Annotated in this window: 58 protein-coding genes and 1 tRNA gene (1 of these 59 running past the window's edge); 30 read left to right on the forward strand and 29 right to left on the reverse strand. The window is 63.4% G+C overall.

From position 1 onward, the window contains the following. Nucleotides 1–184 precede the first annotated feature (184 nt). From DNA98_RS12720 to DNA98_RS12730, 3 genes are all read left to right on the forward strand, one after another. Nucleotides 185–853: a DNA repair protein RecO gene (locus tag DNA98_RS12720; RefSeq protein WP_110531305.1), complete on the forward strand. Its 669-nt coding sequence runs from the start codon at nt 185–187 to the stop codon at nt 851–853. 190 nt (nt 854–1043) lie between these two features. After that, nucleotides 1044–1652 (forward strand): helix-turn-helix domain-containing protein, encoded by a 609-nt coding sequence (locus DNA98_RS12725; protein WP_110531306.1) that lies wholly within the window; start codon nt 1044–1046, stop codon nt 1650–1652. Between the two features lie 219 nt (nt 1653–1871). Next, nucleotides 1872–3458, forward strand: coding sequence for a gamma-glutamyltransferase family protein (locus DNA98_RS12730; RefSeq protein WP_110531307.1), 1587 nt, complete (start codon nt 1872–1874; stop codon nt 3456–3458). Between the two features lie 93 nt (nt 3459–3551). Here the strand turns inward: DNA98_RS12730 and DNA98_RS12735 are convergent, their stop codons facing one another. Then, complete coding sequence (locus DNA98_RS12735; RefSeq protein ID WP_110531309.1) at nt 3552–4505, reverse strand: MBL fold metallo-hydrolase; 954 nt, start codon at nt 4503–4505, stop codon at nt 3552–3554. 246 nt (nt 4506–4751) lie between these two features. Between DNA98_RS12735 and DNA98_RS12740 the strand changes: the two genes are divergently transcribed. Further along, nucleotides 4752–6419 carry a CTP synthase gene (locus DNA98_RS12740; RefSeq protein ID WP_110531311.1) on the forward strand — a complete coding sequence of 556 codons (1668 nt, stop codon included), beginning with the start codon at nt 4752–4754 and terminating at the stop codon, nt 6417–6419. A 207-nt stretch (nt 6420–6626) separates the two neighbouring features. On the opposite strand, the gene DNA98_RS12745 is transcribed toward DNA98_RS12740, so the two are convergent. Both DNA98_RS12745 and DNA98_RS12750 read right to left on the reverse strand, forming a co-directional pair. Beyond that, nucleotides 6627–7700: an ATP-binding protein gene (locus DNA98_RS12745; protein ID WP_110531313.1), complete on the reverse strand. Its 1074-nt coding sequence runs from the start codon at nt 7698–7700 to the stop codon at nt 6627–6629. A gap of 394 nt (nt 7701–8094) precedes the next feature. Then, nucleotides 8095–8170: transfer RNA gene (locus tag DNA98_RS12750), tRNA-Lys, on the reverse strand. A 262-nt stretch (nt 8171–8432) separates the two neighbouring features. Here DNA98_RS12750 and DNA98_RS12755 point away from each other — a divergent pair. The 6 genes from DNA98_RS12755 to DNA98_RS12780 all read left to right on the forward strand — a co-directional run bounded on the left by DNA98_RS12755 (nt 8433) and on the right by DNA98_RS12780 (nt 15487). Continuing rightward, nucleotides 8433–9200, forward strand: a complete 768-nt coding sequence (locus DNA98_RS12755; protein ID WP_110531315.1) for an ABC transporter ATP-binding protein — start codon at nt 8433–8435, stop codon at nt 9198–9200. Then, a complete protein-coding gene (locus DNA98_RS12760; RefSeq protein WP_110531317.1) occupies nt 9193–11163 on the forward strand; it encodes a long-chain fatty acid--CoA ligase in 1971 nt (656 codons plus the stop codon). Before DNA98_RS12755 ends, DNA98_RS12760 begins: the two co-directional genes overlap by 8 nt. Nucleotides 11164–11168: 5 nt before the next feature. After that, nucleotides 11169–12062 (forward strand): branched-chain amino acid ABC transporter permease, encoded by an 894-nt coding sequence (locus DNA98_RS12765; protein ID WP_110531319.1) that lies wholly within the window; start codon nt 11169–11171, stop codon nt 12060–12062. Nucleotides 12063–12257: 195 nt separating this feature from the next. Further along, nucleotides 12258–13334, forward strand: a complete 1077-nt coding sequence (locus DNA98_RS12770) for a branched-chain amino acid ABC transporter permease (RefSeq protein WP_110531321.1) — start codon at nt 12258–12260, stop codon at nt 13332–13334. Nucleotides 13335–13378: 44 nt separating this feature from the next. Next, nucleotides 13379–14593, forward strand: coding sequence for an ABC transporter substrate-binding protein (locus DNA98_RS12775; protein WP_110531323.1), 1215 nt, complete (start codon nt 13379–13381; stop codon nt 14591–14593). A gap of 63 nt (nt 14594–14656) precedes the next feature. Then, nucleotides 14657–15487 (forward strand): ABC transporter ATP-binding protein, encoded by an 831-nt coding sequence (locus tag DNA98_RS12780; RefSeq protein WP_110531325.1) that lies wholly within the window; start codon nt 14657–14659, stop codon nt 15485–15487. A gap of 6 nt (nt 15488–15493) precedes the next feature. On the opposite strand, the gene DNA98_RS12785 is transcribed toward DNA98_RS12780, so the two are convergent. The 3 genes from DNA98_RS12785 to DNA98_RS17945 form a co-directional block, all read right to left on the reverse strand. Continuing rightward, nucleotides 15494–15931 (reverse strand): hypothetical protein, encoded by a 438-nt coding sequence (locus tag DNA98_RS12785; RefSeq protein WP_110531327.1) that lies wholly within the window; start codon nt 15929–15931, stop codon nt 15494–15496. Between the two features lie 173 nt (nt 15932–16104). Beyond that, entirely contained in the window at nt 16105–17658 is a 1554-nt protein-coding gene (locus DNA98_RS12790; RefSeq protein ID WP_110531329.1) for a methylmalonyl-CoA mutase, read from the reverse strand. Between the two features lie 11 nt (nt 17659–17669). After that, the gene (locus DNA98_RS17945; protein WP_165363997.1) at nt 17670–17816 is read right to left on the reverse strand and encodes a hypothetical protein; all 147 of its coding nucleotides are present in this window, start codon (nt 17814–17816) and stop codon (nt 17670–17672) included. 168 nt (nt 17817–17984) lie between these two features. Here DNA98_RS17945 and DNA98_RS12795 point away from each other — a divergent pair, with 168 nt between their 5' ends. The 5 genes from DNA98_RS12795 to DNA98_RS12815 all read left to right on the forward strand — a co-directional run bounded on the left by DNA98_RS12795 (nt 17985) and on the right by DNA98_RS12815 (nt 20778). Continuing rightward, nucleotides 17985–18329 carry a helix-turn-helix domain-containing protein gene (locus tag DNA98_RS12795; protein WP_110531331.1) on the forward strand — a complete coding sequence of 115 codons (345 nt, stop codon included), beginning with the start codon at nt 17985–17987 and terminating at the stop codon, nt 18327–18329. Nucleotides 18330–18367: 38 nt separating this feature from the next. Next, nucleotides 18368–19171 carry a septum site-determining protein MinD gene (minD, locus tag DNA98_RS12800; protein ID WP_110531333.1) on the forward strand — a complete coding sequence of 268 codons (804 nt, stop codon included), beginning with the start codon at nt 18368–18370 and terminating at the stop codon, nt 19169–19171. Beyond that, on the forward strand, nt 19171–19395 hold the full coding sequence (gene minE, locus DNA98_RS12805; RefSeq protein ID WP_013158008.1) for a cell division topological specificity factor MinE: 225 nt from the start codon (nt 19171–19173) through the stop codon (nt 19393–19395). The genes minD and minE overlap by 1 nt, the downstream gene beginning before the upstream one ends. A gap of 67 nt (nt 19396–19462) precedes the next feature. Then, nucleotides 19463–20536, forward strand: coding sequence for a rod shape-determining protein RodA (gene rodA / locus DNA98_RS12810; RefSeq protein ID WP_110531334.1), 1074 nt, complete (start codon nt 19463–19465; stop codon nt 20534–20536). Nucleotides 20537–20601: 65 nt separating this feature from the next. After that, the gene (locus DNA98_RS12815; protein ID WP_110531337.1) at nt 20602–20778 is read left to right on the forward strand and encodes a twin-arginine translocase TatA/TatE family subunit; all 177 of its coding nucleotides are present in this window, start codon (nt 20602–20604) and stop codon (nt 20776–20778) included. Between the two features lies 1 nt (nt 20779). On the opposite strand, the gene DNA98_RS12820 is transcribed toward DNA98_RS12815, so the two are convergent. The 6 genes from DNA98_RS12820 to DNA98_RS12845 are packed head-to-tail and all read right to left on the reverse strand — an operon-like array spanning nt 20780 to nt 24483. Beyond that, nucleotides 20780–21805: an ABC transporter ATP-binding protein gene (locus DNA98_RS12820; protein WP_110531339.1), complete on the reverse strand. Its 1026-nt coding sequence runs from the start codon at nt 21803–21805 to the stop codon at nt 20780–20782. Further along, complete coding sequence (gene modB / locus DNA98_RS12825; RefSeq protein ID WP_110531341.1) at nt 21760–22437, reverse strand: molybdate ABC transporter permease subunit; 678 nt, start codon at nt 22435–22437, stop codon at nt 21760–21762. Before modB ends, DNA98_RS12820 begins: the two co-directional genes overlap by 46 nt. Beyond that, a complete protein-coding gene (gene modA / locus DNA98_RS12830; RefSeq protein WP_158531649.1) occupies nt 22434–23180 on the reverse strand; it encodes a molybdate ABC transporter substrate-binding protein in 747 nt (248 codons plus the stop codon). The genes modB and modA overlap by 4 nt, the downstream gene beginning before the upstream one ends. Before the next feature lie 4 nt (nt 23181–23184). Beyond that, on the reverse strand, nt 23185–23676 hold the full coding sequence (locus DNA98_RS12835) for a molybdopterin-dependent oxidoreductase (protein WP_110531345.1): 492 nt from the start codon (nt 23674–23676) through the stop codon (nt 23185–23187). A gap of 7 nt (nt 23677–23683) precedes the next feature. Next, nucleotides 23684–23890 (reverse strand): molybdopterin-binding protein, encoded by a 207-nt coding sequence (locus tag DNA98_RS12840; protein WP_110531347.1) that lies wholly within the window; start codon nt 23888–23890, stop codon nt 23684–23686. Nucleotides 23891–23934: 44 nt separating this feature from the next. Next, entirely contained in the window at nt 23935–24483 is a 549-nt protein-coding gene (locus tag DNA98_RS12845) for a PadR family transcriptional regulator (protein WP_110531349.1), read from the reverse strand. Between the two features lie 57 nt (nt 24484–24540). Here DNA98_RS12845 and tsaA point away from each other — a divergent pair, with 57 nt between their 5' ends. Next, a complete protein-coding gene (gene tsaA, locus DNA98_RS12850; RefSeq protein ID WP_110531351.1) occupies nt 24541–25026 on the forward strand; it encodes a tRNA (N6-threonylcarbamoyladenosine(37)-N6)-methyltransferase TrmO in 486 nt (161 codons plus the stop codon). On the opposite strand, the gene DNA98_RS12855 is transcribed toward tsaA, so the two are convergent. The 11 genes from DNA98_RS12855 to aroQ form a co-directional block, all read right to left on the reverse strand. Then, nucleotides 25027–25473 (reverse strand): cytochrome c, encoded by a 447-nt coding sequence (locus DNA98_RS12855; protein WP_110531353.1) that lies wholly within the window; start codon nt 25471–25473, stop codon nt 25027–25029. Between the two features lie 241 nt (nt 25474–25714). Beyond that, a complete protein-coding gene (locus tag DNA98_RS12860; protein ID WP_110531355.1) occupies nt 25715–26623 on the reverse strand; it encodes a magnesium transporter CorA family protein in 909 nt (302 codons plus the stop codon). Nucleotides 26624–26644: 21 nt separating this feature from the next. After that, on the reverse strand, nt 26645–26962 hold the full coding sequence (gene cutA / locus DNA98_RS12865) for a divalent-cation tolerance protein CutA (RefSeq protein WP_110531357.1): 318 nt from the start codon (nt 26960–26962) through the stop codon (nt 26645–26647). After that, nucleotides 26959–27615 (reverse strand): 6-phosphogluconolactonase, encoded by a 657-nt coding sequence (pgl, locus tag DNA98_RS12870; RefSeq protein WP_110531359.1) that lies wholly within the window; start codon nt 27613–27615, stop codon nt 26959–26961. The genes cutA and pgl overlap by 4 nt, the downstream gene beginning before the upstream one ends. 22 nt (nt 27616–27637) lie before the next feature. Continuing rightward, complete coding sequence (gene zwf, locus DNA98_RS12875) at nt 27638–29011, reverse strand: glucose-6-phosphate dehydrogenase (protein WP_110531361.1); 1374 nt, start codon at nt 29009–29011, stop codon at nt 27638–27640. 93 nt (nt 29012–29104) lie between these two features. After that, nucleotides 29105–30034, reverse strand: coding sequence for a phosphogluconate dehydrogenase (NAD(+)-dependent, decarboxylating) (gene gnd / locus DNA98_RS12880; RefSeq protein ID WP_233493207.1), 930 nt, complete (start codon nt 30032–30034; stop codon nt 29105–29107). Between the two features lie 262 nt (nt 30035–30296). After that, nucleotides 30297–31154 carry an SDR family oxidoreductase gene (locus DNA98_RS12885; protein ID WP_110531363.1) on the reverse strand — a complete coding sequence of 286 codons (858 nt, stop codon included), beginning with the start codon at nt 31152–31154 and terminating at the stop codon, nt 30297–30299. Between the two features lie 97 nt (nt 31155–31251). Beyond that, nucleotides 31252–33669: a DNA gyrase subunit A gene (gene gyrA / locus DNA98_RS12890; RefSeq protein ID WP_110531365.1), complete on the reverse strand. Its 2418-nt coding sequence runs from the start codon at nt 33667–33669 to the stop codon at nt 31252–31254. A 186-nt stretch (nt 33670–33855) separates the two neighbouring features. After that, nucleotides 33856–35028 carry a DUF1501 domain-containing protein gene (locus DNA98_RS12895; protein ID WP_110531367.1) on the reverse strand — a complete coding sequence of 391 codons (1173 nt, stop codon included), beginning with the start codon at nt 35026–35028 and terminating at the stop codon, nt 33856–33858. Nucleotides 35029–35037: 9 nt separating this feature from the next. Next, entirely contained in the window at nt 35038–36252 is a 1215-nt protein-coding gene (locus tag DNA98_RS12900; RefSeq protein WP_110531369.1) for a DUF1800 family protein, read from the reverse strand. Nucleotides 36253–36343: 91 nt separating this feature from the next. Continuing rightward, on the reverse strand, nt 36344–36784 hold the full coding sequence (gene aroQ / locus DNA98_RS12905) for a type II 3-dehydroquinate dehydratase (protein WP_110531371.1): 441 nt from the start codon (nt 36782–36784) through the stop codon (nt 36344–36346). 96 nt (nt 36785–36880) lie between these two features. Between aroQ and DNA98_RS12910 the strand changes: the two genes are divergently transcribed. Further along, nucleotides 36881–37879, forward strand: a complete 999-nt coding sequence (locus tag DNA98_RS12910; RefSeq protein ID WP_110531373.1) for a M23 family metallopeptidase — start codon at nt 36881–36883, stop codon at nt 37877–37879. Between the two features lie 109 nt (nt 37880–37988). Here the strand turns inward: DNA98_RS12910 and DNA98_RS12915 are convergent, their stop codons facing one another. The 3 genes from DNA98_RS12915 to trpS all read right to left on the reverse strand — a co-directional run bounded on the left by DNA98_RS12915 (nt 37989) and on the right by trpS (nt 41147). Beyond that, nucleotides 37989–39182 carry a thiolase family protein gene (locus tag DNA98_RS12915; RefSeq protein WP_110531375.1) on the reverse strand — a complete coding sequence of 398 codons (1194 nt, stop codon included), beginning with the start codon at nt 39180–39182 and terminating at the stop codon, nt 37989–37991. A 62-nt stretch (nt 39183–39244) separates the two neighbouring features. Beyond that, nucleotides 39245–39979 carry a chromosome segregation protein ScpA gene (locus DNA98_RS12920; RefSeq protein ID WP_110531377.1) on the reverse strand — a complete coding sequence of 245 codons (735 nt, stop codon included), beginning with the start codon at nt 39977–39979 and terminating at the stop codon, nt 39245–39247. A gap of 148 nt (nt 39980–40127) precedes the next feature. Continuing rightward, nucleotides 40128–41147: a tryptophan--tRNA ligase gene (gene trpS / locus DNA98_RS12925; RefSeq protein ID WP_110531534.1), complete on the reverse strand. Its 1020-nt coding sequence runs from the start codon at nt 41145–41147 to the stop codon at nt 40128–40130. A gap of 125 nt (nt 41148–41272) precedes the next feature. Here trpS and DNA98_RS12930 point away from each other — a divergent pair, with 125 nt between their 5' ends. Continuing rightward, on the forward strand, nt 41273–42322 hold the full coding sequence (locus DNA98_RS12930) for a S1C family serine protease (RefSeq protein WP_110531379.1): 1050 nt from the start codon (nt 41273–41275) through the stop codon (nt 42320–42322). Nucleotides 42323–42559: 237 nt separating this feature from the next. Continuing rightward, complete coding sequence (locus DNA98_RS12935; protein ID WP_110531381.1) at nt 42560–43636, forward strand: DNA polymerase III subunit beta; 1077 nt, start codon at nt 42560–42562, stop codon at nt 43634–43636. 50 nt (nt 43637–43686) lie between these two features. On the opposite strand, the gene DNA98_RS12940 is transcribed toward DNA98_RS12935, so the two are convergent. Next, nucleotides 43687–44100: a hypothetical protein gene (locus DNA98_RS12940; RefSeq protein WP_129865671.1), complete on the reverse strand. Its 414-nt coding sequence runs from the start codon at nt 44098–44100 to the stop codon at nt 43687–43689. Continuing rightward, entirely contained in the window at nt 44097–44450 is a 354-nt protein-coding gene (locus DNA98_RS12945) for a hypothetical protein (RefSeq protein WP_129865670.1), read from the reverse strand. The genes DNA98_RS12940 and DNA98_RS12945 overlap by 4 nt, the downstream gene beginning before the upstream one ends. Before the next feature lie 302 nt (nt 44451–44752). Here DNA98_RS12945 and DNA98_RS12955 point away from each other — a divergent pair, with 302 nt between their 5' ends. Genes DNA98_RS12955 through DNA98_RS12995 form a run of 9 tightly spaced genes read left to right on the forward strand, consistent with a single transcriptional unit; the run spans nt 44753 to nt 51708 of the window. Further along, a complete protein-coding gene (locus DNA98_RS12955; RefSeq protein ID WP_129865669.1) occupies nt 44753–45307 on the forward strand; it encodes a hypothetical protein in 555 nt (184 codons plus the stop codon). An 11-nt stretch (nt 45308–45318) separates the two neighbouring features. Further along, a complete protein-coding gene (locus DNA98_RS12960) occupies nt 45319–47139 on the forward strand; it encodes a hypothetical protein (RefSeq protein ID WP_110531391.1) in 1821 nt (606 codons plus the stop codon). Beyond that, a complete protein-coding gene (locus DNA98_RS12965) occupies nt 47136–47612 on the forward strand; it encodes a hypothetical protein (protein ID WP_110531393.1) in 477 nt (158 codons plus the stop codon). The genes DNA98_RS12960 and DNA98_RS12965 overlap by 4 nt, the downstream gene beginning before the upstream one ends. 1 nt (nt 47613) lies before the next feature. After that, nucleotides 47614–48549, forward strand: a complete 936-nt coding sequence (locus DNA98_RS12970; protein ID WP_233493208.1) for a hypothetical protein — start codon at nt 47614–47616, stop codon at nt 48547–48549. Then, complete coding sequence (locus DNA98_RS12975) at nt 48546–48833, forward strand: hypothetical protein (RefSeq protein WP_110531397.1); 288 nt, start codon at nt 48546–48548, stop codon at nt 48831–48833. The genes DNA98_RS12970 and DNA98_RS12975 overlap by 4 nt, the downstream gene beginning before the upstream one ends. After that, the gene (locus DNA98_RS12980; RefSeq protein WP_110531399.1) at nt 48820–49071 is read left to right on the forward strand and encodes a hypothetical protein; all 252 of its coding nucleotides are present in this window, start codon (nt 48820–48822) and stop codon (nt 49069–49071) included. The genes DNA98_RS12975 and DNA98_RS12980 overlap by 14 nt, the downstream gene beginning before the upstream one ends. 47 nt (nt 49072–49118) lie before the next feature. Next, nucleotides 49119–50816, forward strand: coding sequence for a hypothetical protein (locus DNA98_RS12985; protein WP_110531401.1), 1698 nt, complete (start codon nt 49119–49121; stop codon nt 50814–50816). 60 nt (nt 50817–50876) lie between these two features. Beyond that, nucleotides 50877–51224 (forward strand): hypothetical protein, encoded by a 348-nt coding sequence (locus DNA98_RS12990; protein WP_110531403.1) that lies wholly within the window; start codon nt 50877–50879, stop codon nt 51222–51224. After that, nucleotides 51199–51708 carry a hypothetical protein gene (locus DNA98_RS12995; protein WP_129865668.1) on the forward strand — a complete coding sequence of 170 codons (510 nt, stop codon included), beginning with the start codon at nt 51199–51201 and terminating at the stop codon, nt 51706–51708. The genes DNA98_RS12990 and DNA98_RS12995 overlap by 26 nt, the downstream gene beginning before the upstream one ends. Here the strand turns inward: DNA98_RS12995 and DNA98_RS13000 are convergent. Continuing rightward, nucleotides 51678–52139, reverse strand: coding sequence for a ParB/RepB/Spo0J family partition protein (locus tag DNA98_RS13000; RefSeq protein WP_110531408.1), 462 nt, complete (start codon nt 52137–52139; stop codon nt 51678–51680). The two genes, DNA98_RS12995 and DNA98_RS13000, sit on opposite strands and share 31 nt — an antisense overlap. Before the next feature lie 1128 nt (nt 52140–53267). On the opposite strand from DNA98_RS13000, the gene DNA98_RS17690 reads away from it, so the two are divergent. After that, the gene (locus DNA98_RS17690; RefSeq protein WP_129865641.1) at nt 53268–53867 is read left to right on the forward strand and encodes a hypothetical protein; all 600 of its coding nucleotides are present in this window, start codon (nt 53268–53270) and stop codon (nt 53865–53867) included. A 17-nt stretch (nt 53868–53884) separates the two neighbouring features. Further along, nucleotides 53885–54032, forward strand: the 5' end (the start) of a protein-coding gene (locus tag DNA98_RS13010; protein ID WP_110531412.1) for a hypothetical protein. It continues 482 nt past the right edge of the window; 148 of the gene's 630 nt are visible here — the first part of the coding sequence; it begins with the start codon at nt 53885–53887; its stop codon lies beyond the right edge, outside the window.

The following is a 54032-nucleotide window of genomic DNA, read 5'->3' on the forward strand; positions in this document are numbered from 1 at the left end:
ATCATCAGCCGCTGGATCTGTTTGCCAAACTCAATCACCAGCAACTCCTGCTCGGCTATATTCTTCCCCTCTCCCAGCCGCTCGTACTCATCCACCAACTGATGCATCCGTTCCCGTATTTCGCTCATTCCAACAGTTTAGGCTGTTTGCCTATTTTCAGGACACACCCGATACAATACCGATGATGGACCGCTATCGCACGCTCGAGGGTCTTCTCGTAGGACGCAAGCCGCTGCCTGGCGGGGACGTGATCCTCTCTTTTGTGACCCCCGAAGGGGCCATGCAGGCCGTGGCCCGCAAGGCCATGCGGCCTACCGGGCGCAGCGGGCGGCTCTCCCTATTCCATCACCTGCGTTTTCAGGTTTACCAGAAACCCGGCAATGACCTGCCCACGCTCACTCAAGCCGAGCTGGTGGGGCGGTTGGAGGGCTTGGAGCTTCCGCCTCGTTTCGCTTACGCCTCATACCTGGGCGAGTTGGCTTTCCGGCTGGCTTCGCCGGAGGTGGCGAGCCGGATCTGGCCAATCCTCGTCTCGGGTTTGCGCGGTATCGCCAAACACCCCAACTCCAAGATCGCCCTGGTCTGGGCAGGGTGGCGGGTGCTGCGAGCGGCTGGGTTGCAGCCCAACCTGACCGGAGGAGGCGCCAGCCTCGAGGAAGGTTCTCTCACCGAGGAAGACCGGGGGGTGTTTCTGGGGCCTGAGGGCGTGCAGGCCTTGCGGGCGGTTCTGTTTCTGCCGGGTTCGGAAGCGGTAGAGGCGCTCGAGGGGGCCCCTCTCGAGCGGCTACTCCGAGCCCTCCGGGTGCATGCCGACCACACCGTGGGGACGCTGAACTCAGCGGCACTGCTCTGAGAGCATGATCCACCGCGTTTTGCGCGCGGCGTGTCGAGTTGCCAGCGCCCGGCCATCCAACTGGCCTCTCGGCCACGTATGGCCATATAGCCAATGGATCCGGTGGGTTCTTATTTTCCTCACTATTATCTAAACCTTTTGGTTTACAAAATGGCCGAATTGTGATATCTTTTACCTAGGAGGGATAAGCATGTCTACCAGCGTCCTAGACACCATGAGCTACCGTGCGGGTGAGATCATCCTGTACCCGGGCGTACCCGGTCCCAAGGATCAACTCTACCGGGTACGCTCGGGGCTGGTGCGCCTCCAGAGCGTGGATGAAGAAGGCAACGCGCTCACCCTACGCTTTGTGCGTCCTGGCGAGTTTTTCGGAGAGGAGGTCCTCTCCGGCACCGAGCGGGCCTACTTTGCCGAAGCCGCCACCGACACCCGAATCGACGCCCTCTCTCCTGCACTTCTCACCTCCGAGGAAACCCAGCAGCTCACCGTACACCTGGTCATGGCCCTAGCCCAAACCTACAAGACCATCCAGCGCCTGACCGGTCAGCGCCTTAAGAACCGCATCGCCGCGGCTTTGCTCGAGCTTTCCCAGACCCCCGCTGCCTTCAAAGAGCCGGGCGGCCGCATGGGAGTACGCGCCACCCACGATGAGATCGCCTCGGCAGTCGGCTCAGTGCGCGAGACCGTTACCAAGGTCATCGGGGAGCTTTCCCGCGAGGGGTACATTCGCAGCGGCTATGGCAAATTGGTGCTCCAAGACCTGGAAGGCCTAGAGGATCTGGCGGGGCAGGCTGCCTGAACGGGCAAGGCTCGCTTTAGCAACCGCCACAAGGCTCGCTTTAGCGACCGCCACGTGGCTTTCAGCCCCTCGAGCTAGCGCTCGAGGGTTTTTGTATGTATCCACATGGCCGGATGGGAGCCCGTCCAGTCGGCTCTTGCGCGAGATGGGCATGGCGCGGCGCTTACGCCCGGCTTCCGGCTAAAAGGGCAGGGCGGCGGTTGGCTTTATATTGGCGGTATGAACCTTGACCATTATCCCTACTCCTCGCGCCGTCACGTGATCCTGGGCAAGCGCGGTGCGGTCGCGACCAGCCAGAACTTGGCGGCGATGGCGGGTATGGAGATGCTCCTGGCGGGAGGCAATGCGGCAGATGCCGCCATCGCGATGGCAATTGCGCTCACGGTGGTCGAACCCACCTCCAACGGCATTGGCTCGGACGCCTTTGCCCTGATCTGGGACGGTAAGCTGCACGGGCTAAACGCCTCGGGAAAGAGCGCTTTGCATCAGCCCCTGGCGGTGTTTGCCGGAATGAGCGCGGTGCCCGCCCGGGGCTGGCTGCCGGTGACGGTCTCTGGGGCCCCTGCGGCCTGGCGAGTGGTGCACGATAGGTTTGGCAAGCTGCCTTTTGAAAGACTTTTTGCCCCGGCGATTCGTTACGCGGAGGAGGGCTTCCCGGTTTCGAGCGAGACCGCCAGGGGTTGGAGCCGTGCGGCAGACGTATTTTTGGCGTTGGAGGGGCCAGCCCACCGGGCTTTCAAGGAGACGTTCTTTCCCGGGAACAAAGCCCCAAAAACCGGCGAGATCTTCCGTAGCCCGGCCCATGCCGCCACTTTGCGCGAGCTGGCCGAGACCGGCTGTGAGAGCTTCTACACCGGCCGCTTGGCGGGGCTCATCGCCGACTTCGCTGGCGACACCGGGGGCTACCTAACCCGTGAAGATTACGCCGCGTATCACCCTGAGTGGGTGGAACCCATCGGGGTGGAGTACAAGGGCACCACCCTTTGGGAGATTCCCCCCAACACCCAGGGCATCGCCGCGCTGATGGCCCTGAAAATCCTCGAGCCCATGGACCTAGCCCGTCATCCCCGCGAGTCTGCCGAGTCCTTCCACCTTCAGCTCGAGGCGATGAAGCTGGCCTTTGTGGAGGTGCAAAAGCACGTAGGCGATCCCCGGTATATGCGGCTCTCAAGCGCCGATTTGCTGGATCCAAACTACCTGGCCTCCCGCCGAAACCTAATCCTTGAAACTGCCTCCACCCCTGAAGCCAGCCTTCCTAGGGGCGGCACGGTCTATCTGTGCGCCAATGACGGGGAGCTGATGGTGAGCTTTATCCAGTCTAACTACATGGGTTTCGGGGCCGGGGTGGTAGTCCCGGGCACTGGCATCTCGCTGCAAAACCGGGGGGCGGGATTTACCCTCGAGCCGGGGCACCCCAACCAGTATGCCCCCGCTAAGCGGCCCTTCCACACCATCATTCCGGGCTTCTTAACCCAAGGCGGCAGACCTTTGGGTCCTTTCGGGGTGATGGGCGGGCACATGCAGCCGCAGGGCCACCTGCAAATGGTGGTGAACCTGGTCGACTACGGCCTCAACCCGCAGGCCGCGCTCGATGCCCCCCGCTGGCAATGGGTGAAGGGGAGGCAAGTAGACGTAGAGCAGGGGGTCCCCGAGCACGTGGTGCAGGGGTTGCTGGCCAGAGGGCACCAGGTCAGCGTAAGCCCCCACGCCGGGTACTTTGGACGGGGGCAGATGGCGCTCAAGGTAGGGGAGACGCTGGTGGCCGCGACCGAACCCCGGGCGGACGGGTTGGCGCTGGCCTGGTGAGGCGTCGCGAATCCTTGGTCCCGAACCAGTCGAGGTTGGAGCGAGCGCGGCGCTGCTATGTACGCAAAATGCTATTAAGTCCCAGACGGTCGTCTAGAGAAGGTAATGGACCATCCCCTCGCTTTCTTGGGTATGGATGTCGCCTTGCAAATGAAGGTACTCCAGGTGGGCCAGGGTCTCGGCCCAGGCGAAGCGGCGCTGGGCCACGCTGAGCTCTCCGGGGAAGAGCTTTAGGGAGAGCTCCCAGCAGGTTTGAGGCCGCCCGTTCATCAGCTTCAGCAGCTGGTCCAGGCGCTCTTGGTGATGGGCGGCCAGCTCCTCGATGCGGCCCCTGAAGTTTTTCAGGGGGCGGTAGTGGCCGGGCAGGGCCAGCGAGACCTCGAGCCCCTTGGCCCGCTCCAGCGACTCGAGGTAGAGCCCCAGCGGGTTGGGGTAGGAGTAGGCCCATCGGCCGATGTTGGGAGAGATGCGCTCGAGCACGTGGTCTCCGGCCAGCAGCACCCCGTCGCTCTCGCGCAGCAGCATGGCGTGCCCGTCGGCGTGTCCGGGGGTCCAGACCGCCCGCCAGCGCTCGCCGGCGAGCTCGAGCACCTCCCCATCGCGGAAGGTTTGGGGGGTTCGGGGTGGATGCACCCGGCGGTGGGTCTTCTCCATCTCGCGTCCCAGGTCGCTCAGGGTCTCCTCGGGGACGCCGTGCCGACGGAACAGCTCCAGGCCCTCGGGGGCCATCCTCTCGGGTTCGCTCCAGAAGGGGTGGCCGCGCTCGAGCTCCACGTCCAGCAGATACACCGGCACCCCCTCGGCCTCGATTAGCCCGGCCAGGCCGTAGTGGTCGGGGTGGTGGTGGGTCAGCACCAGACGGTCCAGGTCGGCGAACTTCAGCCCATGCCGGGCTAAGCCGGCCTCGAGGGCGCCCCTGGCCTCGGGGGTATCGAGCGCGCAGTCTACCAGCACCGCGCCGTCGCCCAGCAGCAAGTAGCAGTTGACGTATTGGAAGGGATAGGGGATAGGAACCGGGACAACCTCGATGCCGGAGGCGGTACTCATGGCCTCACTATACTCCTGGTTTGACTCGGTACAGAAATATGGCTCGAGGTCGTATGGGTTGGGTCGTACGCCTTGACCCTCGACGAACTACGGGCCACGAGCTGGCGGCTGGCCCCCTACCGCCGCATCCTCATCCACGGCGGGCCCGAAGGATGGTATGCTGGAGTCCCGTGAAAAGATGGCTGTTCGGCCTCAGCGCCGCCGGGAGGCGCGAGGCGGCTCAGCTTTTGTTTGGAGGAGAGCAGGATGAAATACATATTTGTCACGGGCGGTGTGGTGAGCAGTTTGGGCAAGGGCATCCTGACCTCCTCGCTGGGCGCGATTTTGCGGGCTAGGGGCTATCGGGTCACGGCCATCAAGATTGACCCTTACGTCAACGTGGACGCGGGAACCATGCGGCCTTATGAGCACGGGGAGGTCTTCGTGACCGGCGACGGGGCCGAGACCGACCTCGACATCGGCCACTACGAGCGCTTTTTGGATGTAGACCTGGCCCGTGGCAACAACCTCACCACCGGCCAGGTTTACCTCTCGGTGATCCAGAAGGAGCGCCGGGGCGAGTACCTCTCCCAGACGGTCCAGGTGATCCCCCACATCACCGACGAAATCAAGGACCGCATCCGCCGGGTGGCCAAGGAGCAGGAGGCCGAGATCGCGGTGGTGGAGGTGGGGGGCACGGTGGGCGACATCGAGAGCCTGCCCTTCCTCGAGGCCATTCGCCAGTTCCAGTTCGACGAGGCCGACGGCGACGTGATGTACATCCACCTCACGCTGGTGCCCTACCTGCCCACTTCCGAGGAGTTCAAGACCAAGCCCACCCAGCACTCGGTCTCGGCGCTGCGGGGTTTGGGCATCCAGGCCGACGCGGTGGTGCTGCGCTCGGACAAGCTGGTGCCCGAGGAGGTGCGCAAGAAGGTGGCCCTCTTCGCCAACCTGCGCCCCAGCGAGGTCTTCTCCAGCCCCACCGTGGAGTTCCTCTATGAGATGCCGCTGGTGCTCGAGGAGCAGGGCCTGGGCCGGATCGTGGAGAAGAAGCTGGGCTTGGAGCCCATCCAGCCCAACCTCAGCTTCTGGCAGGGCGCGGTGCGCAAGCTCAAGCACCCCTCGGCCGAGGTCACGGTGGCCTTCGTGGGCAAGTACGTCAAGATGCCCGATGCCTACCTCTCTATCCTCGAGGGCTTCCGCCACGCGGGGATCGCCAACGACGCCCGGGTGAACGTGCAGTGGGTCAACGCCGAGGAGGTCACCAGCCTCGAGCAGGCCGCCGAGGCCCTGCGTGGGGTGGATGGGGTGCTGGTGGGGCCGGGCTTCGGCATCCGCGGCATCGAGGGCAAGATCCTGTGCGCCCGCTACGCCCGTGAGAACCGCATCCCCTACTTCGGCATCTGCCTGGGGTTGCAGGTCGCGGTGATCGAGTTCGCCCGTAACGTGCTGGGCCTGGAGGGGGCCAACTCCACCGAGTTCGACCCCTACACCCCCCACCCCGTCATCGACCTGATGCCCGAGCAGCTCGAGGTCGAAGGGTTGGGCGGCACCATGCGGCTGGGCAACTGGCCCATGCGCATCCACCCCGGAACCATCCTGCACCGGCTCTACGGCAAGGACCTGGCCTACGAGCGCCACCGCCACCGCTACGAGGTCAACCCCGCCTACGTGCAGCAGCTTATCGAGGGGGGCCTCGCCGTCTCGGCGGTCACGCCGGGGATGCACGGGCGCGGCGAGGGCCTGGTAGAGGCCATCGAACTGCCCGATCACCCCTTTTTCGTCGGCCTGCAATCCCATCCCGAGCTCGCCAGCCGCCCCATGCGGGTCTCGCCCCCGTTCCATGGTTTTATTGCAGCAGCGCTCGAGCGCAAGGGCCAGACCAAGGACCTGGCGCAGCGGCTATTTCCGGAGGCTACGCAGCGGGCTTGATAGCACAGCGATCCGGATGGGCTAGCGGGAATGCCCCGATGCCGGGGAAGCGGTTGCTTTGCCTGAGGCGCTTCTTTCGCCGCGAAGCGGGGTGCGGTGTATGCCGCCGGGCGATGCCCGTACCAAGCCTGACACGGCCCCACCTGGCGCCGCGCCACAAGGCTCGCTTCAGCGACCGCCACGGCGCGGCGACGGGGAGGATGTCAGTCAGATGTACCAGTTGACAAAGGCGCGGGCGGTGCGGCCGGAGAAGCCCCGGCCCTCCTGGGCGAAGCGCAGGGCGGCCTGGGTGTCTTCTTCCTCGAGCGCTCTCCCCAGCAGATGGGCGACCGCTTCGAGATAGAGTTTTTTGTCGAAAGGGGGAAAGGTCAGCACCAAGCCGAAGCGGTCGGCTAGGGCTAGCTTGTCCTGCAAGGTGTCCCAGGCTGAGGGCTCGGAGCCGGGTTCAGGGCGGTCGGCCCATCCCTCGGCCACCAGGTTGCGCCGGTTGGAGGTGGCGATCACCAATACGTTAGGCGGCTTGGCATACACGGCTCCCTCCAAAAGCGCCTTGAGTCGGTGAAAGCGGTGATCCTCGGCGGGGAAGGCCAAGTCGTCGAGGTAGAGCACGAACTTTTGTGGCAACACCCGCAGTTGCTCGAGCAACTCTGGCAAGCGCTCGAGCCCCTCGGCCAGCACCTCCACCAGCCGCAGCCCTTGCGCAGCATAGTGGGTGCGCAAGGCCTTCACCGAGGTGGACTTGCCGCTGCCCCGCGCCCCGTAAAGCAGCGTCGGGAGCGCCGGCTCACCGCGCAGGAAGCGCTCCACGTTACGGCGCAAGAGCCCTAGCTGTCGTTCGAAGCCCACCAGTTCCTCAAAGCCGACCGGGTCAGGGTGGGCGACCGGCTGTAGCTGGGTGTCGTAGAAGAAGGCGGTGTGGTTGGCGAAAGGGGCGTAGCCGTGGATCTGGTACAGCCGCTGTAGGGCATTGGGATCGAGGCTTTCCAGCGCCTCGAGGGCGGATTGTTCGGCAGGGTGAGGGGCTCGAGTCCCTAAGTCGGCGATGGGATGCTGCGCCCGCAGCCGATTGCGTTCGATGTCAAGGGCATAGAGGGCTTGCCGGGCGAGTTCGGTCAGCCCAGGGGTCAGCTCGGGGCCTCCCTGGAGGATTTTCCGCGCCAGGGTATCGGCTTCTAACAACCATTGAGCCATCAGCCAGCCCCAGGGCTCACCCGCTGGGAGGTCACGATAGAGGAGGGCCTGATAAGGGAGGGTTGGCAGGGCTGGGAATAGATCGCGCATAACCTCAGTCTAAGCGTCAGGCCAAGGAGGCTGGATTTTCAGAGAATCTATCCCTGGTCTGGCACCAGGCCTGACCTACCGCGCTTGGCGTTTTGGGTGCGATGTCTGGCTTGCCTCCCACAAGCTTGATCGGGGCCTTCGGGCCACCGGGATAAAGCACCGACGCTTTGGGGGAGAGGTTAGGCGCTTATCCGTCCAGCAGAAAAACCTCACCCAAAATTGTAAGGGCTCCCATGTGCGCGCCAGCTTTCTGACCCACCCCCGTAACCACTTTTGGACTTGGTTAAACCACCTGACTGTGTGCACCTGACGCCTTTTTGGTGGGGTGGGCCACATTTGGGGCGAAGCCGGATTTTTGCGATAAGAAAGCCCCCGGACCTTCCCCGGGGGTATTTGGTGGCCCCTGTAGGGCTCGAACCTACAACCTACCGATTAAGAGTCGGGAGCTCTACCAATTGAGCTAAGGGGCCTTCTTCAAGCCTGCGCTAGGGCACAGACAGCAACCGTTAGGGTAGCGCTAAGCGATGAGGTTGTCAAGGGCTTGTACCCGCTAACCGGTTTTGGAGGGCGGCTCCTCGCCTAGTTTCCGGGAGCGATAAAATATACCTGCCGGTCTTGTACTCATCTGCGGAAGTGTGTTTGACAGAGCCATCCAGGCTCCGTATACTCCGGCAAACACCCCCGGTTTTGGCATGAACGCTTCTTGGAGTACAGGCTTTTCAGGAGGGCGGATTGGCACAACTCGCGGTAGAGAACGTCACCCTGAGCTTTGGCGGCCTCAACGCCTTGAGTGGGGTCTCGCTCGAGGTGAGCCCAGGAGAATTGGTCTCGATAATCGGGCCCAACGGAGCGGGGAAGACCAGCCTGCTTAACTGTATCTCGGGGTTTTATCATCCCTCTCGGGGCCGCATCGAGTTCGAGGGCCACGACCTCACCCACGCCGCTCCCCATACCGTCGCCCGGTATGGGGTAGCTCGGGCTTTCCAAAACATCGAACTGTTCACCGGCCTGACCGTGCTGGAAAACCTCATGCTGGCCCGCCACATCTACACCCGCTATGGCTTATTGGCCAACCTCTGGGTTTACGGCAAGGCGCTCAAGGTCGCGGTAGAAAACCGCAAAGTCGTCGAGGAAGTGATCGACTTCATGGAGCTCGAGCCCTACCGCAAAGCCTTGGTGGGAGACCTTCCCTACGGGGTGAGGAAGCGGGTAGAGGTGGCGCGGGCGCTTTCGCTTTCGCCCAAACTCCTGCTTTTGGATGAGCCGATGGCCGGGATGACCCTCGAGGAGAAGGAGGACATGGTGCGTTTCATCCTCGACATCCGGGCAGAGCGGGGCACCACCGTCATCCTCATCGAGCATGATCTGGGCGTGGTGATGGATATCTCCGACCGGGTATATGTGCTCGATTTTGGCCAGGTGATCGCGGCGGGAACCCCTGGGGAGGTAGCCCGAAACCCCCGGGTGCAGGAGGCCTACGTGGGGGTAGAGCATGCGTAAGCCAAGCCTAAAGCCCTCTGCGATCATCCGACCCACCCCAGAGCTCAAGCGCTACACGCTGCCGCAGTTGCTTCGCGCCAGGGCGCGGCACGAGGGGGATCGTGTGGCGCTGCGGCAGAAAGACTACGGCATCTGGAATGAGATCACCTACGCCCAGTACTATCAGAAAGTTTTGGGGTTTGCCCATGGGCTGTTGGCCTTGGGGTTCCAGCCGGGGGAGCGGTTGGCGATCATCGCCGATAACATCCCGGAGTGGCTGTACGCCGAGCTGGGGACCCAGGCGGTAGGCGGCATCTCGGCGGGGGTGTACCAGTCCTCGTTGCCTGCGGAAATCGCCTATGTACTGGACTATACCGGGGCGGCCTTCGTGTTGGCCGAGGACCAGGAGCAAGTAGACAAGCTGCTGGAGATCCGCTCGGAGATCCCTGGGGTGCGCAAGGTAATCTATGAAGACCCCAGGGGCATGCGCGCCTACGCGGGTGACCCCTGGATACTTTCGTTCGCCGAGGTGTTGCGTTTGGGGGAAGAGCACGCCCGCGCCCATCCGGGTGCGGTGGAAGCGCTGATCGAGCGGGGAAAACCCGAGGATATCTGTCACCTCTCGCTTACCTCCGGCACCACCGGCAGACCCAAAGCCGCCATGCTGATGCACAAGAACCTGATCCACATGGGCGTGGCGTTACAACAGATCGACCCCCTCGAGCCCAGCGACGATTACCTCTCCTTTCTTCCCTTCGCCTGGATCGGCGAGCAGATGATGTCGGTGGGAATGGCCCTGGCTGGGGGCTTCGCGGTGAACTTCCCGGAATCGGTAGACACCGCCATGGCGGACCTCAAGGAGATCGGGCCACACGTGATGTTTAGCCCACCCAGGGTGTGGGAGGGAATCCAGAGCAGCATCTGGGTGCGCATCTCCGAGACCTATGCTTTCAACCGCTGGGTTTACCGAAAGCTGCTCGAGGTGGGTTACCGGGCTGCCGAGTACCGCATGCGCGGCAAAGCCATGCCCTTGGGGCTGCGGCTGACCTACTGGCTGGCTGATCAGGCCCTCTTCAAGCCCCTGCGCGATCAGCTCGGCTTCTTACGCCTGCGCCGGGCTTACACCGGAGGGGCGGCCTTAGGCCCGGACGTGTTTCGCTTCTATCACGCCATCGGGGTCAACCTCAAGCAGATCTACGGCCAGACCGAGATCATCGGCATCGCTTTCGTACATCGAGACGGAGATATACGTGCGGACACCGTGGGCAAGCCCATCCCCGGCGGCGAGGTCAAAATCAGCCCATCGGGCGAGATCCTGGCCCGCTCCGACGCCGTGGTAGCGGGATATTGGAAGAGGCCGGAGGCAACCGCCGAAACCTTCGCAGATGGTTGGTTGCACACCGGGGATGCCGGTTACCTCACCGAGGACGGTCACCTGGTGGTGATCGACCGGGTGTCGGATGTGATGCATACCGCTGCGGGGCAGATGTTCAGCCCGCAGTTTATCGAGAACAAGCTCAAGTTCTCGCCCTTCATCAAGGAGGCGGTGGTCTTCGGGGACCAGAAGCCCTACCTGACCGCCTTCATCAACGTGGACCCACAAACCGTGGGTAAGTGGGCCGAGGACCGGGGCATCGCCTATACCACCTACATGGACCTTTCGCAAAAGCCCGAGGTGGCCGAGCTGATTCGTAAGGAAGTCAAGGCGGTCAACGAGACGTTGCCCGAGACCTTGCGCATCCAACGCTTCGTGCTCCTCTACAAGCTTCTAGACGCCGACGACGACGAGCTCACCCGCACCGGCAAGGTGCGCCGCAAGCTCATCCAGCAGCGCTACGAACCCATCGTTGCTGGGTTGTACAGCGGGGCCGACAGGGTGCGGGTAGAGGCCCTTTTCAAGTACCAGGACGGCTCGCTGCAGCGGCTCGAGACCGAGGTGGCGGTGTTGCAGGCTGAGCTTTCCCAAGAACTGGTGACGGGTTGATCGATATGAGGGACTTTCTGCAGCTTTTGGTCTCAGGGGTCGCGGTGGGCTCGATCTACGCCCTGGCGGCTTTAGGATTCGTGCTCATCTACAAATCCAGCCGGGTGATTAACTTCGCCCATGGCCAGTTCATCGCCATAGGGGCCTTCGCAGCCTATGCCTTGGCGACTTGGGCCAGGTTGCCCTTCTGGCTGGCGGCCCTGCTGGCGATTCTGGTCACGGCTGGGTTGGGGTTCGCGGTCGAGAGGGTTTTTCTCAAGCGCATGGTAGGTCAGCCGATCATCTCGGTGATCATGGTGACGATCGGCCTAGCCTCGGTGTTGGACGGGCTGATGTACCTGACCCCCTTCGGCTCGGGCAACTTCAGCTATCCGCCCTTTCTGCCTTCGGGCGGGATTTCCCTAGGGGGAGTGAGCCTCCCTTACACCCAGCTGCTGGCGATCGGATTCGCCGCCGCCTTTTTGTTGTTGTTCACCTGGTTCTTTCAGCGCTCGATCCTGGGGGTTTCGATGCGGGCCGTGGCCGACGACCAGATGGCCTCGATGAGCTTGGGCGTCTCGGTGGAGCGGGTCTTCGCGTTGGCCTGGGCCGTAGCGGGGCTCACCGCGGCGGCGGCAGGCATCGTGGTGGGAACGGTCTCCGGGCTCAACCAGGGGGGATTGATCGGGATCGGCTTGGCGGTGTTCCCGGCGGCGATTCTGGGCGGTCTGGACTCCGTCCCAGGGGCAGTGGTGGGGGGAGTGGTCATCGGCGTGTTGCAACAGCTCGCCGCGGGATACCTCAACCGGTTTGTCCCTGGAGGTGGAACCGAGTACGTGCTGCCCTTTGTAGTGCTGTTGGTGATGCTTTGGTTCAGGCCCTATGGGCTTTTTGGCCTCGAGGAGATCGAGCGGGTATGAAGACGCTGAATGCGGCACGCGGTATGAAAAGCGCAAGTCGTACGCCCTACGTTTTACGTCGCACGCTGATGACCGAACGCCGAACGCAAAAAGCCACGGTCTATAGCCTACGAGCTTTCGACATTAAGCGCTGTGCGCGGGGTGCTGTGCGCGGCTGGCCTTTAGCCTTGAGCCTTCGGCGCCCCGGAGGTGCCTATGCGTAACCCCTGGGCCCAGACCGGCAACTACCGCACCCGCTACGAGCAGGACGTCACGATCTTCGCTACCTACCGAGAGATCGTTTCGGTGGTGGTGTTGTTGGCCGCCCTTTGCCTGTTGCCGCTATGGCTCGAGCGCTCTCAGGTGCTGGTGCTCGATTTTATCTTCATTTACGCCATCGCGGTCTTGGGGCTCAACATCACCACCGGTTATGCGGGGCTCATCAACGTGGGCCAAGCTGCCTTCGTGGGAGTGGGAGCGTACACGGCGGCCCTGACTGCCCCCTACTTGCCTTTTTGGCTGAGCGTGCCTTTGGGGGGGGTGATCGCAGCGGGCTTTGGCTGGGTGGTTGGGCTTCCTAGCCTGCGGGTCAAACACCTCTACTTGGCCTTGGCCACCCTAGCGTTTCAGGAAATTTTCGTCTGGTCAGTCGGGCGCATCCCGGCCCTGGCTCAGGGAGCGGCCATCCCGGTGGAGATGCGTAACTTCCTGGGCTACGAGATCAGTTTTCGCAACCACAATTTCTTCTGGTATTACGTGATCCTCTTGGTGTTAGTGCTCCTGGTGATCGCCTGGCGCAACCTCCTGCGAGGGAAGTACGGGCGGGCTTTGATTGCGGTGCGCGACAACGACCGCGCGGCCGACGCGATGGGTATGGACCCAGGGCGCACCAAGCTGTTTGCTTTCGCCCTGGGGGCTTTGTATGGGGGGGTCGCCGGGGGGCTTTTGGCGTACCTCCAACGGGCGGTAGTGATCGAGGAATTCACCCTAGCCAAATCGGTGACCTTCCTGGCGATGGCCATCGTGGGAGGATTGGGAACCGTGGTGGGGAGCCTTCTTGGTCCGGCGTTCATCGAGTACCTGCGGCTTGGGGTGGAGCGGCTTTCCGAGGCCATCAAAAACAATCCCTCCGTCCAGCAGGTGATCCCGGCGGGGGTGGACCTGGCTTCGGCTTTGCTCCCGCTGACCTTTGGCCTGGTGATTGTGCTCTTTCTGGTCTTCGAGCCTAGGGGGCTTTACAACTGGTGGCGGCTCATCCGCAGCTACTTCCGCACCTGGCCGTTCAAGTACTAGGGGGTTTAGGCAACATCGCGCTCTGCGCGTTGCGAGGAGGGACTATGAAACGAGTGCTGATGCTGGCGACGGTGGTGACCTTAGGCTTGGTGAGCGCGCAGCAGACCAAGACCGTGAACCTGCTGTGGTCGGGGGCCATCACCGGCCCGACCTCTGACGTGGGGGGGCCTTACGGGGCTGGGGTGGAGGACTATTGCAAGTACGCCAACGAGCAAAAGCTGATTCCCGGCTTCACCATCAACTGCACGGTGCGCGACGACCAGTACCAAAACCCCATCACCCAGCGCATCTTCGAGGAAGCCCTAGACCGGGCTAAACCGGCTATATATCTGGGGTACGGCACGGGGGCGATGCTCCAGCTCAAGCCGCTCATCCAGGAGGTCAAGATGCCGACCATTCCGGCCTCGGCGCATATCGGCCTCATCGATCCTCCCAACAACACCTATATGTTCCTGCCGGTGAGCAGCTATTCCGAGCAGATCGTGGCGCTGATGGAGTACATCAACCGCGAGCTCAAGAAAAACGCCCGCATCGCCTTGATCGTAAACCCCAGCCCCTTCGGCCGGGCGGTGGTGGACCACGCCAGGCGGGCGGCGCAGCGTTTGGGGCAGACCATCGTCTCGGTACAGGAAGTAGGGGCGAATAACCTCGATAACACCGCTTTGCTACGCAACCTCGAGGCGCAGAACGTGGAGTTCATCCTGCACCAAAACGTAGCGGGGCCGGTAGCCAACATCCTCAAAGACGCCAAGCGCTTGGGGCTCGACAAGAAGATCCGCCAGATGGGTGCGGTATACACTGGTGGCTCGGACTTGATTCGGCTGGCTGGGGACGCTGCCGAAGGCTACTTGTGGGCCTCGAGCTACTACACCCTCGACGAGAACGCCCCCGGTATCACCTTGCAAAAGCAGCTCGCCCAGAAGTACGGGCGCAGCGCGGATATCCTCAACAGCACCAACTACACCGCCGGGATGCTGGCCGCGGCCATCGCGGTAGAGGCCATGAAGCGGGCTGCCCAACGCTTCAATGGTCGCATCGATAACGAGACGGTCTACCAGGCGATCATCGGCATGAACGGTCCTAACGCTTTCAAGCCGGGCTTTGCGGTCTCCACCAAGGCCGGAATCGAGATTGACTTCACCAAGAGCGAACAGACCGGAGCAGAGGGCTTGCGGGTGCTCGAGGCCAAAGGTGGCAAGTTCGTACCCATCACCGAGCCCTTCACCTCGGCGCTTTTCCGGCAAGTAAGGAATCCCTGAGATGTCCAGGGGGGCGAGGGCTGAGCGCTTGCCCTTCGCCCCCCACCCCTTCCAAAGAACCCCATGTCTACCCTTTCCGCCCGCCCCGAAGACCTGGGCCCCATACTGCTCGAGGTCAACAACATCGAGGTCGTCTATAAAGACATCATTCAAGTGCTGCGGGGGGTCTCGCTCAAGGTTCCCGAGGGATCTATCACCGCGCTGTTAGGCCCTAACGGAGCCGGGAAGACCACCACCCTCAGGGCCATCAGCGGCCTCTTGGTGCCCGAGGACGGTGAGGTGGTATCGGGAACGATCACCTATCAGGGCCACAACATCGCCAACCAGCCCCCAGAAGCTATCGTGCTCAAAGGCATCGTCCAGGTTCCCGAGGGGCGGCGGGTGTTCAAACACCTCACCGTGGAGGAGAACCTGCGGGTGGGGGCCGCAACCCGGCGCGACAGCAAGGTCCAGGAGGACTTGGAGCGCATCTATCACTACTTTCCCAAGCTGGCCATGCTCAAAAACCGCCTAGCCGGTTACTGCTCAGGGGGAGAGCAGCAGATGTTGGCCATTGGGCGAGCCCTACTGGCCAAACCTAAGCTCCTGCTCCTCGACGAGCCCAGCCTGGGGTTAGCCCCCCTATTGGTGCGGGAAATTTTCGAGATCGTCCACCGCATCAACGCTGAGGAGGGCACCACCGTGTTGGTGGTCGAGCAGAACGCCCGGGTGGCCCTTTCGGTGGCCCACTACGGCTACATCATGGAGTCGGGAAAGATCGTGCTCGAGGGCTCTCGCGAGTACCTCGAGCAGAACCCTGACGTGAAGGAGTTCTATCTAGGGGTGGCCAAGTCGGGGGGGCGCAAATCCTTCCGCGAGGTGAAATCCTACCGGCGGCGCAAGCGCTTCATGTAACGATAGTCACAAAAACCCGCATCCCGTGGGCGGGCGTGGGGCTTCGGCCAAGAACCAGGTGCCGGATCGGGTCTGGCCGGCAGTGAAGAAGATGTGGCCGTAGTCCTTGGTATTTTTGCCGCTGGCCAGGGTGATCTCGAGACCCTGGCACTCCTTCGCATGGCCATAGAGAGTATAGGTGGCCTGGGCGCGGGGCATGTCGCTCAGGCTGAAGCCGGGAGAGAGCGAGACCCAGTTGTAGAGCTTGAGGCTGAGCTTGCAGCGCCCCTGGGGCAGCCCTTCTACCGCGTTCACATAGCCAAAGCCGCTGTAGCTACGGGTATAGATTTGGGGCTCGTTGCTCCGCAAGAGGTCGAGCGCGTAGCTTGCCCCCAAGGTGCCGCCTATCCCAAGCAGAGCGGCTATGGCTACTCCTAGCCCGACCCTTAACACCCGCCGTCTCATCCTTCCGATGATAAAAGATATGCCCGGTTGGAAAGGGGAAGCGTAGACGAAGCGAGCTTTCCTAAAGGCTAGCTAAAGGTGGTACAGGGCAGGTGGCCCCTGAGCCAGCGCTCAGACTTTTCCTCACAAGACGCTAAATGCAGGGGATCGTCCTCAAATGTGTAACCGGACCGCTAGTACCCTGGCTGATACTCCCCCCACTCCTCGCGCAGCACCCCGCAGACCTCGCCCAAGGTAGCCCGGCGGCGGAAGGCCTCGAGCACGTACGGAAAGAGGTTTTCCGTCCCCTTGGCGGCTTTTCGCAGGGCCTCGAGCGCTACTCCCACACCCTGCCCGTCACGGGCTTCGCGGAAGCGGCGAACTTCTTCCTGGCGCTTCCGGTTGATGGTATCGTCGATGCGTTGGATAGGGGTGGCTTCCTCCAGGGGGCTATTGGGGCTGGTGAACTTGTTGACCCCTACGATGACGCGCTGGCCCGCTTCGACCTCGCGCTGGAACTGCCAGGCCGCCTCCTCGATCTCCCGCTGGAAGAATCCGGCCTCCACCGCCGCCACTGCCCCGCCTAGCCGCTCCACCTGTTCAAGGTAATCCTGGGCTTGGGCCTCGAGCATGTCGGTGAGATGCTCGACGTAGAAGCTCCCCCCTAGTGGATCGACCGCTCGGGTTATCCCGGATTCGTAGGCCAAGATCTGCTGTGTGCGCAAGGCCAGCAAGGCGCTTTTCTCCGTGGGAAGCCCTAGAGCTTCGTCGTAGGCGTTGGTGTGGAGGCTCTGGGTTCCCCCCAACACCGCCGCCAGGGCTTCGAAGGCCGTGCGTACGACGTTGTTGAGGGGTTCTTGGGCAGTGAGGGTGGAGCCCCCGGTCTGGGTGTGGAAGCGCAGCATCCAGCTTTTGGGGTCTTGGGCCCCGAACTCCTCCTTCATGATCCGCGCCCACATGCGCCGCGCGGCGCGGAACTTAGCGGCCTCCTCCAGGATGTCCGAGTGGGCGGCGAAGAAAAAGGATAGCCGGGGGGCGATCAGGTCCACGGGAAGCCCGGCCTCGAGGGCGGCCCGCACATAGGCTTTGCCGTCGGCCAAGGTGAAGGCGATTTCCTGGGCCGCCGTGCTACCGGCCTCGCGGATGTGATAGCCGGAGATGCTGATGGTGTTCCACTTGGGCACCTTTTCCGCGCAGAAGGCGAAGATGTCGGTGATGAGGCGCATCGAGGGCTGAGGGGGATAGATATAGGTGCCCCGCGCGATGTACTCCTTGAGGATGTCGTTTTGGATAGTGCCGCCCACCTTGTCCCAGGGAACCCCCTGCTCCTCGGCGGTGAGCAGGTAAAAAGCCAACAGCATCATGGCCGGGGCGTTGATGGTCATGCTGGTGGTGACCTTATCCAGCGGGATCCCGGCGAAGAGGGTTTTCATGTCCTCCAGCGTGGCGATCGAAACCCCCACCTTGCCGACTTCTCCCACTGCCAACGGGTGATCGGGGTCCAGACCGAGTTGGGTGGGGAGGTCAAACGCCACCGAGAGCCCGGTCTGACCCTGAGAGAGCAGGTATCGGTAGCGGGCGTTGGATTCCTGGGCGGTGCTGAACCCGGCGTACTGGCGCATGGTCCAGGGGCGGTCGAGGTACATCCGGGGGTAGATCCCCCGGGTAAAGGGATACTCGCCCGGACGGCCTAGGCGTTCCTTGTAACCTTCGGGGAGCGATTCGAAAAGGGGCAGGGTTTCGACCATAGAAACCTCCGTTAGCGGAATGCCCAGCTGAAGATCAGCATCACCAGCCCAATCGACCCGAATATCAGCAGCACCGGTAACAGCAACACCTGATAGGCCGCGATCACCAAGGCCAAGAAGTCCTTCCAATCCGGCTTGATCTCGGGTTCGGGGTTCATGGCTTTAGTGTACCGCTAAGCCCTCGAGAACGTTCTCTGGCAGAGAGCGATCCACGGCGTTTTGCGTACGGCGTAAGCGCCGGAAATCAGTTATCGGCGCGCTTAGCTTTATAGTGTTAGTCATATTACCGCAAAAGTTTATAGTAACATGATAGGCTTATAGTAGTTATGGACCACGATACTCTTACACGCGCGATCTTGCGGGCGGTTTCCCGTCAAGCGGGCTGGGAAATCCTGCTGGCTTTACGCCAAGGTCCCACCCGCTTTAGCGAGCTCGAGGAAGGCACCCAGGTGAGCCCCCGCACGCTTTCGGAGCGGTTGCGCGAGCTGGTGGAGCTGGGGCTGGTTGGACGAAGAGCTTTCGCCGAGGTTCCGCCTCGGGTCGAATACACCCTCACCCCGCTAGGGCTCAAGTTGCTGGAGGCCTTAGAGAGTCTTGAAGGTCTCCTCTTGGATTTGGATGCAGATGGGTCACTCCCTAAACCTAACCTTAAGTCAAGCGAGGATCAATAATGTGCTTATACTAGGGCAAGCGTGATGCAGGAGGCATTGTGAACGCACGGGCCATTGTGGTGACTTCCGGTAAGGGCGGGGTGGGTAAGACCACCACTACCGCCAACGTGGGGGCGGCCCTCGCCAAACTCGGCGAGAAGGTCGTAGTAATCGACGTGGACGTGGGGCTTCGCAACCTCGACGTGGTGATGGGGTTAGAGGGGCGGGTGGTGTTTGACTTGATCGACGTGCTCGAGGGGCGCTGTAAGTTGCGCCAGGCCATCATCAAGGACAAGCGCATCGAGTCCTTACACCTGCTGCCCGCTTCCCAGACCAAGGACAAGGAGTCGCTCGACCCGGCCCGCTTCAAAGAGACCGTCAGGCTGCTGCTTGAAGAAGAAGGCTTCGACCGGGTGCTCATCGACTCCCCGGCGGGCATCGAAAAGGGTTTTCAGACCGCCGCTGCCCCAGCGGAGGGGGCTTTGGTGGTGGTCAACCCGGAGGTCTCGAGCGTGCGGGACGCCGACCGTATCGTGGGGCTCCTGGAGGCCCGGGAGGTGCGGGAGAATCGGCTGGTGATCAACCGCTTGCGGCCCAAGATGGTACAGCGCGGGGACATGCTGAGCGTGGACGACGTGGTGGAGATCCTGGGGCTCAAACCCATCGGCATCGTCCCGGAAGACGAGCAGGTATTGGTTTCCACCAACGTAGGAGACCCTCTCGTCATGCGCAACGGTTCGCAGGCCGGATTGGCTTTCATGGATATCGCCCGGCGCATCCGTGGGGAAGAGGTTCCCTTCCCTAACTTCGAAGAAAGGGCCGGATTTTTCGGCGCCTTGCGCAAGCTCTTTGGGGGTAGCTGATGTTTTGGTTCCGCAAAAAGAGCAAGGACACCCTCAAGGAGCGGCTCAAGCTGACCCTGGCCTACGACCGCGCCCAACTGCCCCCCGGCAAAGTCGAGCAGCTCAAGAACGATCTGATTGAGGTGCTCCAGCGCCACTTTCCCGCTGAGCAGGAGGACCTCGAGGTCGAGCTAGAGCAGCGCGGCGAAAAGATGGTGCTGGTCGCAAATATTCCCTTGCGCTAATAGCCGATTGCGCGAGCGGTTATACTTTCCCACCTCAGCTTCACCCTTTTGAACTAGGCTGGCGTTGATGGTTCGCCGGGTTTCTCTTCTCGCTTATGACTGGACGCTCATTGTGTTGGCGTTGACCATCAATATGGTGGGCTTGATCACCTTGCGCAGTGCTTCCCCAGCAAATTTCGGACAGCAGGTCTTCTTCTCGGTAGCCGCCATCAGTGCGGCGGTGCTTTTGCAGCTCTTGAGCCGCCGGCAGATCGTCTCCTGGGCTTTTTTGCTCTACGGGCTGGCGATCGTGCTGCTGGGGCTAGTGCTAGTGGTGGGCCGGGAGGTGAACGGGGCCAAGGCATGGTTCGTGCTCGGCCCGGTACGCTTCCAGCCCAGCGAGCTAGCCAAGCTGGCCCTGATCCTGACTTTGACCCGATTGTTGGCGGTGCGTCCTTTGCAAGGCTTGCTCGACTACATCTTGCCGGGGATGCTGCTTCTGCCTTTGATAGGCCTCATCGTGATCCAGCCCGACTTGGGGGGTACGTTGGTGTTGCTCGCCATCTGGGGGGGGATCCTTTTTGTGCGGGGGCTACCTTGGAAGCACCTCCTGGTGGGGGTAGCGCTGGCTGTACCTGCCGCTTACTTCATAGTCTGGCCCAACCTCAAGCCCTATCAGCAAGAGCGGATCCTGGCGGGTTTTGATCCTGAGCGCGATCCGCTGGGTTCGGGCTTCCAGGTCACTCAGTCCAAGATCGCCATCGGCTCGGGAGGACTCTTTGGCAAGGGGTATGGGGAGGGCACCCAGACCCAACTGGGATTTGTACCCGAGCGCCAGACCGACTTCATCTACTCGGTGCTCTCGGAAGAGTGGGGTTTCGTGGGGGCGGTGGGGCTTTTGGCGCTGTATGCCCTTTTGTTTTGGCGGTTGGCCGCGATGGCCCTCGAGTGCAGCCGGCTCGAGGACCGCCTGATCATCGCGGGGGTGCTGGCTATGCTGTCATTTCAGGTCATGGTGAATATTGGGGTCACTTTGGGGCTGGCCCCGGTGACCGGCTTGACCCTCCCCTTGGTTTCCTATGGAGGCAGTAGCTTGCTCACCACCTATATCGCCCTCGGGCTGGCGCTCCTGGTCCACAGGGATCGCCACCGGGATATATAGGGATTGCGAGCCTTGCCAGAAAAAGCTCAGGCTTTGGCGCTATACTCAGAAGCAGGAGGCGCAGCATGAACCTAGGGCCGGTTGAGCTGATCTTGATCTTGGTAGTGATTTTGCTGTTATTTGGGGCGCGTAAACTCCCTGAACTAGCGCGCGGGCTGGGCCAGTCGGCCCGCGAGTTTAAGAAGGGTCTCGCTGAAGACAAGGATACCCTCGAGGCGCCCAAGGAAAACAAGCCGAGCTGAGCTACTCCTGGGGCATCAGGTGGAGGTAGCGTGGCTTGAGCGCTACCTCTAAGGTTTGCCCGACCTCGAGCCCCAGCCGCTCTTGAACGTGGCGGGGAATAAGCAAGTCCAGCTCGAGCCCCCCTCTAAATCTTCCTCTAAGCCCTAACCCCTCGGGTTTGAGCGAGACCAGGCACCCCTGGAGCCGGTTGTCCTCCAAGGACAGGGTATGGCGCCGGTCCGGACGCACCACGATGACTTCGTCCGAGCGCACGCCCACCACCACCGCCTGACCTGGCCGGGCCCAGGGAGTATCGGCGCAGCGCAGCCGTACTTGGCCCAGGCACACCCAAACCCAAGGTGGCTCCAGGCCCTCGATGCGGCCTGGGAGCAGGTTGCGATACCCGAACAGCCGAGCGATGCTAGGCTTGGCCGGTTGGGCCAGCACCGCGCTGCTAGGCCCCTGCTGCGCTAGGCCGCCCGGCTCGAGCACGGCCAGCCAGTCGGCTTGGTGGGCTAACCAGGGGTCGTGGGAGGCGGCCAGGGTGGGAAGCTCCAGCTGCCGCAAGCGCTCGAGCACCCCTCCAAACACCTCCTCGCGGGTAGCGGCGTCGAGGGCGCTGGTGGGCTCATCGAGCAGCAGCAGTTGGGGTTCGCGGGCCAGGGCTCGAGCCAGCGCTACCCGCTGGGCCTGTCCCCCCGAGAGTTCCCTTGGGTACCGCTCGGCCAGGTCGGCGATGCCCATGGCTTCCAGAAACTCCAGGCTGCGTTTGCGGTGGCGCGGGTGTACCTGCCCCAGGGCAAACGCCACGTTCTGCCAGGCTTTGAGGTGGGGGAACAGCGCATAGTGCTGGGGGAGATACCCCACCGGACGGCGCTGGGGAGGGAGGTGGGCAAAGGGCTCACCCTGAGCTGGGATGAGCCCGGCTAACGCCTTGAGCAGGCTGGTCTTTCCCACCCCACTCGGGCCCAGCAGAACGGTGAAGCCCTGCACCTCGAGGTCTACCTGGAGGGGAAGGGGATAGTGAAGCGTGTAACGGATCTCCACCGAGCCTCCAGGAAGCGTACAGAGAGCAACAGTACGAAAGAGAGGATGACCAGGAGCAAGGCTACCCGGTTGGCCTCCTGCAAGTGTAGGGCTTGGGTCAGCTCGAAGAGGTAGATGCTCACCACCCGGGTCTCCCCCGGTAGGCTTCCTCCGATCATGATGACTACCCCGAACTCTCCTAAGCTGTGGGCGAAAGCCAGGAGGGTGCCAGAGAGCAGCCCGGGAAGCGATAGAGGTAAAATCACCTCGCGCCAGACCCGCCCAGGTCCGGCGCCTAGGGTGTACGCGGTTTGTAACAGCTCTTCATCAAGACTACGGAAGGCTTCGCGGTAGGCGGATAGGGCTAGAGGAAGGTTGAAGATCACGGAGCCCAGCAGAATCCCCTTGAAGGTGAAGGCCCAGTGGAGCCCCAGGTAGCGGGCCAGCGGGCCGCTTTCTCCTACCAGCAGGAGAATATAAAACCCCAGTACCGTCGGCGGGAGCACCAACGGCAGGAGCAAGAGGGTCTCCAGGGCCTCTTGGCCAAAGAAGCGGCGACGGGCCAGCAGCCAGGCCAGGGGAGTGCCTACGGCAAGCAGGATCACCGCGGTCCAGAAGGCCAGCCGTAGGGTGACGATGAGGGATTCGCTCACGGGGTCTCGTACCCGTAGCTTTTCAGGATGGTCTTGGCTTTGTCGGAGCTGATGAATTCGTACAGGGCGCGCACCTCGGGGCGATCTCTACCTTTCACCATGACGTAGGCCTGGTCCAGGGGGGTGTAGAGGCGCTGGGCGACTACTAGAAACTTCCCTTGGTTGCGCAGGTCGGGGCTGAAGGTATAGGAGAAGGGGATAAACCCCGCGTCCGCCGCGCTCAGGGTGAGCTGGGCGGCCTGGGCGATGTCCTGGCCGAAGACCAGCTTGGATTTGACCTGCTCGTAGATCCCTAGGGCTTGTAGGGTCTGCTGGGCCGCCCGGCCGTAGGGGGCAGTCTCGGGGTTGGCAATGGCGAGGCGGCGAATCTTGGGGTCCAGGATTATCTTGAGGTCTTTAGGCTCTAGCCCTACCCGGTTGGGGATGAACAGGATCAGCTTACCTCGAGCGTAGACCTTGCGGGTGTTGGGTTCAGCCCGCCCCTCCTTCTCCACCCTCTCCGGGAAGGAGGTATCGGCGGCCAGAAAGAGGTCGAAGGGGGCGCCTTGAAGGATCTGTTGGGTGAAGTTGCCGGAGGCGCCGAAAACCGCCGACACCTTAAAGTTGGGGTACTCCTTTTCAAAAACCCGTGCGATCTCCGTGAACGCATCGCGCAAATTGGCGGCCACCGCGACCCGAACCTCGGCCTGTTGCGCCAAAGCCAGGCCCAACGCTACTGTCAAGCCCACAAGAAGTTTTCGCATCCTCTCACCTCGCCTGTGCATCGCGGACCTCGAGCCGAATCACCCCGCTGACATAACGCCCGCCCCGCTTATCGCCGGGGACCACCAGGCGAAAAGGGCCTCGCTCCCCTTCCAGGGGTTTTCCGTCCTCCTCCCAAGCCAAAAGCACCGGTTGGGCGCCGAACTCGGGGTCTAGCTCACCCCAGGAGAAGATCACGGCGTAGCCGTCCTTGGCGGTAACTAGCACGAATTTGCGCAGCTTGTCGTTTTTTCTCGCCTCGAGCTTGAGCCCTGCGCGCTGGATCACCTCGGCCAGCCGCACCCCTCGGTAGCTGTGCTGCTCTTGGCCTTGGCCGGACAAAAAGATCACCGTAACGGTTTCCGTTGGCAGCGCCTGAAGGTCGGCTAGGGTGAGCTTGGCAGGTCGCTCGAGCAATCCCGCCAGCTCTATCTCGCCGCTTTGCGCCAGCGCCAACGCCGAGAGGACCAAAATAACCACCGATAGCAACCGTCGCATAGCTTCCTCAGGGGGTAGCGATCATCACCTCGGTGGACTTGATCACCACGATCACCGCTTTGCCCGGCTCCAAGCCCAAGGATTCTGCGGCGGTGCGGGTGATGGCCGATACGATCTCGTGTTCGCCGACCCGTACCGTCACCTCAGCCATCACTTCGCCGTACTTGACCGATTTCACCGTGCCGGGTAGCTGGTTGCGCGCACTGATTTGCATAGACCCTCCGGTATTCACACTGTAACGTAAAAGTAACACCGTGACTACTGCCGCGGGGGTCCTTCGGCCAGGAGGCGCTCGACGAAGCGCAGCCCGGCTTTAGCGTGCTCGAGCCTCCACAGCAGGACGATCCGGCCCACCCCCTGTTGGTGCGCTTCCTGGGCCTCGAGGGTATGGAGGGTGCGCTGGTAATGGGCGCGCTGGCGCGAGAGTAGGGGTCCCCAGTCGGCCCCGCTGCGGAGCAAGAAGATAAGCTTCAGCCGCAGTTCGCTACGGCCCAACCGCAGGCGGGTAACGGGGAGGCGAAGCCATTCCTCCACGGCCCCGCGCCCCGCTTCGGTGGCTGCAAACACCGTGCGCTGTGGGCCGGCCAGCCCCGGCTCGCGGCGCACGGCGCGGGCCAGCCCAGCCTGGGTGAGGTGTTCCAGGACGCGGTAGACCTGGGGGCGCTGAATGCTCCAGACGCTCCCCAGCTCACCCCCAGCGGAGAAGAGCGCCGCGAGGTGGAAACCGTGGGCTTCACCTTCGGCGAGCGCGGCGAGCACCGCCCAATCGCTGGTGGAGAGCTTGGGCAAGGCGCTTTTGTCGGACATCACCCACGTAGCCTAGCAAAAAGCCGTTGCGCAGGGTGGAGAAAGTACACTGTATGTATGCGAGGCACCGTTTTGTACACCCCCATCGGGGTGGTGCGGTCCCCCTTTTCTGAAGAGGCGGGTATGCCCATTCAGTCCGTGGCTGCACCAGGGGTGCGCGGGCAAGTGGAGGTCTTCGAGGAATTTGCTGCAGGCCTTCAAGACCTCGAGGAGTTTTCCCACCTGATTCTGCTGTGCCACCTACACCGTATCCGCCAGGGCTCCTTGCGGGTGGTGCCGTTTTTGGACACCCGGCCGCACGGGGTTTTCGCTACCCGCAGCCCCAAGCGGCCTAACCCCATCGGCCTTACCATCGTTCGTCTGGAGCGCCTCGAGGGGAGGGTGCTGCACATCCTCGAGCACGACCTCTTAGACGGGACCCCGGTGCTGGATATCAAGCCCTACGTGCCCCTATTTGACGTGCGCCATACCGAGCAGATCGGCTGGTTTAGGGACCGGCTCTATGAGCTCGATAAGGTGCGTTCGGATGAGCGCTTCAAATAATCACTTCAAGCCCAACGCCTTACGCGCGGCGTTGACCTGCGCGGCGGTGAGGGGTTTAGCCCGCTGGGCTTTTACCTCGGCGGCGGTGAAGGCCTTTTGCCCAGCGGGCAGCTTGTTGCCCCAACTGGTGCTGATGTGGTTGAGCACAGCGGCGATCTCTTCGTCTTTGAGAGACTGGCCGAAAGCGGGCATGGCGCCGTTGTACTTGGCCTCCTTGACGCTAATCTCTCCGACCAAGCCATAGAGCAGAACGTGGATGATGTACTCGCGGCCCCCTTTGGCGGCCAGGATCTCGGGGACGTGGCCGGCCAGTGGAGGGAAGACGCCGGAGATTCCCACCCCGGTGGGCTGGTGGCAGCCCTGGCACTGTTGATAGACGCTGGCACCGGACTGGGCGGCCGCCAGGCCGCTCAGCGCTAAAAGGCCCGCGAGCAAAAGTCGTTTCATGTGCTTCACCTCGAGGGCCATTCTATCGCTCCATCTCTAGGGATCACAAGCCGTACGTTGTACACAAGACGCCAAAGGCTAGCTGCGGGGGGTAGTGGTTTGATAGCAAGATTTACGGTGAGGACGATCCACCGCGCCTAGCGCTTTACGAAGTATACCAACCCTACCCTCAGGGAGTACATAGCTTTCCTGGCCCTCGGCCTGGAGGCTACAGCACAAAGGGGTATCTTCTGGCCGGCGGCTACCACCAACCTTGTCGCTTCATCCACCAGGCCAGGCTGCCGCCGATAAGGGCCAGCCCGCTCCACAGAAAAATTGCCCCGAAGGGTTCGGGCCAGTTGTATTCATGCAGCTTGACGTTGGTGCCGTAGATGCCGGTCCAGAGGGTAAGGGGGAGGAACAAAGTCGAGATCACGGTGAGGCGCTGGACGACCTGGTTGAGCTTGTTGTTCTGCGCCGAGAGGTGGACCTCGAGGGCCCCCGAGAGGCTTTCCCGGGCGGCGTCTAGGCCTTCGTAAACCCGAACCATGCGGTCGGTGAGGTCGCGGAAAAGGTAGGCTTCAGGGCCGATTTCGGGGAGGCGCTCGAGGTGGCTCAGGGCTTCTCGGGCCTGCGAGGCCAGGCGCCGGGTGGCCAGGACCTCGCGCCGTACCTCGAACACGCTACGGGGTAGGGTCGGGGCGTCTCCTGGAAGGGACTCCTCTTCCATCTTCTCGACGCGATCGGAGAGGTTATCTACGTATTCGAAAAACGTCTCCACCCCTCGGTCCAACAACCGCTGCCACAGCACGATAGGGGAACAAGGGTAAAAGGACCTCCATTCCTGCTCTAGGTAGTCTACCGGCTCGTTTCGGAAGGTGAGCAGGACTTGGAGCTGCGGGAAGTAGAAGTACGAAACCCGCTCGGTGCGGCTTTTGGGGAGCTGAGGGGCCTCGAGGGTGCGCAAGATCAAAAACAGATGCTCGGGGTAGCGTTCGAAGCGGCTCCAGTGTCCGATCTCGCGGGCGTCCTCGAGGGCCAGGGGGTTGAGGGCATAGCGCTCTTTGAGGGTGGCCAGCTCCTGGTCGGTAGGAGCCTCCACGTCCACCCACACCCCCTCGGCCAAGGGGCCACAAGGGGAGCCATCGGCGAGGCGCTTAACGCGGATCATAAGGGAGAGGCTTGGGGCGATTCATTCCAGCGCGAGGCTCTTTGCGATCCAGCGTAGATAGTCTATCGAGCCGTGCTGGATTGGTAAGGCGATGATCTCGGGCAGGGTATAGGGGTGGAGTTGCTTGACCCTGCCCTCCAGTTCCTCGTAGCGCTCGGGGCGGGTTTTGAGGAGCAGCAGCAACTCCGGGTCTTCGTTGATCTCGCCCTCCCAGCGATAGATGGAGACGAGCCCCGGTATGATGTTGGCGCAGGCCGCCAGCTGTTCTTCGACCAAGGTTCGCCCGATGTGGCGGGCGGTCTCGAGGTCGGGAACGGTGACCAAAACCACCAGGCTCATGCTTCTCCCCTTGCGGCTCGATCCGCAAAAACCATGACCTCTGCGGCTTGGATGCGGTTGGCGGGGATATCTTCGCCGCGGAGTAGGCTTTGGAGGGCTTTTTGCTTGGCTGCTCCGGTGACCAGGTAGATCACGGTAGCGCTTTGTGAGAGGGCCGCTAGCCCCAGGCTGACCCGTTCGGGTGGGGCTTTTGGTGCGCCGCGAACCGGGACCACCAAGCGGGTGGAGGCCAGGGCGGGGTGGTCAGGGAATAAGCTTGCGGTGTGTCCGTCCTCACCCAGGCCCAACAAGGCCAAGTCGAAAGGCAGCAGTTCGCGCACGGTCTGCTCCATTTGCCCAGCGGCTTCTTCCGGGCCTAGCTCTGCCGGGAAGCGGTGCAGGGTATAGTTTTTCGCGCCTAAAGCTGCGGCGATGGCTCGGTCGTTGCGCTCGGGATGCTCTGGGGGCAAGCAGCGCTCATCGGAGGGGATGAGCTGCAAGCGGTGCCACAGGAGGTCGGCCTTGCCGAAGAGGGTATAGGCCAGAAGCGGGGTTTGTCCCCCGGCCAGCACCGCGCGGCCTCCGGCGGATAGGCGTTCGGCTAGCAAACGGGCAGCGGCCCTGGCGGCGGATTCGGGGGTGTCGAAAACCTCCAGCAACGGGGGGTGGTTCATCAGCTAAAGTTTACTGCAAGGGCTAACCCAGCCTGCGCCAGCGATGGCCGTCCTCGAGCAAGCTGAACTGATTGTGGGGGCCGATGCTGCCGGGGGCGTATAGCTCGGGGGGGTCTACTGGCCGCAACACCGGCTCCAGCACCCGCCAGGCCCATTCCACCTCGTCGAAGCGAAGAAAAAGCGAGCGGTCACCATTTAGGGCGTCGAGGATCAAAGTGGCGTAAGCTGAAAGCTCTTCCAGGCCCTTCGAACGGTACGAAGCCCTGAGCGAAGTTCTGCGGGAGGAGAGCTGCAATCCTGGAGTCTTGACTTCCACGTCGATGTGCATGCCCTCCTGGGGCTGAACCTCGAGTACCAGCCAGCCCGGTTCGGGGTTGCAGTCGGTGTCCTCGAAAAGCCGCTGGGGTGGGCCTTTGAACTGCAGGGCCACCTCGGTGTGCTTTCTGGCCAACCGTTTGCCGGTGCGCAAGTAAAAGGGCACCCCCTTCCAGCGCCAGTTGTCCAGGTAGAGCTTAAGGGCAGCGAAGGTTTCGGTGGAGGAGGACTCGAGCCCCGCTTCTTCCAGATAGCCCACGTACTGGCCCCGCACCAAGTTTTCCCGGCTCAAAGGCCGGATCGAACGCAGCACCTTGACCTTTTCGTTGTGCAACAGGTCGGCCTCGATCTTGGGGGGCGGCTCGAGGGCGGAGAGCGTGAGGAGCTGCATCATGTGGTTTTGCAAAATATCTCGCACCGCCCCCACCTTGTCGTAGAACTCGCCCCGCCCCTCCACCCCGATCTCTTCGGCCACGGTGATCTGGACCTGGGCGATGTGCAGGTTATTCCACAGCGGCTCGAGCCAAGCGTTGGCGAAGCGGAACACCAGCACGTTCTGCACCGTCTCTTTACCCAGGTAGTGGTCGATGCGCAGGATCTGGGTTTCGTTCCAGTGTTGAAGGAGCTGGTTTTGCAGCTCGAGGGCGCTGGCGAGGTCGTGTCCGAAAGGCTTTTCGATCACCAGCCGGCGGAACCCTCCGTTTTCCTTAGAGAGCCCGGCCTGACCCAAATTGGCGGCTACGGTAGGGAAGACGTCGGGGGGCAAGGCCAAGTAGAACAGCACCGAGGGGGCCAGCCGGTGGCCCATGGCCCGCAGGCTTTCCCCCGAGTAGTCCGAGACCTCGTAACCAATCCGCCCCGAAAGCCGGTCCCATACCCCCGGATCGACCCTGCCCTCGAACTTCTCCAGGCTCTGCCGAGCTTGTTCGCGGAACAGCCCAGGCTCCACCGGCTTTCGTCCGACCCCGATGATCCTTAGGCCCTCGGGGAGTTTTTGGGCGGCCTCGAGCTGATACAAAGCGGGCAACAGCTTGCGCCGGGTAAGGTCCCCGGTCGCGCCAAAGATGACCAGATCAACCATAAAAGCCCTCCGGACTGCGCAAGGCCTAAAGCCTCAGGGGCTACCCGGTGGAGCATAGCTTGGGCCTTGCGTTCGGCCTTGCTCATACCGCGCTCAGCTTTCTGCTTTTTGTACGGCGTGTCCGCCAAAGCCTTTGCGCATCATGGCGAGGAGTTTATAGGCATAGCCTTCCTGATCCTGGCTGTTGAAGCGGGCATAGAGGGCTTCGGTGATGACCGGGGCTGGCACGCCCAGTTCGACCGCCTCCATCACCGTCCAGCGGCCTTCTCCCGAATCCGCCACTACCGGGGCGATCCCCTCCAAATCCTGATCCTCGGCCAGCGCTGCGGCGGTGAGGTCTAGCAACCAGCTACGAATCACCGTGCCGTAACGCCAGGCCTCGGTGAGTTCTGCCAGATTGGTAGCAAACTCCTTCTTTTTGCGGATGATCGCCAGGCCTTCCGCCAAGGCTTGCATCATCCCGTACTCGATACCGTTGTGCACCATCTTGGCGAAGTGTCCGGCCCCGGTTGGCCCAGCCCAAACCCAGCCCCTGTCCGGCGCGGGGGCTAGAAGTTTGAGGAAGGGCTCGAGCCGCGTGCGGGCTGCGGGACTTCCTCCCGCCATCAAGCCGTAGCCGTTCTGGAGCCCCCACACCCCGCCCGAGACCCCCACGTCGGCAAAGAGGAAGCCCTGTTGCTCGAGCCACTTCCCGCGCCGCTGGGAGTCTTTGTAGTTGGCGTTCCCACCGTCTACGATGAGGTCGCCGGGGGAGAGGAGCTTGGAGAGCTGCTGTAGGGTTTGCTCGGTTACCTCCCCCGCGGGGAGCATCACCCAGACCAGCCGGGGGGCTTTTAGGAGCGCGGGTAGGGCTTCCAGGCTTTCTGCTGGCACCATGCCCTCCGCGGCAATCTCGCGTACTACGTCTTGGCTGCGGTTCCAGCCCACTACCCGCACCCCTGAACGCACCAGACGGCGGGCCATGTTCCCGCCCATTCTGCCCAGACCGATGATCGCCAGTTCCATCGCTGCTTCCTTCTCCATGCCCTCGAGTCTAAGGCAAAAGCGCAAAAGGCTAAAGAAACGTAACACGCTGTCTATACCCCACCCAAGCGAAGCGCAGAAGAGCCTTTGGTGTGGAGTATGAACCTCCCCCGAGGTATTTGTTGCGCCGGCCGTAGGGGGGGTAGCGTCCCGCCAAGGGCCAGTTGAAAGCCCATGTAGGTGCTCTTTCGGGTAGCAGAACCCATCAAGAGGCTTTCTTATGGCGCCACGGACCTGCCGCAAAGGCAGGGGGCTTGGAGAGTCAGGCTCGATCCGCTTTTTTCCGCATAGCCTCGAGCGCATCCCACTGCTCAGGGGTCACCGCATCCAGCACGTTGAACTCACCTGCGTTCCAAGCACTCTCGCCGCCGTCAATATAGATTAAGTCTCCGGTGATAAAGCCCGCGTAGTCGGAGACCAGGTAGGCAGCGAGGTTGGCTAGCTCGAGGTGATCCCCCATACGCCTGAGCGGGATCCGTTGCGCGAAGAGGCGTTCGATCTCCGGGGTGGGCATCAGCCGGGTCCAGGCGCCCTCGGTGGGGAAGGGGCCGGGGGCGATGGCGTTGAGGCGAATCCCGTACTTGCCCCACTCCGCCGCCAGCGAGCGGGTCATGGCGACCACCCCGGCTTTGGCCACCGCCGAGGGTACCACGTAGCCCGAGCCGCGCTCGGCGTAGGTGGTAGCGATGTTGAGGACGGAGCCCCGCTGCCCTCGGGCGATCCAGCGTTTGCCTAGCTCGAGGGTGCAGTAAAACGTCCCGTGCAGCACAATCCCCAGCACCGCATCCACCGCCCGGTGGGAGAGGCGTTCGGTGGGGGAGATGAAGTTCCCGGCGGCGTTGTTGACCAGCACGTCCACCCGGCCGAAGCGCTCTTCCACCGCGTTGATCATGCGCGTGACCCCCTCCGGATCGCGCACGTCCACCGGCGTGGCAAAAACCTCGCCGCCGGTCTCGGCCATCATCTCCTGGGCCGCTTGCTCGATCACCTCGGATCGGCGGCTGGTGATGGCGACCCGAGCCCCAAGCTGCAAAAACCGGGTGCTCATCGAGCGGCCCAGCCCGGTGCCGCCGCCCGTCACGAGGATCACCTTATCTTTGAGTAAACCTGGCTCAAACATGCGCACCCTCCTAATGTTCGGAGTCCCTCACGCCCTACGGCGTAGGCCAAACGATACCACTCCCGCATGGCTCGTTCTGTCGTGGCCAGACCGCCGTCTAGTCTTGTGGCCGGATCACGAAGGCCGAGGCCACTTCGTCGTCTTCGGCCAGGTTCATGATCTTGACCCCGCTGGTGGGCCGTCCATACAGCGAGATGCTGCCGACTTTGGTGCGGATAGCGATGCCCCGCCGCGAAAGCACCAGCAGGTCCTCATCACCTTCCACCCGCATCAGCGCGGCGAGGTGGCCCACCTTGTCGGTGATCTTGAAGGTAATGACGCCCTGCCCTCCCCGGCCCTGCACCGGGTACTCGGCCACGCTAGTGCGCTTGCCGTAGCCCTTGGTCCCCACCGCCAGCACCTCGCCTGCGTAGCCTCGGGGCAGGATCACCAGCGAGACCACCTGGTCGCCCTGGTCCTTGAAGCGGATGCCGGTCACGCCCTGGCTGGCCCGCCCGGTGGCCCGCACGTCCTCAAGGTCAAAGCGGATGGCTTGGCCGTGCGCGGTGGCCAGCATAACCTGCTCGCCCTCCTGAGCGATCCCTACCCCGATCAGGGTGTCGTTTTCCAGCAGGTTGATGGCGATGAGGCCCGCGGCAGAAAGGTTTTGGTATTCCCGAATCTCGGTGCGTTTGATGAGCCCCTGGCGGGTAGCGAAGACGAAGTAGCCCGCTTCACTCAGGCTACGCACGCCCAGCAGCGCCGCCACCTCCTCTCCCTCGACCAAAGGGAGCATGCTGACCACGTGGGTTCCTCGGGCCTGGCGGCTAGCCTCGGGTAGCTCGAAGACCTTTTCGCGATAAACCCGGCCCCGGTTGGTGAAGAAGAGCAGGTCGTCGTGCATCGAGGCTACGAAAACCTGTACCGCCTCATCTTCTTCCTTGGGCTTCCCGGCTTGGGCGCCCATTCCGCCGCGACCCTGAGCGCGGTACGCCTCGAGCGGAGTGCGCTTCAAGAAGCCCTGGCTGGTCAGGGTGATCACCATCGGCTCATCCTCGATGAGGTCTTCGGGGTTAAAGCCCTCTTCAAACTCGGTGAGCTGGGTACGCCGGGCGTCGCCGTATTTGTGCTTGATCTCCAGAAGTTCTTCCTTGACTACCCCCCACAGCCGCCCTTCGTCCTCCAAGATGGCGGTGAGGTGGGCGATGGTCTCCTGAAGCTCGCGGTATTCCTCCTGTAATTTCTCGCGCTCGAGGCCCACCAGCCGCTGCAATCGCATATCCAAGATGGCCTGGGCCTGTACCTCGCTCAGCGCAAAACGGGCGATCAGCCCGCTTCGGGCTTCGTTGGCATCCGCCGAAGCGCGGATCAGCGCGATGACCTCGTCGATGTGGTCGAGCGCGATCAGCAATCCTTCCAGGACATGAGCCCGTTTTTGGGCCTCGGAGAGCTCGTATTGGGTGCGTCGGTACACCACCTCTCGGCGGTGGTTCAGGTAGTGGCGCAGCAGCTCCGGCAGGCTTAGCACCTTGGGTTCGCCGTTTACGATGGCCAGCAGGTTTACCGTAAAGCTAGCCTGGAGGCGGCTGTGCTTGTAGAGCTTGTTGAGCACCACCTGGGGATTGGCCCCGCGCTTCAGCTCGACGGCGATGCGCATCCCTTGGCGATCGGACTCATCGCGCAAGGCGGCGATCTCCTCGATGACTTTGTTCTTGACCAATCCGGCGATCTGGGCGATCAGGTCGGCCTTGTTCACCTGGTAGGGGATCTCGGTAAAGACCAGCATGGCCCGCCCGTTCTTATCCTCGTTGCGCACTTTGGCCCGGACTTTCAGGCTGCCTCGCCCGCTGGCGTAGGCCTCGCGGATGCCCTTGCGTGAAAGCCGGGCCCCGGTGGGGAAGTCCGGGCCCGGCAACAGCTTCATGATCTCGTCGAGGGAAAGCCCGGGTTGGTCGATGAGGGCCACCAGCGCATCGATGACCTCGCCCAGGTTGTGCGGGGGGATGCTGGTGGCCATGCCTACTGCGATCCCCGTTGATCCGTTGACCAGCAGGTTGGGGACGGCGGCGGGCAGTACCTCCGGTTGAAGGGCGGTGCCGTCGTAGTTAGGGTAGAAGCTGACGGTCTCCTTGTCGATGTCCCGCAGCATCTCGTAGCCCACGCTCGAGAGCCGGGCCTCGGTATAGCGCTGGGCCGCAGGGGGGTCGCCGTCTACCGAGCCGAAGTTCCCCTGGCCATCGATCAAGGGATAGCGCTGGTTCCAGGGTTGGGCCAGCCGGGCCAGGGTGTCGTAGATGGCGGCGTCGCCGTGGGGGTGGTATTTCTTCATCACCTCCCCCACAATGCCGGCGCTCTTGGAGTGCTTGCGGGTAGGGATTAGGCCCTCCTGCAGCGCGGCGTAGAGAATGCGCCGCTGCACCGGCTTGAGGCCGTCGCGCACGTCGGGCAGGGCCCGGTCCACGATGGTGGACATGGCGTAGTTGATGAAGCTTTGCTTGACTTCCTCGGTGATCTCGATGGGTAGGACTTGGGACATTCGCTCTCCTGCTGGGATAAGGTTGCTCCGGTTTGGCTCGAGCGCTCTGCGGGCGCAGAAAAAAAGCGCTGGGAAGCGCTTATTGCCTAACTAAAGCATTATACCGCAGGAGGGGTTTTACGTCAAAAACATAATCTGGCGCGGCCCGAGGGCGCCGCGGGAGCGCCCTCGGGGTGGGGTTGGGTTTCAGATCAAGCTCAGGGGTTGGAAATCGGCGCCCAACACCTTCTGCACATCGGCCTGAATCCAGCGGAGCGAGGCCGCGTAGACGTTGCGGAAGTCGGTTTGGTACTTGAGGGCGTTGAGCTCGAGGTTCTCCAGATCGGGTTCGGAGCCGTAGAGCCCACCTTTGACCCCCCCGCCCATGACCAGCATCAGCCCGCCCTGCCCGTGGTCGGTGCCGTAGGAAGCGTTTTCCGCCACCTGCCGCCCAAACTCGCTGAAGACCATGATCATCACGTCCTGATCGCGGCCTAGGGCCCGCATGTCCTGGCGGAAGGCGTTTAGCGTTTGGGCTAGGTAGCCTAGCAGCGCCTGTTGCCGCACCGGCTGCGCTGCATGGGTGTCCCAACCGCCCAGGGTAGTGTAGTAGACGGAAGAACCCAGCCCCCCGGCGATCATCCGGGCCACGTCGGCCATGGCCTTGCCAAAGGGGTGGTCGGGGTACTGGGCTTTGTTGCTGTAAGCGCGGATCCTACCGATTTTGTCCAACGCCCCGCGCAGGCTGAGCATGGCCTGGCGCACCCCCTCGGCGGGGCCGGAGCGGGGCCGGGCCAGTTCCCGCTCGAGCGCTTCCTCCAAAAGCCCCGGCATGCGCAGGGTAAAGCTGTCCACCCCGGAGATGGCGGGGGCGGTATGTTTGTGGCCGCTGACCGCTTGGGGCGAGGCGTTGCCGATAAAGGTATCGCAGAAAGGGTCCTCCTGAAGATCCCCCCAGCGCCCCAGCCAGCCGGTCTCCTCCTTACGGGTGGGGTCGGCGGTGTGCCAGATCGAGGTGGAGATGAAGTGGCTGCGGTTGGGGTTGGGGTAGCCCACCTGGGGGATGAGGGCCAGATTCCCCTGATCCCACATGCTCATCAAAGGGCGCAGCTCGGGGTGGAGGCCCAGGTTTTGGCCGTTTTGGCCCAGGTCCAGCACACTCTCGCGCCGGATGGCGATGTTGGGCCGCAGCCGGTAGTAGAGGTCGTTTTTGAAGGGCACCAGGGTGTTGAGCTGGTCGTTGCCGCCAAAGAGGTTGACCACCACCAGGATCTTGTCCTTGGACTGCGCGGCCAGGGCGCTCTTCGAGAGCAGCGAGGGGGCAGCCTGTCCCAGAGCCAGCGTGAGCAGGGATTTTTTGATGAACTCGCGCCTGTCCATACACCTCTCCTACAGCAGTTGCGCCTCGGGTTTTACCAGCGAGAGCGCCCCGGAAGCGCCATCCATGAAGACCTCGAGGTCTAACGTCTTCTCGCGACCAGCAAAGGCGCTGATCAGGTTAAGCCGCACCAGAAGCGGCGACTCCGCCAACCAGCTCATCCCCCCCTCCCAGCCTTTGACGGTAGGTGGGTCGAAGGGGATCTGCCCCATCGCGGCCAGCGCGCCGAACACCCGCGCGAGGGCCTTGTCGTCCTCTTTTTGGCCCAGGGTGGGCTTGCGCTCTCCCGCCGCGTAGTGCAGCCCCACCAAATATTCGACGGGGCTCTTGACGATGGAGGAGCGGTTTTCGGGGGCGTAGAACTCCTCGCGGGTGAACAGCCAGCGCAGCATCTCGCGGGTTCCCCCGTCCCGCAAGACCTTGGCGGCCTCCTCCACCAGGGGTTGAGGGGGGTTGGGGTTGAGGTAAAAGGCCAGCAGCTTGCGCCCTACAAAACGATAGGTCTCGGGGTGGGCGATGAGGATCTCCAGCACCTCGTCGCCGCTGTTGATCTGCCGGCCCAAGAAGGTTTTGCTCCCCGGGTCGTGCCAGCGGGGGTTGAACACGTACTCGAGCCCCACGTTGGGGTCGCGGTCCCTTCCCTTGGGCGCCCCGGGAGGGATGCGCACCGTCCAGCCGGTGAAGGCTCGAGCGGATTCGCGGATGTCCTGCTCGGTGTAGTGCCCTGGGCCGATGGTGTAGAGTTCCATCAGCTCTCTGGCCCAGTTTTCGTTGGGGTGCTCCTTTTTGCTCTCGGCGTTGTTGAGGTACAAAAGCATCGCCGGATTTTTGGCGATCGCCTTGAGCAGTTCGCCATAAGGGCCATAGCCGAACTGCCGAAAGATGGCGAACTGGTTCCAGAAATCTATGCCCTGGGCCCCTTGGGTCTCGCGAAACTCCGAGGTGAGGTGTCCGTGCCAGAAGAGCACCAGCCGCTCGGCCGCGGGGGTGGGGGTGGTGAGCCAGTGGGAAAGCCACAGGCCGATCATCTGCCGGTGTTGCAGCCCCTTTTCGTTGGTGGTGGCGGCGGTGCGGTAGGGAGGGGCGGGCGCGGGGTCTTGCAAAAGCGAGTCCACCGCGGCCTCGAGGCCCATCTCGACGAGCCTTTGCGCCTCCTCTTTGCGCCCGCGGGCCGCCGCGCGGCGGAGCAGGTGGGTTGCCTCTGGATAGCTGATCGGTCGGGCCATGCCGATACTCCTTTCCGCCAACAGGATCCAGGGAGTTCCTGAACCGGGTCAGCGCCTTTGGCTTAAGCCAAACTTAAGACGCCGCCCTAGGTTAGGGGCCTACCTCGAGCACCTCCGCCAAGTAGCTCAAGGCCATCTTGTAGGAGAGGGGGCCGAAGCCCGAGACCAGCCCCCGGGCGGCTTGGGCCGTGACCGAGTGCCGTCGGAACTCCTCGCGGGCGTGGATGTTGGAGAGGTGCACCTCGACCACCGGGAGGGGCTGGGATCGGATGGCGTCCAGAAGGGCCACCGAGTAGTGGGTGAGGGCTCCCGGATTGAGGAGAATGGCCATGAACCCCTCGGCCTCGGCTCCCTGGACCCACTCCACGAGCTGGCCTTCGTAGTTGGACTGGCGGTTGACCACCCCTAGTCCCAGCTCCGCCCCCCAGGCTTCGCAGAGCTCCTCTAGCTCCTCGAGGGTGGTGCGCCCGTAAATCTCCGGCTCGCGGCGGCCCAGCATGTTGAGGTTCGGCCCGTTCAATATCAGCACCATAGCGTCCTCTTTAGGCTCTATCCTAACTGGATTAGGCGCTGGCGTCGTGGGACTTCTAGCACCTACGTCGCGGGAAGTTCGTAGTATTTTGGCGATGTGCGCCCATCTTTGATCGCTCTCGCCGGGTGGTTGGCCTTGGCTTTTGCCCAGGGCACCTACACGGTGCAGCGTGGAGACACCCTGTTTTCCATCGCCCAGCGCCATGGCACCACCGTGGAAGCTTTGCAGGCCCTTAACAACCTAGCCGACCCGAGCCAGATCCGGGTGGGCCAGGTGCTCCGGTTGGGCGGTCAACCCAGCGCCCCCGCGGTGAACCGCCGTACCGATCTTCCTGCGCCCATCGAGGCGCTCGAGTGGCCCCGCCAGACCGTCCAGGGCAACGTGGCGGTGATTCGCCTGATCGCAGCCCTGCCCGTGAACGGTCGGGTGCGCTTCCTGGGCGCGGACTACCCGGTCCAGCAGAACCGGGTTCTCCTACCGATCCCGGCCCTACAAGACCCGGGGGTTTACCCGGCCTCGCTCTCGCTTGAGGGCTATGCCCTGCGCTTAGACATCCGGGTCGTGGCCGGGAGCTTCAGCCGCTACATCTTGCAGCTTCCCCCCGACCGCGCGGCCTTGCTGCAACCGGAGAAACTGCGGACCGAGCGGGAGAAAGTGGTAGGGTCTTGCGACTGGGATCGCCCCCAGCAGTGGCAAGGCAACTGGCGCAAGCCGGTGGGCTCCAACCGCGTCACCGATCCTTTCGGTACCCGTCGCAGCTACGACAAAGGAGCAACCTACTCCTTCCACGAAGGGATCGACTACGGGGTTCCGGTGGGCACGCCGGTGCGCGCCCCCGCTGCCGGGGTGGTGGGGCTGGCCGAACCTTTATTCGTGCGCGGCAACGGGGTGACCATCGATCACGGCGATGGGGTGTGCAGCGGATTTTGGCATCTCTCGAAGATCCTGGTCAGGCCGGGGCAGGTGGTCAAGGCCGGCGACCTCATCGGACTCTCCGGCAATACCGGCCTTTCCAACGGCCCCCATGCCCACTTCGAGATCCGCGTTCGGGGTGTGCCGACCAACCCCGCCCCGTGGTATTGGAGTGCGCCCTAAAGCGTCGCGGACGCGCCGCCGCCTCTGGCCGGTGCCCAGAGCATCCCGCCCAGCGCGGCCCAAAAGTACCGGGTTGCGTCGGACGCAAAACTTGAAGCGCACGACGGTTTTAGGAGAGCGCCTCTATAGCCAGGGCCACCGAGCCCCCGGTGCCGTGGCAGATCGCGGCTAAGCCCCGGTGCTTGCGGTGGGTGTGCAGAGCGTGGATCAAGGTGACGAGGATGCGTGCCCCGCTGGCTCCGATGGGGTGGCCGATGGCGATGGCCCCGCCATGCACGTTGAGCCGCTCCATCGGCACGCCCAGCAAGCGGTGGAACAGGATATTGTTGAGGGCAAAGGCCTCGTTGTTCTCAAAGAAGTCGAAGTCGGCGATCTCCAACTTCAACCTGCTTAGCAGCTTCTTCACCGCCGGGATAGGCGCTTCAGGGAAGCGCCAGGGCTCGCCCGCCGCCCAGGCCGACCCCAGAAGGCGGGCGATCGGCTTTAGGCCGTGCCGCTCCACGGCTTCGCCGCTGGCCAAGAGCAAGGCCGCCGCCCCGTCGGAGATTTGTGAGGCGTTGCCGGCCGTGAGCGTTCCGCCCTGCTTGAAAGCCGGTCGCAGGGAGCTCAACGACTCGAGCGTGGTGTCCGGGCGGACCCCTTCATCCTTGTCCAGCAGCTCTGTTCCCCTACGGGTCTTGATTTCCATGGGGGCGATCTCTGCGCGGAAATGCCCCGCCTCTTGAGCTCTGGCCGCGCGCCGGTGAGACTCCAAGGCCACCGCGTCGAGCTCGGCGCGGCTCACCCCGAACTCCGCCGCCAGCCGCTCGGCCTGCTCCCCCATAGCCTCCGCGGTGAAGGGATCGGAAAGGCCGTCCCGCTGGAGGATGTCTTGGAGTTGCTCCGGGGCCCCGGCCAGGTACTTGTATCCCCAGCGCGCCCGGTGAGAGAGGTAAAACCCGCTCTGGCTCATGCTCTCCATTCCTCCCACCAACACCAGCTCGGCTTGCCCACTTTGGACCGCCAGGGCCCCATTGGCCACGGCTTGCATTCCCGAGGCGCAGACCATGTCCACCGCGTAACCGTCTACGCTGGCTGGGATGCCCGCCTGGAAGGCGGCTTGGCGGGGGGGGAGTTGTCCGTGCCCGGCCCTTAGCACCTGGCCAAAGATATACAGATCGAGATCAGAGCCCTGGACACGACCTTTTTCTAAGGCCGCCCGCATCGCGTGCGCTCCCAAGTCCATGGGGGAAAAGTCCTTGAGCGCCCCGCCAAACTTGCCAATCGGGCTGCGAACCGCGGAAACCACGAACACTTCACGCATGTTGCCTCCTCTGCTGCGAACCTCAGCGTGACAAGCTAAACCTGATACCTATGCTACGGGATCTAGGAGCCGGGCGGAAGAAACCCCCCCAGGGCAGTTCGTTTTTGGGTTTTGCTCAGGCTGATTTCCAGCTCGCTGAAATTCCGCTCCTGATATAGCTCTACCTCTCCTTGCCGCTTGGCCTCGAGCAAGGCGGCAAACCCCACGGTCTGCTCGGCCCAGGTGGTAAGAGGCAACTGGCGGAACACGCTCCGGCGCACCTGCCGCAAGAAGCTTCCTATCCGCTCCCAGGCCTCGCGCAGACCAAAGGTCTCCTGTTCCAACGCCAGCTCAACCCGCCGGACAAAGGGGCGGGCTGCTTCCAGAAGGCGCTCCAGCGGTAGCTTGCGCAGCCGCCGGTCCTTGGGCAGTGGGGGCGGTGAAACCGGCAGGACGCGTTCGCGTTCGCGGGCCCTCCGCTCGAGGAAGGCCACCGCCTCTTCCAGAGCCACCAAAGTCTCCAGGAAGCCAGCCTGGGCCTCGGCTTCCTCCCAGATCTCCTCGGGGGTGGGCTTAGGATGCCGGGTGAACGAGCGCAGCTTGAATAGCAGCAGCTCCGCCAGGATCGGGAGCAGCTCGCTGCGCTCGAGCAAGGCTCGGGATTCAACCTGGGCCATGGCCTGCTCGACCAGAAGCAGCACCGGCAGCTCCGCGGCCGATAGGCGTCCATTTTTGACGGCCTGGGTCAGCTCGAGGGCGCTCCCGGCAAAGCCAGGGAACTCCAGGTGGATGAAAGGGGAGCCGGAAAGCGCGTTCACGCCCAAACCATACCCGATATCGCTCCTGCCAGGACGCCCCACCCGAGCCCCAGCGAGGCGGCGGCTGTAATACTTTTCTGCCCGGGGCGGATGCTCCACCGCGACGTGAGGACAAGTTGCCAGTACACCAAGTACCCCGAGCGGGCCATCAAACCCTATTCACCTGCTGTTTAGAGGGAAACCGCAGCAGCCCGATCTTTTCCCGTACCTCCTCCATGGTGGCTTGGGCGATTTGGCGGGCTCGGCGAGCTCCGTCCTCGAGGCTGTCCAGCACGTAGTCGGGGTTTTGTCTTAGCCACTCGGCTTTTGCGCGGATGGGCTGGGTAGCCTTCATGTACTGCTCAAAGAGGATCTGCTTGATGGCCAAGGTGCCGATCCCGGCCCGGCGATGTTCTTCCTTGAGCACCTCGACCATCTCTTTGGGGGCGAAGTAGGGCAAGAACTTGAAGACCACGCTGCGTTCAGGATCGCCGGGGTCGGCCAGGCGGAGGCGGGCGGGGTCGTCGGGCAACAGGCGGATCTTCTCCCACACCGACTTGGGATCTTCCAAAAGGCCGATGGTGTTCCCCGCTGATTTGCTCATCTTGGCCTTGCCGTCAATCCCAGGAACCCGAGGGGCATGGGGGTTCAAATAGGCGTTGGGCTCCGGGAACGTCTCCCCGAAGAGGGCATTGAAGCGGCGGGCGATCTCGCGCGCAAGCTCGAGGTGTTGCAGCTGGTCTTCGCCCACCGGTACGGTGTCGGCTTTGTAGATCATGATGTCCGCCGCCTGTAACACCGGATACATCAAAAGCCCAGCCCCTACCGATTCGAGCTTGGCGGCTTTGTCCTTGTACTGGGTCATGCGTTGGAGGTCCCCCACCGGCGTGAGGTTGGTGAAAACCCAGGAGAGCTCGGTATGCTCAGGGACGTGGGACTGGACAAATAAGGTGACGTGCTCGGGGTCGAGCCCGGCAGCTATATTGACCAGGGCGGCTTCAAAAGTGCGCTGGGCGAGGAGTTCCTTTTCGTAGGCCAAAGGGTTGGTCATGGCGTGGTAGTCCACGATGCAGTACAGGGCTTCACGGCCTAGTTTTTTCCCCAAATCGACGTAGTTGACAATCGCCCCCAGCCAGTTGCCGATGTGGATCTCTCCGGTGGGTTGAATACCCGAAAGCACGCGTTTCACCGGATCAAGATACCAAAAGCCGAACTCCATACGCAAAAGATTCGTTTTGCACGCGCAAGGAATTCCTGTGGCAAAGTGTGCCATAGACCCCGACCCTCAACCCTCCATTCGCTAAAGTGGTCGGTATGCGACGTGGCTTGATGTGGGGGCTGGTGGCCGTCTACCTGGCGCTGTGGGCGATAGGAATTGAGGCACAGCAACGCGCGCAGATTCCCCTGAGTGCCCAGCAGATTCAAGCCAGCGTGGAGAAGGTATACCAGCAAGCCCGCGCCGCCGCGGTACGCATCGAGACCATTCCCGAGGGAATTGGCTCGGGATTTTTTATCACCGGCGACGGTTACGTAATGACCGCCTATCACGTAGTGGAGGGGGCCGAGCTGCTCAACGTGCGCACCGCCGGAGGTGCGCTACTGCGGGCCGAGGTAGTGGGCTACGACGAACCTCGAGACCTGGCTATCCTCAAGGTTCAGCCGAACCGACCGGTGACCTTCCTCGAGCTCGAGACCCAGCGGGCCTTGCAGCTGCGCGACCTGGTGCTTTGCATTGGGAATTCCCGGGGCGATTTTCTGGCCCCCCGACCCGGCGTGGTGACGCAACTGGACCGCAACCTTTCTCCTTTCTTCCCCGCCGGGCTGGTGGCTTCAACCATGCGGCTGGCGCCGGGAGATTCGGGCGGGCCGATCCTCAACGACCAAGGGAAAGTGGTGGCCGTTGCGGTGGCGATTGGCCGCGACGAGAACGGCTTCTCGAGCTACGGGGCTCCCCTGGTCGGCCTCGAAAAACGCATCGGTGAGCTCAAGACTGGGGCCAAACGAAGCTGGCCCTATGTGGGGCTGAATCTGGCCGAGCTAAGCGCCCAAGACATCCAGGAGTTGGGCCTTGATGTGCCACCCGGGGTAATCTTCTCACGGGTGCTCCCGGGGAGCGCCGCCGAGCGGGCGGGGCTCGAGCCCACTACCCTGGCCTTCACGCGCGACGGGCAGGTAGTGGGTAGGGTAGGGGATATCATCCTCGAGGTCGATGGGCATAGGGTCTTTACCGCTAACGAGTTCGCTGCGCTGGTGCGGGCCAAAGAGGTAGGAGATACGGTCACCCTCACCGTTTGGCGAACCAGCGGCAAGGTAGAACACATTCCGATCGTTCTGGGTCCCAATCCAAGCCAGGCCAGCCGATAGCAAAAACCAACTCCCCCGGGTAGGGGGAGTTTTTGGTGCCGGGAACAGGACTTGAACCTGCACACCCGTAGGGGTACACGACCCTGAATCGTGACATGAACCCAGCCCCCTACAAGCACCGTGCAGCACAGCATTTCTCCGATAGCTCTTCGCTCAGTGGTTACGCGACCGCCCTCAAGATAGCGCATTTTGCTGTACCGGCGCAGCTCTTTATACACTAAACATCGGAGAACTACTATGCCGAATGCCAGAATCTCCCTACCCAAAGCCAAACTATCCGCCGTACTAGGCCACCTGGCCAAAATCCCCGCCTCGCTGTCGATGACCACCATCCAGACGTCCCCCGATGGGCTGTGGCTATACCAGAGCGGGCATGGGCTGGACGTTCAGCTCTGCTTCCCGGAGGCCCGCACCGAATCGCGGGTGACTACCTCTGTCAACACTGCGGCGCTCGCCCAGATGGTGAGTGTAGCGCCGGGCGAGGCCGTCGAGGTCGAGGTGGGGCCATCCGGCCTCAAGTTTGGGACTGGCGGGTATCGAGCGAGCCTCAACGGGCTCATCGTCGATTACGATGAGCCCCCCATTGAAGCCGAGGGCGGCGTCGTGGTCCCCATCGCCGAGCTGGGGCGGGCCATCCGCTGCGTGCGCCATGCCGTGGGCGGTGTGAACCGGCCCCATTTCCGGGGGGTGCAGCTAGAGTTCTCCCCCGGCAACCTGCGGGCGGTGGCCTCGGATGGCTACCGCCTGGCCCGCTACGACCTGGGCGTGGATGGCCCGCTGAACGGGAAAGCCATGCTCCCGCTGAAGCCCCTGGATGCTGCTTTGGGCATCCTATCCACCCAGGATGGGGCGGCCACCCTTCAGCTCCACGGCGGGCGTCTGGCCGTCATCGGGGAGGCGGTGCGCCTGGCGCTCACCCCGATGGGGCAGGGGCTGCCCAACGTTGAGAACGCCATCCCCAAGAGCTATGTGGCCGAGGCCATCGTGGACCCCAGGGCGCTGATCCAGGCTATCCGGCGCGTTTCCCTGCTCTCGCCGCAGGACAACCGCCGGATCGATCTGAGCTTTTCCGAGCAGCGCCTGGAGGTTCGTGGCGCTGGGGACTACGGCGAGGGGCGGGATGAGGTTCCGCTGGACACCTACCGGGGCGAGCCGCTGGCCCTATCGCTGAACGCGGTGTACCTCTACGATGCCCTCTCCTGCATCGAGGGCATGGCCCGGATCAAAATATCCGACCCGAGGAGCCCGATTGCGGTGGAGGCGCTGGAGGATGCGAGGTATCTGGGGGTGATAGCCCCAATCCTCAACCCCTGAATAGAAGCGCCCCCTAGGTTTCCCTAGGGGGCGCGCTGGTTTGCCCTCGGTCAGCGGGGCTGGGGCTCCGGCCCCTCCAGCACCGCCTTGATCAGTTCGGCCACGCCGCTGTGCCCGGCGCTTCGGGCCAGTTTGAGCAGGCTGCTGTACCTGGGGATGTTGCTGTAGCTGCGCCACTGGTAGGGGGTGGCGTAGGCCAGGCCGTGCGATTCGAGGCCGAGGGCGTATTCCGCCAGCCCGGCGAGGAACTGCCTTAGCCCGCGCCCTTGCCATGTGCACTTGGCCTCAACGGCCCACGCCAGCAGGTCCACCGGCTCCATCCCCCGCGCGCGGGCCATAGCCTCGATGCTCTGCCGAGGCCAGCGCCGCCCGTTACGGATATAGCTGGACATCGACTCGCTGACAGCCCCAGGGGCGGCCTCCGCCAGGCGGGCGAACATTTGCGCATCGGCCTTTACCATCATTTCCCCTCCAGCGCCCTCGCCTCGCCGAGGGCCAGCGCGAACATATCGCGTATCATCGGGGGCCGCAGCCCCTGGCCGATCAGCCGCGTGAACTCCGAGTAGATGATGGAGCCCCCGTACAGCGCGGCGGCCAGCGCCGCTTTCTCGGCGCGCCCCTGGGGATTGTAGCGCTCCACAATCCCTACCCAGCGCCCCTCTTTCCAGGCATAGCAGTCGAGCAGCGCCCGGTGGGCCTTTTGCAGGGCTTCCTCCAGGCGGCTATCGTCTCGTTGGACGAGATCACGCACCCATCCCCGCAGCAATGCTTGCGGGCGAGCGCACAGCTTATCGGCGGCAGTCGCTCTGTCCATACAACTCTTAGTATATCAAAAACTTTAGCAGTCAGCCGCTATAGCTCTATACTTTGAGCTGATGGAGGCTACGCTGGATAACGAACTGAAGCGTTCGGGGACATTCCCCTGCCCACTCTGCGGCGGGGAACGCACCGTATCCTCTCGCCACGCGAAAAAGGTTACGGGGGAGGATGGGATGCCGGGGGTGCTCCGGCGGGGGCGGCGTTGCCTGGAGTGTGGGGCCAGGTGGGCCACGCTGGAGCTGGTGGTGGTGGGGAGCGTCGTCCGGGATGGGCGCGTCGTCCTCTGAGGGGGTAGCGGTGCTGGCGTTTTATCTGCTTTCCCCGATGCGGGTCGCGCTATATGCCTATCCGGCGGGCGATATAGAGGTGTACGCCTCGGAATCGCCCTATGTCCCGGAGGGCCTGGTCGTCCAGATGGCGAAGGCCCTGCTGCGCCCGCCCGCCCCGCTGGATGAGAACGCCTCAAGCGGCGGAACGCTCCGGGCCAGCGTACAGATGGCGCGGCCCTCGGGCTGGATTTTCCGCTACGCCGAGCGCGATCTGCTGCTCCCCCAAAGCGGCTACTTGGCGGCGCTGAACGAGATGGCGACCAAGGATCGGATAACGATCCGGGAGTGGTTCGAGCGGAGCAGGCGGGTCGTACTGGTGCGCCTGGAGGATGGGCGGGAGGTGCCGCTTTCCCAGCTCACCCCAGGAGAGGCGGCCATAGCGACGAACCATCGGGCTCGCTGGCAGCACCCGCCGCTGTTTTTCTATGGCGGCCCCACCGAGTACGGGCTGTCGTTCATGCGCCTGGCCGCCCGGTTGTTCCCGGAGTACGCCACGCGCAAGACGGTGCGCCGGGTGGCCTGAAAGGAGGCGCGATGCTGGAGGAGCTGGAGAAGCTGCGTTCGTTTGTCCGTCGGATCAAGATCAAAGGGCGCGAGGGCTATGTGCTCAAGCCCTCGAAGGAAAATCCCAGGGTCAAGCGCTGGATGCGCCTGCCCGAGTCGTCCGGGCAGACTAAGCCGCAAGGGCGGGCTGACGTGGAGCTATTCCCCTCCAAGCGCTACAACCCCGCCACAGATACCCTGGTGGAGGAGCAGGCGCTGTTCCCGCTCCCCGACCCCACCCCGGAGCAGATGGCGCGCTCCCGGCTCAAGTATCTGGGCCTGGACCTGGAGACCGGGCAACTGCCCCCCTTCGACCTCATGGACGGCAAGGAAAAGCGTGAACTGGGGCGCGTTGTCGGGCCGCTGCTTCACCGTTCCCAGTTTGACCTTGAAAGCCTGGAAGACCTCGACGGGGAAGAGGAGTTCTGGGAGGGCGTGGCCGAGGGGATGGATATAGATGAGCGCTACAGATTATTCAATCTGCTAGACGACCAATCCATGCGCGATGCGGCACGGGCGATGCTGGCCGATTTGGACGCCGAGAAAGCCTTCCGCATGGCCTTCGACGATATAGTTTCCAGGGTGGGAGATAGCCTGTCCGCCGCCGATAAGGCGGCAGAGCTACTCCACCCCTACTACGGGGGCGAACTCGATGCCGTAGTAAACGCTTTACTGGAGAAGAATAGCAGCGACGGCGGGCTCGTGGACGATAGCCAGTACGACGAGCGCGCCAGGGCGATGCGCGAGAGCCCGTGGGCGGACGCGGTGCTGGGGGCAAAGGGCAACTCCAGCGAGGAGCGCATTCAGTCGCTGTCCACGCCCGAGACGTGGGAAAAGGCGGTGGAGGTGTCCCGCACGTCTGCTCGGGGGCGGGGGCTGTCGCGCGTTCAGGCAATGTATGAAAAGCTGCATCCCGCAGATCAAGCTATGGTGCGGGAAAAACTGGCTACCTACTGGGTGCGCTCCGCCGAGGAGCCCATGTTTGACGTGGTGCAGCCAGCCAGCCGGGCCGACTCGCTGCTGCTAAAGGACAAATACGAGCCCCGTCCGGCGGACGGCCTTGGGGACCGGCGCATCGAGATCGAAAACAACCTAGGGATTGGCCGCGTCACCTACGGCGTGCTGGCCTATCCGGGGATGGCCCCCGGCTACCTGGACGGGCGTTCGTCGCCCGAGTACCTGCTAGATCGCCACACGATGGAGGCGGGCAACTACATTTTTGGCAAGCCAAACGGTCACACCGCGCCAGAACCGCTGCACCTGCGCTTCCGCATCCCCGAGCTGGACCGGCGCTCCCTGTCGTACTCGGATGATGACTCGTATTACTATGGCGGGTACTCCCCCTTCGGGGAGGCGAACATCACCGCCTCGCTGGCCAACCTGTATCGGATGATGGTAGACGGCGATTCGCCGTCTGCGCTCTACGATCTCAACCCCTCGTACCTGGAGCTGCACCATCCGGGGCCGATTGACATGGAGTATTTGCGCGAGGTATGGGTGCCGCTGCTGAGCGAAGGTTCCTTGCGGCGCGGCGAGGTGAACCCGCGCGACCTGATCCGGCAACAGCAGCAAGAGCTGGGCTTGCTGTACCAAGCCCTGCAACCCATCTCCGAGAGGGACAATCCGCCCGAAATCTATCTCTACAACCCCCAGCTCGGCTTCAGCGATGTGGAAGGCAAGAGCGCCGATGACAGCCGGGTGCGCGATTTTGCGGCGCGGCTGCGCGACGAGGTTGCCGCCGCGTCGTTTATGCCCAAAAATATCCGGCTGTGGCTGCCTGCTAGACTCAGGGAGGAGGTGGAAAGGCTGTGACCTACGATGAATACGTGGAGAAGTACGGGGCCGACGGCTACGTGAAGCCGTTTTCGGCTAGCGAAGCGGCCAACCCCGAGGAGCTGGCGCGTCAGGTGGCCGCCGGGCGGCTGGCGGCGTTTACCATTCCCAGGCAAGAAGAGGGGAAGCTGATGAGCGGCGCGCTGATGTGGTGCCCGCACATCGCGGGCTACCCGTGGTGGTTCGCGGGCATAGCCTGGGAGCAGGCCCCCGATCTTCCCCCGCTTGAGGATTTGTACAAGAACTTGCGGCTCAGCCCCGAGGCCGCCGCCAAGCTGCCCGCCTACCGCGTTGTAGGGGTCGGAATGGGGGCTCAGGCCCCGCTGATAGCCCACTACCTCCACCGCGCGTACTTACAGAGCTACTACTGGCTGACCGATCCCAAGGTCATCTATACAGCCAGGACGCCCTGGGACCCTACAGAGGGCTTGCGCCGCAAGAAGGATGGTTAGCGTGGCCGACACCCCTCGTACCGTTTCCTACGCTCGCATCCTGATCAAGGGGCGCGAGGGGTACGCCCTGCTGCCCTCCAAGGCCGACCCCCGCAAGCGGCGCTGGCAAAAGCTCCCCAAAGCCGATCAGTCAGCCGGGACGACTAAGCCAAAGGGGTTCGGCTCGCTGGCCCTGCCCGGCTGGGAGCGCCGCCTTCCCGAGCGACTGCCCTTCGAGCGCTTCGGCAACCTGAGCAAGGGGGAGATGGGGCGTAGGGGGCCGGTGCTGCTGGCCGAGGTCGAGGGATCGCGGGAGGGGGAGCGCTGGGTGCTGAAGCCCTCCAACGAGGGCGCGGCGGCCAACGAGATCATCGCCAGCGTGGTGGGGCGCAGCCTGGGCCTCAACGTGCCCCCGGCCATCGTGGTCGAAAAGGAGGCTGATCTGCTGGCGGGCTCGCTGTACGTGCCCGAGCTGCGCCACGTGGCCTCCTTCAACGTCCGCAACCAACTCATCTTCGGCCCCGATGGCCCCGAGGACATCCCCAACTACTGGCCGCAGGCGGCCCTGGGCAAGATGCTGGGCGACATAGACCGCAAGGGTGGCAACTGGGGGGTGGCCCCCGACGGCCAGCGCTGGGACTTCGACTTCTCGCTGAGCGAGGGGGCCAGCAAGTTCGTCGCCCCGGATACCCCGGACTGGAACCGCCAGCGGCTGATCGATTTCCGGGAGGCCATCGAGTGGGGACGCTCAAAACTCAGCCCATCGGCCTTCCGGCGCTACCTCGAACCCTTCCAGGCGATAGCGGATACCGACCCGGAAAAGCTCTACGGCTGGGCCGGGAGGGTGGGGGATTTGGGCGGGCTTTTCCTGGGCAAAGGCCCTCTCGGCCCTTCTCTCATCAAGGCCGGGCACGCCAACCGCAAGGCCGTGCAGGCCGCACTCCAGGAGGCGCGATGATCCGTTTTGCCCTCAACCTGATCGCCCCCGACCGCATGAACACTCACGGCATCGGGGTGTACGGCACCGAGGTGGTGCCGGGCTGGGAGTTCCCCCAGGCGTGGCTGGAAGCTGCAAAAACCTATCGCCCCGATCTCCCTGAGCACCTGAGCGCGCTGGCCTGGATGCTGGCGGTGCATAGCGGTCAGATCAACGTAGGGGGGTACTATCCGGTGTGGGCGCTGGGCCGGGTGGAAGAGGCCCAGGCCCTGGTGCAGAAAGGTGGACAGGATGGCGACAAATGACTTTGATGGGGAGCCGCTTCGCCTGATCCGGTACGGCGGCGACAACTCGGTGTTGGCGGAGATCGAGTGGCGGGGGCCGGGAGACTACCGGGTGCTCAGCGGGCAGCTCGACGACGACGCCAAAGATGTGCTTGAGGCAGTGGGCGATATGCCTTACTACATCGATGGCTACGCCAACGTCAGCGATGCCTACGAGGGGAGGCCCTATTTCGGGTGGCCCGAGGAGGACGAAGGCTGAGCGCCTTCGTCCGGGCTGGTTCTTTGTATACAGATAGCTGAGGGATTATGTCGAAGCCGAACCGCGCTGTTTCTTACGCCCGCATCCTGATCAAAGGCCGCGAGGGGTACGCCCTGCTGCCCTCGAAGGAAAATCCCAAGGTCAAGCGCTGGATGAAGCTGGATAACAGCGCAGGTAAGGCCAGCATCAGCCCCTCTCAGCTTGAGAAGGGGTTTATGGCCTACCTGAACGACCCGGATGCCTACCGGCAGATGCCCCCGGCCCTCACCGCCGCCCTGTTGCGCGGGGAGGCCCGGCTGCCCTACGACGTGGTGGCCCAGCTATCCCGAGCCCAGACTGCCGCGTGGCAGGGGTACGGGGGCTACCAGGATTTGATCAAGCTGATTGAGGGCGGCCAGACGGCGGCGGGGCAGTTCGGGCAGGACCACCTGGCCCTCATGGAGCACCTATCGCGGCAAAAGCGCCCGCTGCTCACCGATACCTACGACGCCTACGGGGGCGAGTTCGAGGGCTGGGCCGGGGAGGTCGAGAAGGGAGTCGAAAAGCTGGGCGGCAAGGTTTTGGGGGCCATCCCCCGCACCTCCGCGTTCGAGTGGGATTGGAACTGGGGACCGCCCGACCCCCGGCAGATTCGCCAGGATGCAGGCGAGCGCACCATCCTGATCAACCCCGAGGCCACCCTGGTGATCGCCCCGCCCGAGGGCCGCGAGGCGGAGTTTGCGCGGGAGTATTGGAACGGCATCGTCAAGGACGCCCCCAAGAGCGCGGAAAAGGCCAAGGCGAGCGAGCGGCTGAGCGCGATCATGCCGTCGGTGATCCCGTGGGTGAAGCGGGGACAGACGCCGCCTGGGAGAAAGGGCGAAAAATATCGAAAGGCCCTCAAAGAGCTGCAAAGTTTGCAGTCGGAAGAGGCCGCTCTGCACCGCGAGGCGTATGAGCGGGGCGAGAAACTGTCCTCGATGGCCTGGTACGAGCCCGATACCCGTGGCAACTACGCGCCGGGCGAGGGCTGGAACTGGGGCCGCCTCACCGCCACCGAGAACGGCATCCACTACATCTCTTCCGACCTGGACGAGCCGGGGCCGCAAATCGTGGTCGGCCCCGCCGTCTCCCAGTGGATCGGCTACTCCCGCGTCGGGGCGGAAGACATCTACCGGAAGGGGGCGAAACCGAGGAGCTTCGCCCAGCCTGCTAAGCTGGAAGGCATGAACGAGGAACTGAAGCCTTTCACCTTCCCCTACTGGGCGACCCTGATCAACTTCACCCTGGCTAACGAAGTGTGGTACGACCTGTATGGCGCTAGCAGCGGCGGCATCGACGAAAACGACGACGCCTACGACGTGCCCTTCCGCCTGGCTAACCCCGACGGCGGGGCCTGGGTAGCGGTGTTTGCTTCCGATGCCTTCATCCCGAGCACCCCCGGCCCCTGGCGCAACGTCAGCTACAACCCCTTCCAGGTGCTGTGGGTCAACGAGCGCGGGCAGTGGGGCTACAGCAGCTACGACGACCTGAGCGCCCTGGGCGGCAGCTTGCGGAAGCTGCGGGAGGCCATTCGCCCGGTCAGCGAGTTCCCGGAGTTCAAGATGCCCCCGGCGCTGGATGCGGTGCTGCGGGCCAACGCCGAGCACGGCTGGCCCCTGGAGCGGCTGGTGGCCCTGGCTCGGGGCGAGGTCACGGTGGACAACCCGACCTTGAAGCTGTGGAGCGAGGAGGGGAACCCCGAACTCTTGAAGCGGAAGAAATAGGCCAGACCCTTGTCCGGGGGCGCAAACGCCCCCGGATTTTCGTGCCGCAAAGGAGCGACGATGGACGAGAACGATATTAGCCCGCTGGCCCTCAAGCTGGCCGAGCTGCTGCTGCTGGCCGCGCAGTTGCCGGATCAAGAAGACCAAGCGGAGCAGGAACAAGACGAGGGCGGAGCAGACGTGGCCCCGCCCAACACCACGTTTGAGTGCCCCTGCTGCGGAGGGCTGGTGGAGGCCAGCGAGGCCCTGCCCAACCCGGTCACGCCGGTACTGGTAGGCACCTGCCCGCAGGGGAACGCGGCGCTGGCTATCCCCGCGACCAACTATGCGGTTTGCCGGGATGGGGGCGGGGAGCTGATTGTCTTCGACGCCGGAGGTGACGATGCCGCGTCCGATGGTGCGGGATAACGGCGATGGGACGGTGGACGTGCTGGGGCATCCGATCTGGAGTACCGGCACTTTCTTCGGGCATGGCAGCCCCCGAGAGGGCGACACCTTCAGCGCCGACGACCTGGAACAGATCGCAACGGATATGCGGGAGCTGGAGGACGAGCTGGACCCCAGGCTCTACGCCGGGCACCCCCTCCACCCCATCCTGAAGTTCCTGGCCCGCCCCAAAGGGCGGGTGCGCAACTTCCGGCGGGAGGGGAACTTCCTGCTGGCCGATTTCCTGGGCGTCCCCCGCTCGTTCTGGGAGCAGATCAGCCAGGATCAGGCCCGCTTCAGCCCGGACATGATGGTGGGCTACACGTCCCGGCGCACCGGCAAGCGCTACCCCTGGGTGGTGACCGGGCTCGGGGCGCTGGGGGCGGTGCTCCCGGCCAATACGCTGCTGCCCCCGGCGGGGGCCGAGTACCACTACTACGGGGCCTCGGCCTTCCCCTCGGTCTGATTGCGGATGCGCCAGTAGATGGCCGCAGCGGCCTTGAGCAGGTCGCCGCCGTGCTCGGCGCGCAAAAAGCCGCGCACCCGCTCCTCCCCCAACCGGGCGAGGGTGCGATCCAAAATCGCCCGCGCCAGCTCGGGGGGGGAGAACGCCTTGCGCCCGAGGTTTTCCGCGATCTCGATCTCGCGGGCCTCGTCGTCCCCCATCGCGCGGGCGATGGCCGGGGCGCTATCCAGCCCGGCGGCTCGGGCGGCCAGGAAGCGGCGGCGGCCCGCCACCACCTCGTAGCCCCTCGCCGTGGGACGCACGATCAGGGGCACCCGTATCCCCTCGGCGCGCACCGATTCCACCAGTTCCGGCTCCGGCTCGTCCTTGAGCCGGTAGCTGTGGGCGATATACAACCGGTCCAGCGGGATTAGCTCGACGTTCGCTAGCATACGCCGTCAAGTATATTTGACTTTGTGCATACCAAGATTTACTCTGTGGGTATGGTTGACTTGAAAACGATCAGCCCCGCTGAGGCCAAGGTGTGGCTGTACGTCGCCCTGGGCCACGATCCGAGCGTCAAGGCGCACGTGGCCCGCACCCTACGCCTCTCCCGGCCCACGGTGATCAAGGCCATGAGCAAGCTGTCCGGGCTGCCGGTGGTCGCCCGCCCCCGTCTGTCGCGGCTGCTCCCCTACATGCCCCCCACGGCGGCCAAGTTGGCCCTGTGGCTGCACTTGGGCGGGCGGATCGATGACCTCAAGGGGGTGGCGGCGGAGGCGGGGATGTGCCACAAGTCTGTGCGCGCCGCTCTCCGGTGGCTGGTCGAGCAGGGGCTGGTCGAAGAGGAAGGGGCCTCGGGATTTTTTTTGACGGGGGGTGTAAACCCCATTCCCGTGGCGTCAAAAGTTGACACCCCCGTCAAACCCATTCCCCTGCCCAATCTCGCCCCTGCCGCTGGTAGCCGGAGCGGCGGCGCGGGCGCGGGGAGGGGGGGAGCGCGGAATGGGGGGGAGGGGATTGCTGCCTCGCCCGGATTTTACAGGGAGGGCGTCAATCCTATTCCGGTAGCTGTCAACCTTATTCAAGGGGGTGTAAATCCCAATCCCATCGAGGTGAGAATCGCTGTCCCCGACGCGGTTCTCGGCTACGGGAACCGTTTTGACAGCACCGGAGTGGGGGTTTATCCCGTCTACAACGGCATTTCGGTGGGATTTTTGCTCTCACCGGCGCATTGGGATTGGGATTATATATCTAATACCAGTAATACTAATACCAGTAATACAGATTCACCTAGGAGTGTATTAGGGAGAGATAGGGATAGTGGAGTAAAGGATAGGGGGGTGTGGGGGGAAAGGAATGAGGAGGAAGGGAAAGAGAGGGTTGCCCCCGCCGCCGTGGACCTGCCCTCAGCGGCGGCCCCTGCTGAAGCTCAGGGGGCCGTTCTCATGAGAGGCGATAAAACGGCTTTTACGCCCTCCGATTGCCCTGACTCGACACTCAGTACACCTGGAACCTCAGAGGCGCTTCCCGACCGGCTACAGTCGCTTCCAGGGGGTGGCGCTGGGGGGGAGCTGGACATGTGGTGGCTCAGCGCCGAGTCGGCCTCGGTCAACCCGGTAGAGGCCATCCGGCAGTTGCAGATTTGGCGCTACCGGGAGCTTTGCGGTAAGGAACCGGATGCGGGGCTCCAGGACCGTTACGGGCGGGACGCTTTCGCCATCTTGCGCTGGCTCAAAATCAAGCGGCGGCGCTACTCCTGGCTGCTGGATTTCGTTTCCTGGAGCAACGAGAACGATTTTTGGAGCGGCAGGGAGCCCAGCAAGGACGGCAGGCGCTATAAATCCTGGCCCTACCTGCTGCAACTGCTTCACACCCAGGCGGTGGAGCAGTTTGACAGGGCGTCAAGCCAAGCCCCCGGCCCGGCCATGAGCGAGGCCATGGAGCGTCAACGCGCCCGCCTCAAGGAGCAGGCCCGGAGCTACCAGCCTGGACAGATGTTCCGCACCCCGGAGGGGCAGTACGCCCGCGTTGATCGCATTGCGGGGCAGTGGATCATCCTCGATGTGGGCTCCCTCGACGAGATCGGCAACCCCATCGGGAAGGGGCACCGCGAGCGGGCAGTGACCGCCGACGACCTGGCCCGGATGACCCCGGTTGACGGTGTACTTGACCGCTAGTATACTGAGCGCTTGAGATGATTGAGATGCAAAAAGCTGAGACGGCGGGAACGCTAATCACCGTGGCCTGCGACCACCAGTTTCACCTGTTCCGGCTGAGCCTCGAACCCGAGGCGTTCCGGGCCTGCAAGTGCCCGGAGCTGGCGCTGCGGGCGGGGGACGCTT

This window comes from Meiothermus sp. Pnk-1 (genome assembly GCF_003226535.1).
GTDB lineage: Bacteria > Deinococcota > Deinococci > Deinococcales > Thermaceae > Allomeiothermus.

Excerpts from the sequence above, each read along its gene's own strand:
- DNA98_RS12720 (WP_110531305.1), top strand. The coding sequence starts at position 185 with ATGGACCGCTATCGCACGCTCGAGGGTCTTCTCGTAGGACGCAAGCCG.
- DNA98_RS12725 (WP_110531306.1), top strand. The coding sequence starts at position 1,044 with ATGTCTACCAGCGTCCTAGACACCATGAGCTACCGTGCGGGTGAGATC.
- DNA98_RS12730 (WP_110531307.1), top strand. The coding sequence starts at position 1,872 with ATGAACCTTGACCATTATCCCTACTCCTCGCGCCGTCACGTGATCCTG.
- DNA98_RS12735 (WP_110531309.1), bottom strand. The coding sequence starts at position 4,505 with ATGAGTACCGCCTCCGGCATCGAGGTTGTCCCGGTTCCTATCCCCTAT.
- DNA98_RS12740 (WP_110531311.1), top strand. The coding sequence starts at position 4,752 with ATGAAATACATATTTGTCACGGGCGGTGTGGTGAGCAGTTTGGGCAAG.
- DNA98_RS12745 (WP_110531313.1), bottom strand. The coding sequence starts at position 7,700 with ATGCGCGATCTATTCCCAGCCCTGCCAACCCTCCCTTATCAGGCCCTC.
- DNA98_RS12760 (WP_110531317.1), top strand. The coding sequence starts at position 9,193 with ATGCGTAAGCCAAGCCTAAAGCCCTCTGCGATCATCCGACCCACCCCA.
- DNA98_RS12765 (WP_110531319.1), top strand. The coding sequence starts at position 11,169 with ATGAGGGACTTTCTGCAGCTTTTGGTCTCAGGGGTCGCGGTGGGCTCG.
- DNA98_RS12770 (WP_110531321.1), top strand. The coding sequence starts at position 12,258 with ATGCGTAACCCCTGGGCCCAGACCGGCAACTACCGCACCCGCTACGAG.
- DNA98_RS12775 (WP_110531323.1), top strand. The coding sequence starts at position 13,379 with ATGAAACGAGTGCTGATGCTGGCGACGGTGGTGACCTTAGGCTTGGTG.
- DNA98_RS12780 (WP_110531325.1), top strand. The coding sequence starts at position 14,657 with ATGTCTACCCTTTCCGCCCGCCCCGAAGACCTGGGCCCCATACTGCTC.
- DNA98_RS12785 (WP_110531327.1), bottom strand. The coding sequence starts at position 15,931 with ATGAGACGGCGGGTGTTAAGGGTCGGGCTAGGAGTAGCCATAGCCGCT.
- DNA98_RS12790 (WP_110531329.1), bottom strand. The coding sequence starts at position 17,658 with ATGGTCGAAACCCTGCCCCTTTTCGAATCGCTCCCCGAAGGTTACAAG.
- DNA98_RS17945 (WP_165363997.1), bottom strand. The coding sequence starts at position 17,816 with ATGAACCCCGAACCCGAGATCAAGCCGGATTGGAAGGACTTCTTGGCC.
- DNA98_RS12795 (WP_110531331.1), top strand. The coding sequence starts at position 17,985 with ATGGACCACGATACTCTTACACGCGCGATCTTGCGGGCGGTTTCCCGT.
- minE (WP_013158008.1), top strand. The coding sequence starts at position 19,171 with ATGTTTTGGTTCCGCAAAAAGAGCAAGGACACCCTCAAGGAGCGGCTC.
- rodA (WP_110531334.1), top strand. The coding sequence starts at position 19,463 with ATGGTTCGCCGGGTTTCTCTTCTCGCTTATGACTGGACGCTCATTGTG.
- DNA98_RS12815 (WP_110531337.1), top strand. The coding sequence starts at position 20,602 with ATGAACCTAGGGCCGGTTGAGCTGATCTTGATCTTGGTAGTGATTTTG.
- modA (WP_158531649.1), bottom strand. The coding sequence starts at position 23,180 with ATGCGAAAACTTCTTGTGGGCTTGACAGTAGCGTTGGGCCTGGCTTTG.
- DNA98_RS12835 (WP_110531345.1), bottom strand. The coding sequence starts at position 23,676 with ATGCGACGGTTGCTATCGGTGGTTATTTTGGTCCTCTCGGCGTTGGCG.
- DNA98_RS12840 (WP_110531347.1), bottom strand. The coding sequence starts at position 23,890 with ATGCAAATCAGTGCGCGCAACCAGCTACCCGGCACGGTGAAATCGGTC.
- DNA98_RS12845 (WP_110531349.1), bottom strand. The coding sequence starts at position 24,483 with ATGTCCGACAAAAGCGCCTTGCCCAAGCTCTCCACCAGCGATTGGGCG.
- tsaA (WP_110531351.1), top strand. The coding sequence starts at position 24,541 with ATGCGAGGCACCGTTTTGTACACCCCCATCGGGGTGGTGCGGTCCCCC.
- DNA98_RS12855 (WP_110531353.1), bottom strand. The coding sequence starts at position 25,473 with ATGAAACGACTTTTGCTCGCGGGCCTTTTAGCGCTGAGCGGCCTGGCG.
- DNA98_RS12860 (WP_110531355.1), bottom strand. The coding sequence starts at position 26,623 with ATGATCCGCGTTAAGCGCCTCGCCGATGGCTCCCCTTGTGGCCCCTTG.
- cutA (WP_110531357.1), bottom strand. The coding sequence starts at position 26,962 with ATGAGCCTGGTGGTTTTGGTCACCGTTCCCGACCTCGAGACCGCCCGC.
- pgl (WP_110531359.1), bottom strand. The coding sequence starts at position 27,615 with ATGAACCACCCCCCGTTGCTGGAGGTTTTCGACACCCCCGAATCCGCC.
- zwf (WP_110531361.1), bottom strand. The coding sequence starts at position 29,011 with ATGGTTGATCTGGTCATCTTTGGCGCGACCGGGGACCTTACCCGGCGC.
- gnd (WP_233493207.1), bottom strand. The coding sequence starts at position 30,034 with ATGGAGAAGGAAGCAGCGATGGAACTGGCGATCATCGGTCTGGGCAGA.
- DNA98_RS12885 (WP_110531363.1), bottom strand. The coding sequence starts at position 31,154 with ATGTTTGAGCCAGGTTTACTCAAAGATAAGGTGATCCTCGTGACGGGC.
- gyrA (WP_110531365.1), bottom strand. The coding sequence starts at position 33,669 with ATGTCCCAAGTCCTACCCATCGAGATCACCGAGGAAGTCAAGCAAAGC.
- DNA98_RS12895 (WP_110531367.1), bottom strand. The coding sequence starts at position 35,028 with ATGGACAGGCGCGAGTTCATCAAAAAATCCCTGCTCACGCTGGCTCTG.
- DNA98_RS12900 (WP_110531369.1), bottom strand. The coding sequence starts at position 36,252 with ATGGCCCGACCGATCAGCTATCCAGAGGCAACCCACCTGCTCCGCCGC.
- aroQ (WP_110531371.1), bottom strand. The coding sequence starts at position 36,784 with ATGGTGCTGATATTGAACGGGCCGAACCTCAACATGCTGGGCCGCCGC.
- DNA98_RS12915 (WP_110531375.1), bottom strand. The coding sequence starts at position 39,182 with ATGCGTGAAGTGTTCGTGGTTTCCGCGGTTCGCAGCCCGATTGGCAAG.
- DNA98_RS12930 (WP_110531379.1), top strand. The coding sequence starts at position 41,273 with ATGCGACGTGGCTTGATGTGGGGGCTGGTGGCCGTCTACCTGGCGCTG.
- DNA98_RS12935 (WP_110531381.1), top strand. The coding sequence starts at position 42,560 with ATGCCGAATGCCAGAATCTCCCTACCCAAAGCCAAACTATCCGCCGTA.
- DNA98_RS12940 (WP_129865671.1), bottom strand. The coding sequence starts at position 44,100 with ATGATGGTAAAGGCCGATGCGCAAATGTTCGCCCGCCTGGCGGAGGCC.
- DNA98_RS12945 (WP_129865670.1), bottom strand. The coding sequence starts at position 44,450 with ATGGACAGAGCGACTGCCGCCGATAAGCTGTGCGCTCGCCCGCAAGCA.
- DNA98_RS12960 (WP_110531391.1), top strand. The coding sequence starts at position 45,319 with ATGCTGGAGGAGCTGGAGAAGCTGCGTTCGTTTGTCCGTCGGATCAAG.
- DNA98_RS12975 (WP_110531397.1), top strand. The coding sequence starts at position 48,546 with ATGATCCGTTTTGCCCTCAACCTGATCGCCCCCGACCGCATGAACACT.
- DNA98_RS12980 (WP_110531399.1), top strand. The coding sequence starts at position 48,820 with ATGGCGACAAATGACTTTGATGGGGAGCCGCTTCGCCTGATCCGGTAC.
- DNA98_RS12985 (WP_110531401.1), top strand. The coding sequence starts at position 49,119 with ATGTCGAAGCCGAACCGCGCTGTTTCTTACGCCCGCATCCTGATCAAA.
- DNA98_RS12990 (WP_110531403.1), top strand. The coding sequence starts at position 50,877 with ATGGACGAGAACGATATTAGCCCGCTGGCCCTCAAGCTGGCCGAGCTG.
- DNA98_RS12995 (WP_129865668.1), top strand. The coding sequence starts at position 51,199 with ATGCCGCGTCCGATGGTGCGGGATAACGGCGATGGGACGGTGGACGTG.
- DNA98_RS13000 (WP_110531408.1), bottom strand. The coding sequence starts at position 52,139 with ATGCTAGCGAACGTCGAGCTAATCCCGCTGGACCGGTTGTATATCGCC.
- DNA98_RS17690 (WP_129865641.1), top strand. The coding sequence starts at position 53,268 with ATGTGGTGGCTCAGCGCCGAGTCGGCCTCGGTCAACCCGGTAGAGGCC.